The organism is Neomoorella stamsii, from assembly GCF_002995805.1.
GTDB classification, from domain to species: domain Bacteria; phylum Bacillota; class DSM-521; order Neomoorellales; family Neomoorellaceae; genus Neomoorella; species Neomoorella stamsii.
Map to the genome: position 1 here is coordinate 1 of NZ_PVXL01000008.1, position 57,671 is coordinate 57,671.

Here is a 57,671-nt window from a genome sequence, read left to right on the forward strand (position 1 = left end):
CCAGCCCTACATATGTGGTATAATTCATCTTGCCAGCCTCCTTAGCTTGTAGCTCTGTATTGGTCTCTATTGTACCAATATAACCTACGTATCGCTACTGTGGGGCTGGCCCTTCCATTATGTCTATTTTGCCTTCTATTTTGCCTTCTGTCCTGCCCCTGCTCTCGGCGGTTTTTAAAGCTGATAGATAATCCATCTTCCACTTCATACGGGATAGGTATTGCGCCCTCGTCCTGGGGTCCTGGCTCAGGCGCTCCTCCAGGCGCTCGTATTTCTTCTTCTTTTTTGCTTTACCGGTCACGGCCTCTCCCCCGGTAGTTATATTATACCATTTTTTCTTTTGCGGCTGTATAGAAGTTTATTCCTAAATTATCGGAAACATCGTTCAGGCCAGAGGACAATGATTAAATGGTGGAATTTCTATCCAGTAGTTAGGTTGTACTTAACCAGCATTACCCCCTACATCTTCCACCTCATCGCCGCTTTCTCTCTGCTTTTGTGCCTGGTTTCACAATTAAGTGTAACTTAATCTTTCGTCCTCTGACTTTATCAGTTGAACCCCCGAAACCAGCATAAAATCTAAAAAAGACGTGCATTTTGCCACTACTGCTGGCCTTGCCAGCGGGTAGCAAACTCCTCTTTACGAGTTATGTTTCCCGGCGGTGCAATCCGCACTAGCCGCAGGATCTTTTTGCTCAACTCTGTACTCTGGGCCTTAATAAAGAACGTCTCTCCTTCGACTTCTACCTGGCAAAGTTGAGGGAGTTTAACGCTTCCCGGATTCCTGCCGGCGAGGCATTTTCCATCGCTTGCCGAAGCTATAATGTTAAAATATCAGGCATTTCCAGTTTTCCTCTATCAGTTTCAATTATTTGGGTTGGCCAATCCTTACCTACTGTAAGAATCTCCTGCTCTTCCTCTAAAGCTAAAATAGTATCCTCAGCTTTAACACCAGGTAGGGTGGGATTCCAAGCAAAACCCTGTGCCGGCAGCACAATATCATCACATTCTGGAGAGGCCAGGTATTCCCGTGTATCATAGCCGATAGGACCACCTTGGTGGTGATTCTTCCATTCATATGGATAACCAAGTTCGGCGTAGGTTTGTATTGCTAGCGAAAAAATTTCTTTTATTGGTTTCCCCGGAGTTGTGGCACTAATTAATCTCGCCAGGATGGTATTTACTTCCCGGAAACGCTCGCTTAGTATCCGTGGCACTGATCCGAAATGGACCATCCTGGTCAAGGCTACAGTCAATCCCCAACGCCGCGCGCATACGACAACCATTACCAGACGCTCTACTTCTTTTTCAGTAGGTAGTGGATGACGGTACCGGGTAATGCGGTCGTCAGCAGCTACGAGGACAACGGGGGTAGCTATCCCTTCTGAGTCCATTTTACCTTTTACTACACCGGCGATTTTTATTTCACTATCGCCAGGATGTATCTGCCGGCATACTTCACTCAATATATCCGCGGCCCTCTTACCCAAAATACGGATGCGTTCCTGTTCCCCTGGCATGAGATTATAACGCAATCGCTTTACTTCCTGGTAAAGGTCAACACATCCCGGCAGCGCCATATCGCTACCTACCCGGCCAGCCTTGAACAACTTCTCTATGGTAGGTATCCCGTTTTCCCACCAGGAATAACTCAACGGTTCATAGCCCTGGTCACCAAGGACTTCTTCCAATAAGCGATTCATTTCATTGTTAGGAGCGATTACATAAAGACGCTCAGGTGTTATAACCAGATGAGCATCTCCCATTATAGAAGCCTCGTTGACACAACTTTCTCCACCATCTGTAAGCCAGGCGAAACTCGAACGGCGACTAAAGATGAATGCGGACAGATCTTTGGCCCTTAGAAACTCCCTCACTTTTTGCTGTTTAATTTTCCACTCTTCCAAGGTCGTTTGTTGCCTCCTGAAGTCACAAGTATAGGAGCTATAATTCCCTAATAAAAAATCCTAATAAAGAATATTCATCAAATATCTGTTATCTTAAATAAAAATTTCCTAGCATCTACTTAAAACGGCAATACGAGAGACAGATACCTCCCTATTTTCACCTAATCATATTTGGACGTTTATCGGCCTCTTGAGTTTAAAATTCAGAACTGATAAGTCTGTACTCCTAATTTCAGTAGCATATCATTAAAATTATTCATTTTATCTGTTGAGGGAGGTTCCAAATAAGTTAATACATATTCCTTGCCTAAGCTTTTATATTTTCCCCGCCCTAATTTATGATAAGGTAGTAGTTCAATCCCTTGTACTCCCTGACAATTGTCTCTAACAAAGTAACCTATGCCTCGAATATCTTCTTCAGTATCATTAAAACCAGGAATGATAGGTACACGTATATACATTTTTAAATCACTTTTTGCAGCCAATTCACTTAGCCGCTGAATGTTAGTCAAAATTCTGCTGTTATCACTTTGAGTCCATAATCTATGCTTTTCCGAATCGAGACTTTTTAAATCAACAAAAAGTACGTCAAGATAAGAAGCAATTGCCTGATAATCTTCCCATAAACCCGAACCACTCGTCTCTAGGGCAGTATCAATCCAATTTTCTTTACAATAACGAAGAAGAGAGTAAACAAACTCCGGTTGAGCCATCGGTTCACCACCGGATATAGTTATTCCACCGCCTGTTGCTTCATAAAAAGGTAAATCCCTTTTAACTTCCTCATAAATTTGCAATACAGTCATCGTTTGCCCGATTGCCCGTCGTGCTTGAGGATAACACTGTAGAGTGCATAAAAATTGTTCTGTTTTACCATAACAATTTTCTTTACATATAGACCTATCTACGGACATCTCTGCATGAGATATAGTTATCGCATTATAAGGGCAAGCCTTTAAACAGCGGCCACAACCTATACATTTCTCAACAAAAAATGCCATCTCAATATAATTGTTCTGGGTTTCAGGATTACAGCACCAACGACACCTTAATGGACATCCCTTTAAAAACACTACTGTCCTAATACCAGGACCATCATGTATAGCGTATCGTTCAATTTCAGTAACGGTACCGGAAACGTTTTCCAATTCTTTTAATGTTGATCTTTTAATTGCACCTTTTATCATTTCCAGCTCATCCTACTCCTTACGAATTAAAACTGCTGCTATAATTATTATTCCTTTAATAATCATTTGTGGGTAAGCTGCAATGCCCAAGAGATTCATAATGTTAGCGAGAATGCCGATGATAAACGCACCCATCAGTGTATTAACAACAGTGCCGGTTCCTCCAGATAAAGAAGCCCCACCGACTACTACAGCAGCAATAGCATCCAGCTCAAAACCTTGTCCTACAAGGGCCGTACCCATACTTAAACGGCCTGCTAAAATAATCCCTGATAAAGCTGCCAACACTGCTGAAATAATATATACAAGTATAAGATGCAAATTTACATTAATACCGGCTAGACGGGCGGTTTCAACATTACCACCGATGGCATAAACTCCGCGACCAAAAGTTGTCTTTTCCAAAATAAAACCAGCAATAACAACAATGATAGCCATTACAATAACTGGAACAGGAACAATTCCTACGTTAGAGTTGATAATCTCAGGTAGAGCCGTACCGTCTATTCTTCTATCTGCTCCAACCTGATAAATATAAGCCATGCCACGGACTATAGTCATCATTGCTAAAGTAACTATAAAGGGAGCTATTTTTCCGTAACTAACCAATATCCCGCTACACAAACCTATCAAACTCATTAATAATAATGAAATGAACGTTGCTTGAAATATACTCATACCACCTTGAATAAATCCGGCAACTAAGCATCCGCTTAAGGCTACGATTGAGCCCACTGAAAGGTCAATGCCCCCGGTTATGATTGTAAATAACATACCCATAGAGATGATAGTCATAATAGAGTTTTGTAGTAGAACATTAACTATGTTTCTTGTCATGAGGAATTTGTCGGAAAGAACAGACCCAGTAATAATTAAAACAAGAAGTGTGAAAACCAGATAGTATTTTGCAAAGAAATTAATTAACGCCTTAAAGTTTATATTAGTATTAGTTCTTGCTTGTTCTATAGCTTTAGACATAACTTTTACCTCCTTATATGATATGACCAACGGTTGAATATCCAGTTGGTCATTTATTTTTTGTCGCAAAAAATGTTTGACCTTTGAGGTATCCTCTGGGACAATCACGGTAGAACCGATGGCGGGGCAGTTTTCTACCTCCTGCACTCCTAAGTGCTTGGTTAGACTGCTCCCCGGGCCTGGCGGCAACCGCTTACGCGCGGGTCGCACGCCCTTTAGAGGTTCTCCCTTCAGCAAGGAGCTGCGCACCAATCTCTTAAGGGTCGGTGCTCATCAGCATGGTTGCTGTTACGCCGGGTTCCCAGGGATACCCCAATTTCTTGGTTCGCTACTTCCCCGGGAAAGGAGGTGTTTTGCTATGGGTAAAACCCTTTTTGTCGGCATCGATATAGGCTCTGACACCAATGTGGTGCGCATCCTCGACAATACCGGCGAAGATGTCTGCGGTTTTAGCGTCTCCAACGACCTCCCCGGGGCCGAAAGGCTTGTGGAAAGGATTGTTACTGAAGCTGAGCTCATTGATGCTGATAAGGTTAAGATTGGCATGGAAGCTACTAACCTGTATTGGTGGCACCTTTCCCAGGCCCTGCATGAGGCTCCTGAACTCTCGACTTTTGAGACGGAAATAGCGGTGATTAACCCCAAGGTGATTGATGGCTTTAAGCATATCTACCCGGATATGGCTAAAACCGATGCCTTGGATGCCCGGGTTATTGCTGATTGCTTGCGGTTTGGACGGGTACGTCCAACACCCCCTCCTGATATGACCTATGCTCCTTTGCAACGGCTTACCCGGTTCCGCTATCACCTGGTCAGCAACCTCACTCGTGAGAAGAACAGGGCCCTCAATCTGATATTCCTTAAGTTCTCTACCTACCAGAAGGAGTGCCCCTTCTCCGATTTGTTCGGGCAGGCCTCCCGGGCCGTCGTTGGTAACCTCACCCCTGATGAAATTGCTAATATGCCGGTGGAAGAACTGGTCGATATGATCCTTGAGCACGGTAATAACCGCTTGAAGGATGTCCCGGAGATGGCCAGAGTTATTAAACAGGCGGCCCGCACTTCCTACCGTTTAAACCCTAAAATGCGGGACGCTGTTGATGTTACCCTAGCCATGTCCCTGGAGACCATCCGCTTCTTTGAAACCCAGCAGAAGAAGATCGACCAAGTCATTGCTAAAGAACTAAAAGCTATTCCTCAGACTCTGGATACCGTTCCTGGGATCGGGCCAGTTTACTCCGCTGGCATTGTAGCCGAAATCGGCGACATTTCCAGGTTTAAAAACCACAATGCCCTTGCTAAATTCGCGGGCCTGACCTGGCGGCAGCATCAGTCCAGTAAGTTTTCTGCCGAGGATATCCCCCTCACCAGGTCCGGTAATTATTACTTACGGTACTACCTCATTGAGGCGGCTAATTCCGTCCAGGTGCGGTAGCCGGAATATGCCGCGTTCTACCGTAAGAAATTTACCGAAGCCAGGCATCATCACCATAAACGTGCCCTGGTCTTGTCTGCCCGCAAGCTTGTGCGCATGGTCTTCACGCTGCTGAGAGAGGGCCAAATCTACCGGCAAAGGAGGTTAGGTTAAACATTTCTTTTGCAACTGCCTTTTACTGTTCGTGCTGGTAATTATTGTTTTGCTTTGCCGGCTTGGTTTCTTATTGCCTTTTTTACATTTTGAGACATTAAAATTTCCAGTTCAGGGTCTTGGCATTTTACCGCGGGTCTAATCCATAAAGTTTAAAGGGCCTTTGGCATTTCATAGCGCGTCCCAGTAGCATACTGCATTATAAGTTCTTCTGTTGCTTCTGATTTTTTGAGTTCAGCAGTAATTTCGCCTTGATGCGTCACGTAAATACGGTCGCTCATTCCAATTATTTCTGGAAGGTCAGAGGAAACCATAATGATCCCTACCCCATTTGCCGCCAATTCCTTCATTATCTGATAAATTTCTGACTTAGCACCAACATCAACACCTCTAGTAGGCTCATCCAAGATTAAAATCATTGGTTTGGTGGCTAACCATTTGGCTAAAACTACTTTTTGTTGGTTACCACCACTTAAGTTGGAGACTCGTATATTCACTCCCGGCGTCTTGATCCTTAGATCTTTAACAAGACTTTCTGCCAATCTCTTTTCAGCAGGTTTTAATATCAAACCGTTTTTAGAAATAGTTTTTAAAGAAGCAAGCGATATATTTTGCATAATGCTTGATTGAAGTAATAAACCATTAAATTTACGATCCTCTGTTACAAAGGCTAGCCCTTGCCGAATAGCTTGTTTAGGATTTTTTATAGTAACCTTACGGCCTTTGATGTATATTTTACCTATACCTTTACTTTTATAGGCCCCAAAAATGGCACTTACTAGTTCTGTTCTACCTGACCCTAGTAACCCCGCTATCCCAACAATCTCACCGGCTCGTACCGCTAAATTGGCCCCTTTAACTACCCATTTCCCTACTTTATCAGGATTAGGAACTGAATAATTTTCAATTTTAAGAAGTTCTTCTCCTGGTTCTATATGAGCATCAGGAAACAATGAAGTAATTTCACGGCCTACCATTAATGAGACTACCTTTTGATGGGTCATATTCTCTCTATCTTCAGTACATATTAATTGTCCATCTCTCAACACTGAAATCCGATCGGCTATTTCGAACACTTCTCCCATACGGTGAGAGATATAAATGAGTGTCATACCTTTCTGTTTTAGTGTCCTTAACACGTTAAAGAGTTGAACTACCTCTGTTTCTGTTAACGCTGCAGTAGGTTCATCAAGAATCAAAACCTTGCTATGCAGAGAAAGTGCTTTGGCAATTTCCACCAATTGCTTCTGGCCAACGCCAAGATTTTTTACCTTGGTACGTACATTAATTTCCAAGTTGAGTTGTTTCAGTACCTTTTTGGCCCGTTCATTAACCCTTTCCCAGTTAACCAAACCGTACCTAGAATCTAAATGGCCAAGAGAAATATTTTCTGCTACGCTTAACTCATTTATCAGCATTAGTTCCTGATGAATAATAGCAATACCTGCTTGTTCAGCATCCCTTGGTTTAGTAAACTTTTGTTCTTTGCCAAATAAGATTAATTTCCCTTGATAAGAATAATAGGGGTAAACGCCACTAAGAATTTTCATTAAAGTAGATTTGCCGGCGCCATTTTCCCCCACCAAAGCGTGAATTTCACCTTTTTTGGCACTAAAATTTACTCGGCTAAGGGCTCTCACTCCGGGAAAGTCTTTAGTGATTTCGACCATTTGAAGAACAATATTTTCAGCCACTAATAAACCACTCCTTGGAAATGGGGAAGGTGGGGCCCTGGCGCTGACCTAGAACCAGGACCCTTCTTTACTTTTAATTTAGTACTTGGAATTAGGATCGAGATACTTATCTACGTTTTCCGTATTTATTGCAGGGTTTGGAACATAGAAAGTAGCAGGTGTTACATAACCTTTAGCTGCATGAGCCGCAAAGAATACTGCCCATTTACCCATCAACCGTGGATCGTTGGAAACTGAAGCCACGATCCCTTTATCTCCATCTTTAATCCATTGTAAAACTGTTTTTCTTGCATCAATGGAGGTAACTAGCACCTTACCAAGCAGGTTTGCAGCTTTTAAGGCGGGAACAACACCTTGAGTACCACCGTCACAAGCTGCAAATACTACATCAATATCAGGGTGGGCTTGCAGAATATCTTGCATCTTAGCTAATGCTTCATCAGGTAACCATTTATAATAATCATAGGCTACAACTTTTAAGTTAGATTTACCATATTTTTGTAGCATATAGTCATTATAACCAGCTAACTGTCCCCAACGACGTTGATCAGATTCCAGTTCCTGTGGATTTGCGCTTAGTACTACTGCTTTAATTTCATCCTTCCAGCCATATTTTTTATCAACTGCCTTAGCTAACTCCATTCCGGATTTATACCCTGTATTAAATGCATAGGTTGATACGAACGTAAACGGCGCACCGGATGGGTCAAGAGCACTGTTAACTACTATCAAGGGGATTTTAGCGTCATGGATTTTTTTAACTGCAGGTAAAACCCCAGTGGAATCCTGAGGATTTAAAATTATAGCATCAACATTTTGGCTGATCAAGTTTTCAATATCCGATACTTGTTTTGCTAAATTGCTTTGAGCATCTAAGACAACTAGTTTAACACCTAAGTAATCAGCCTCCAATTTTGCTACACGGATCAAATTCTCGTACCATTCACTACCGGCCAAGTTTCTTTGGGAAAACCCAATGGTTAGACCTTTGAACTGGTCTTTTTGACCAACAGGTTCTTCAGGTTTAGAATCTAACATTGCCTGGGTTATCTCAGGAGCTGCTGCACTTGTTTGATTGTCTGAGCTAGTTTTTGATGATGCACCTTTAGAATCAGTAGTTGAAGAACCACAACCTGATAACAACACCAATGAAAATGCTAGAGCAATCAAAAGTGGGAGAAACTTTTTCTTCATGATATTGCCTCCTTTAATCTTTAAAGATATTAATTAAAGCCTTTGTTCTGTTCTTTCGATGATATCCTGTTGAACATCTTTGGATAATTGAGTAAAGTAGGCACTATAACCAGCCACACGAACAATTAAATCAGAATACTTCTCGGGATTTTTTTGAGCATCCAAAAGGGTTTTTTTGCTTACAACATTAAACTGCATTTGGGCACCACCAGAAGCAAAATATTGGTCAATTATACCCACAAATCTTCTTAATCCCGAAGAACGTTGAATTTCCAATGACATAATATCATCTCCTTTTTAATGTTAATTACAAACTCTAAAACTTTATATTTACCTTATCCTTTTATAACCACCTCCTAAACCAAGATTTCTTTATTCTTCTGTCTCTAGTATTACTGATCTTTTTCCTTAAATCTTTCTACTGAGCCAAAATGTTTATCGTAAATCTTCTGGAACAAACTTGAGGTTAAAAAGAGATCCACATGAAAGTAGAATATTATTCAATTTAGATACAGAAGCTATTGCAGCGGTAGGACCTTTTTTATCTGTACCCCTCATCGGTGACTGTCCATCTGCAACAGGTGTCCATGCATCCCGACCGTCAGGTGTAGCCCCACAAACCTTTCCGAAAGGTGTATTACTGGAAACGGTACTGGTAGAACAGTGGAAAATACACCCAATAGGACCTCTACCGTATCTAGTATTTTTAAACTTATTCAGGGAGTTAGCTACATAGGCTAACATATCTCGAGCTATAAAGTCAACTTCATCGATATCGTTTCCATATTTAGGTACATTCAAACACATCGCTTTAATTTCTGGCCCTGTAGGATTGGTAGTCATATCTTGAAAATTCGTTTCTAATGCGTGTAAAAGTTGGGCTCCAGTAAGAACTTTATCATCGAAAATTAGCTTTTTAATTGCATATAGGCTATTTGCCACATTGGCAATACCTATGGTTTGCTGACCAGTAAAATCATATTTTGCACCACCTTTTTTCAAAGGTTTACCTCTGGGAATAGTAGTAGTTGGACAACCAAATATCGCGGCAATTGGTTCTTCCAAATATTCTTCCCAACATTGATCAATGGTATTTTCCAGAATTGCTTCCATAGTAAGGTAATACACTAATTGATCAAGGTATGCCTCTTTAACTTCTTCAAAAGAACTGAAAGTCGATAAATCCTTTCCGTTTTTATTTGGATGTAAAGTAATACCTGTCCGAGGATCTCTGCCATTATAAAGAGACATCTCAAGTATCTTTGTTAAGTTTAACCACGCACCTCCGGTTCTTCCCCCTAGCAAGCCTGAAACACCGGGTTCTACACAGCCAATAATGCAGTAATTATATGCATCATCTATTTCATAACCCCGATTAATTAAAGCAGGAATATAAACCTCGTCGTTAAAAACAGAAGGTAATCCCATCCCAAGCCTTATAACTTCAGCCACTTTTATTTTAAATTCTAACGGGGTTTTTCTATGGAACCGAACAGTTAAAGAAGGTTGCGGTACTCGGGTATTGGCTGTAGCCTCTAAAGCAATATAGCTTAACTCATTAGTAGAGTCACTCTTGGTTTTTGGATCCTGGCCTCCAATAGTAAGGTTCTGGAACATTGGTACACCCCGGAAATAATCAGTATCTCCCCAACTCCTAATTTTATTTAAAGTATAGATTTGCAGGTAAAAGTTCTCGGTCAACTCTAAAGCTTGTTCCCTTGTCAACCTTCCTTCGTGTAGATCTTTTTGATATATATCCCACATAATTTGATCATAGCGGCCTATCGAAATTCCTGCTCCGTTATCCTCAATTTGAATACAAAGATGAATGAAGTACATAAATTGTAATGCTTCATGGAATGTACGTGCGGGGTATTGTGGCACCCTGCGACAAATCTCGGCCATTCTAAGCAATTCTTGCCTGCGAGTTTCATCTTTTTCTTCGGATGCTAATCTTTCTGCCAGTTCAGCATAACGATGGGCAAATCTTATCACTGCCTTACAGCTTATAATAGCAGATTCATAAAAATCTTTCTTTAAAATACTATCCGGGGCACTCCAATCTAGTTTAGAAAGATAATCTTCACATTGATCGATGATATATTGTAGCCCATGTTCAAATAACCATTTGTGGTCGGGGCTATAGTGACCATCTCCACCTTGGAAGTATGCTCCTATATCAACAGCTTTAATATCAAAATGTGTTATTAAAGCCTCTCTAGGAAGTCGACCTCGTAGCCTATCTGTATGGGTTTGGCCTTTCCACCAATCTAAGATAGCTTTTAATTCACCTGTTTTTCCTTGATCAAAGTCATATTTATCAGCGGGTCGTTCCCAAGGGTAGAAAGGATTACCTTTAATTATTTCATTTTCCATCCATTCCACATCAAACTCAGGAAATAAAGGTGCCCAACGGGGTTTGGAGGCCTGGTTACCTGCTAAAAGGCTCCCCGGTAATATATAGATGGTCATATTATCAAGTACGTTAGCAATAGCTTTGGCTCGACGAACCATTACAGGTAAATGCATGTTCTTTTTATAGGATTCCGTTAAATAGAACGCTCTTTCGATACAAATACCAGGTTTAAAGGAAGTAATATATTGGTATAAAGATTCAATACGAGGAGTTCTCTCGGGTTTTAATTCCATCTGAAAAGGTTTTAATTCTGCTGCCACTTTCTACTCCCCCTTTGCTGTTTTAAACCTCAAATTTACCTAAAGCCCTTTTTATATAAGCAATTATGTGAAGAGATATCATACACTTCTAGCTGTAACATAAGCTTTTCTACTAATTCAATTTTACATTCTCCCGTTCCCAAGCTAGTAGCACTAGCTGTAGCAACTGCAGTAGCCAATTTAGCCGCAGTTAACAAACTATCATCTCTTGCCAAGGCGACGGCGAAACCGGCCACAAAAGAATCGCCGCAACCAACAGTGTTCACGGCTACGACCCGTGGAGGAATAATTTTGAAGAAAGCTTCACGGGTCCTAATGAGAGCCCCCGCCTCTCCCAGAGAAAGAACTGCAACTTCTACCCCTGTTTCTATCATTTCCTCTAAGAAGTCATACTGGGCCTTTTCTTCTGCGAGGGATTTTCCGGTCAGTGCTTCGGCTTCCTGCAAGTTAGGTTTTACCATGAAAGGCCTTGCTTTTAAGCCTTCCTTCAGGGCTCTAGCACTAGTATCAAGGATGACTTTAGCTCCTTCTTTATGTGCCACTTCAATTAAATGTGAGTAAAAGTCGGGCATTAAACCGCAGGCAAGGCTACCTGACATGGTGACTACCTGACTTTGGCGCGCCAGGAATTTTATCTTTTCTTTCAACCTTTCTCCTTCTTCAAAGGTAACTTCCGGTCCAGGTTCCAGGAGTTCGGTTTGGGTTTTTCCTGCCGTGTCCAGGATATTCAGGCAGATGCGCGATTCACCGGATACATGAACAAAATCCCCCTTAATCCCCTCAGCTGCCAGACTTTCCTCAATAAATCTGCCATTATAACCTCCTATAAACCCTGTAGCAACCACCTCCTCTCCAAAAGCTTTCACCACCCTGGCTACATTCAGACCTTTCCCGCCGGCCTGGGCCATGACGCGCTGGACGCGGAAGACGCCGCCCGGGCCAAAATTTTCCACTATATATGTCTTATCAATGGCGGTATTAACGGTAACCGTGGTAATCATAGGAATTATTCCCCTGCTGCCATTTTCCGTTTGAACAGGTCGATGACCTCCACCGGTGTCGGGTCTACTCCCCGGGCCAGGGCCAGGTACAGGGTGATGAAATCACCCAGGTAAACCAGGGAGAAAAGACGGGGCAGGCGAGAATGTCCCCGGGAGCTGACTTCCCTTACCCCGGCAGCCCGGCGCCTCAGGATCTCCTGGGAGGTGGTCATGCGACGCCTGATTTTCTCGCTGTCCTCAGCATCCCGTAAGAAGGTAAAGTAAAAGTGCTTTAAGTAGGCGCTGGGGGCGTCCCAGCCGACGACCTCGTCATGGTGCAGGCTCGGTATAGCATTGAACATGGCAATTAATTTGCTATTTTCCCCCATCTGGTTTTTCCAGCGCCAGGCTATGGCGTCGGTAAAGGGCAGGGAGCCGTAAATGACCGGGATGTAGCCATCCATCTCCATGGCCATGGTTTTGGCCAGGTTATCCTTAGCCGGAACCTCGGGGCCGTAATGGCCGGCCAGGTCTTTAAGCAGGGTGATGGTTTCTTTTACCTCCGCCGTTTTATCCTGCACCAGGCCCAGGCGCTGGAGCAGGCCCAGCAGGGGTAGGAAAATGTATCCCAGGGCGATGCGGGGCATCATACCGCCGGGAACAAGGAGTACAGGGTGTCCTTTCTCCCTGGCCAGGGCCTGCAGTTGTCCCCCGGCAGTGATTACGGCAATCTGTGCACCTGCATTTACAGCCTGGGTGTAGGCGCTTAAAATTTCTTCGGTATTGCCAGAATGGCTGACGACAACCGCTAGGGTGTTTGCATCAACCCAGGCCGGGATGGTATAGCCCTGGTTCAGGACCATGGGTACCCGCAATTCGTCAAAGAGATAGGATTGTAAAAGGCTGACGCTGGCTGCGGAACCGCCGCCGGTGGCCAGGACGATTATTTTTCGTATTTCCCCGGCCGGTAAATTTTGTGGCCATTTCTGAGCCAGTTCCCAGCCTTCAGCAAACTGGCGGGAGTAGTCTACGGTATCCCGCAGGGCTCCGGCGCTGTCCAGTTGTTGTAAGGCCATCAGGTCGTCAAGGTCGATGTACATTGCGGCAATCCTCTCCTTATATCAAAAGTGAGAAGTTGGGGGCGAAGTTCAGCATTACTACCAGCATTATGCCTTCAGCCAGGCGGGACCCGGCCGGCGGCGCCGCAGAGGCGCATTTTTCCCAGGGCTACGTCTTTTACCGCCCGGCGCGCCGGGGCGAAGTAATGGCGCGGGTCCGTCTCTTCCGAGAGGACGGCCAGGGTTTCCCTTAAACTGGCGGCCAGGGCCAGCTTCAACTCGGTGGCGATATTAACTTTGCATATGCCCAGGGCAATGCAATTGGTGACGGCCGCGTCGGGCAACCCGGAGGCGCCGTGGAGGACCAGGGGCAGGCTCATCCGGGCGGCTATCGTTTTAAGACGGTCGAAGTCAAGGCGCGGCTCGCCGCGGTAAACGCCATGGGCGGTGCCAATGGCCACGGCCAGGGAATCGATCCCCGTGGCCCCGACAAATAGTACCGCCTCTTCCGGGTCGGTATAATTGGCCTCTACTTCGTCAACGGAGAGATCGTCCTCCCGACCTCCCAGGCGGCCCAGTTCGGCTTCCACGGCCGCTCCTTTGGCATGGGCCATGGCGGCCACCTGGCGGGTGCGGGCGATGTTTTCCTCCAGGGGCAGGGTTGAACCGTCGAACATGACGGAGGTGAAACCCGCCTCCAGGCAGGCGCCGATGAGGTCGATATCGGTGGCATGGTCGAGGTGGAGGGCTACGGGCACCCCGGCTCGCCCGGCCGCCACCCTGGCCATGGCCACCAAGTAATCAGCGCCGGCGTATTTAACCGTCCCCGGGGTCGCCTGGAGAATCACCGGGGCTGCGGCTTCGGCGGCGGCTTCCGCCACAGCCTGCAGGGTCTCCAGGTTATGGATGTTAAAGGCACCGATTGCGTAACCACCCCGCCGGGCTTCTACCAGCATATCGCGGGGATTTACCAGGTCCATTTTGTCCTACCCTCTTCCAGTATGAATTCCTGCCTGGCAAGGGCCGCCGCTCCGATGGCACCGGCCCGCTCACCCAGTTCAGCCGCTACTATTTCAACTTCCCGGTTCAGGGGCATGGCTCGCTCCCGGACCACCCGCCGCACCGGCTCCAGCAGGAGTTCCCCGGCTCCCATGACCCCGCCCCCAAGGACGATCCGCTGGGGGTTGAGGATATTCGCGAGGCCGGCCAGGGCGATACCCAGGTACAGGGCCGTCTTTTCCATAACTTGTCGCGCCAGGCGGTCGCCCTTGACAGCCGCCTGGCAGACGGTAGCGGCGGTAATACTGCCCGCATTGCCTCCTGCCAGTTCCAGCAGCATACTCGAACTGCCCCGTTCCAGGGCTTCACGTGCCTGGCGGACAATACCCCGGCCGGAGGCGTACATTTCCAGGCAGCCGTAGTTACCGCAGCTGCAACGGGGCCCGTCTTTTTCCACCGTTACGTGGCCTATTTCGCCGGCGCTTTCGTCGCGGCCCTTGAACATTTTACCCTTGATAAAGATGCCGGAGCCTATACCCGTCCCCAGGGTCAGGCATATGACGTCTTCCCAACCCCGGCCGGCACCCAGGAGTTTTTCCCCCCAGGCGGCCATGCGCACGTCGTTGTCGATAATCAGCGGGACTCCAATTTCCCGGCCCACCATTTCGGCTACAGGGATATCCCGCCAACCCGGTAAATTAGGTGAAAAAACCGACTTGCCCTCCCGGCTGTTCACCAGCCCCGGCACGCCCAGGCCAATGCCCCGTAGTTGTTGTTCTGTTATACCATTTTGATCCATTATGAATTTAATTAAAGCAATGATTCGCTCGATAACTCCAGCCGGCCCACTGCCCGCTTCCGTCGGCCAGGTTGCCCAGCCCCTGGTCTGCCCTGCCGCATCCATTAAGATGGCTGCTATGTTAGTGCCGCCAAGGTCGATTCCGGCAACATACTGTGACATGGTTTATCTCCCCTCTACCGTTCCGCTCACTGTACTGGTTTAAACAACAATTACTTCAATACCGCGCCTGGCCAGTTCTTCAATGAAATCCGGCGGGGCAGCTCTATCGGTAATAAGGGTAGTTACAGCTTCAATGGGGGCAAAGCGTGATAAAGTCACCCGGCCGATTTTGGAATGATCAGCCAGGACTATTATTTCGTCGGCAGCTTTAACCATTAAGCTATTGGTATGAGCTTCGGTCATATTGGGCGTCGTCAAGCCGTGTTCGATGCTGATGCCATTTACACCTAAAAAAGCTTTCTGGACATGAATCTCCCTCAGCACTCTTTCCGTCAGGGAACCCACCATGGCGTAGGACCTGGTCCGCATATTGCCTCCCGTCAGGACCAGGTTGATACCTTCGCTCTGGGCTAGTTCCATGGCGATGTTGACGGTGTTGGTAACTACCGTTAAATTCTGGCGGTCTTTAAGCAACCGGGCCAGGGCCGTGACCGTGGTGCCGGCATTGAGAAGTATGGTATCGCCGTCTTTAATCAGTTCCGCCGCTTTGCGGGCGATGGCCAGCTTTTCCGCGGGAAACCGATTGAGCTTTTCATCGAAAGAAGGCTCTTCCTCACTGCCCCCGCCTACAGGTACTGCGCCACCATGGGTGCGGGTGAGGATGCCCTCCTTCTCCAGGCTGCTGAGGTCGCGGCGAATGGTCATCGGCGATACGCCCAGTTCCCGGCTGAGCTCGCTGACGCTTAAGGGCATGCCTGAGTTAATTTTATCGATAATGATTTTACGGCGCTGGATGGAAATCATAAAGCCTCCATGATGTGCTGTTTTGTTTGATATCGTTCTTTCGTTATAACATATTCGCCAAACATCGAACATCTCCTGCTGGTTCGTAAAATTTTTTTTGCTCCAGCTGGCCCTTCTTTTCCTTCAAAGCGGCCTGGGCGGCGGCCAGCCTGGCTACCGGCACCCGGAAGGGTGAGCAGCTGACGTAGTTGAGGCCGATCTGGTGGCAGAACTCTACCGAGCTGGGTTCGCCGCCGTACTCGCCGCAGATGCCGACTTCCAGTTTGGGATTGGTGCTGCGGCCCAGTTCGACGGCCATTTTCATGAATTTGCCTACGCCGTCGCGGTCGAGGACGATGACATACTGGTGCAGGAATTTGCCTTCGGCGTCGTCATGGCTTAAGTCAAAGGTAGGGAATTGATTGACAATTTTTCGCCTACAAGTTAGTATTTAGATGTAACCATTTTTGTTACGGGGGTTGCACTATGGGTGAAGTGATAAAAAGAAGAATTTTAAACATTTCTCTGCCGGTTACTTTGTATAAAGATCTTGAGGAGATGGCAAGGGAAAAAGCCAAAACCAAAGCAGAGTTCGCCCGAGAAGCCATCAGGAGATATATAGAAAGTGAAAAACGCTGGCAATATATTAGAAAATGGGGACAGGCATCAGCCCGGCAGCTCCAACTTAAAAATGAAAACGATATTGAAGAAATAATCCACACGATGCGGAAGGAAGGCCGTAATGATTAAGGTGGTTTGCGATACTAACGTTTATATTTCGGCCTTCCTTTTTGGCGGCAAGCCGGAAGAAATTATAGCCATGGCTAGAAACAATGAGATTGAGTTATTGATTTCAGAAGACATCCTTGCTGAATTGAGCTGGGTTCTTAAAAGGAAATTTGGGTGGACCGATGAGCAGATTAGCCTGACACTTGAAGAAATACGCGCAATCACAAGCCTCATTATCCCTGACACCAGGCTCGAAGTTATCAAAGAAGACGAGGCCGATAACCGCTTTTTGGAATGTGCTTTAGCGGGCGAAGCAAAATATATTGTGACCGGTGATACACGCCATCTCCAGCCCCTTAAAGAATACAGGGGCATTCGTATACTATCCCCTGCCGAATTTTTATTGGTTTTACGTTATGTGTCTATGATTGATGCCAAACGCTAGTACCCGGGCTTGATGACTGAAACTGGCAAGGGGTTAATTTTTCGGTTCAGAGGCGCGATCTAACCGAGGCCCCGCTCCCCATCAAAACAGGCTGCCGACCGGTGCCGGTCGGCAGCCTGCAATTTTTACTTTATTATCCTTCCTTATTATTCTCCCTTTTGCTCCAGCTGGCCCTTTTTCTCCTTCAAAGCGGCCTGGGCGGCGGCCAGTCTGGCTACCGGCACCCGGAAGGGCGAGCAGCTGACGTAGTTGAGGCCGATCTGGTGGCAGAACTCTACCGAGCTGGGCTCGCCGCCGTGCTCGCCGCAGATGCCGACTTCCAGTTTGGGATTGGTGCTGCGGCCCAGTTCGACGGCCATTTTCATGAATTTGCCTACGCCGTCGCGGTCGAGGACGATGAAGGGATCCTCTTTCAGGATCTTTTCATCGACATACTGGTGCAGGAATTTGCCTTCGGCGTCGTCACGGCTGAAGCCAAAGGTGGTCTGGGTCAGGTCGTTGGTGCCAAAGGAGAAGAACTCGGCTTCCCTGGCAATTTCATCGGCCGTGGCGCAGGCCCGCGGCATTTCGATCATGGTGCCGACCTTGTACTCGAAGTCGACGCCCGTTTCCTTCTTAACGGCCGCAGCCACTTCATCCACCAGTTCGTGGAGGCGCTTTAACTCATTGACATGGATGACCAGGGGGATCTCCACTTCCGGCAGGACTTTGACCCCTTCTTTGACCAGCTGGGCGACGGCCTGGAAGATGGCCCGGGCCTGCATGGCGTAGATCTCCGGGTAAGTGATCCCTAAGCGGCAGCCGCGGTGACCCAGCATGGGGTTAAATTCGTGCCGCGCCCGCACCTCGCGCAGGAGGGCCTGTTTGCCTTCCAGCTCTTTGGGATCGCCACCCGTAGCCTGGAGGCGGGTGACATCCACCAGCAGTTCTTCAATATTGGGCAGGAACTCGTGCAGGGGCGGGTCGAGGAGCCGGATGGTCACCGGCAGCCCTTCCATGGCCTTCAAGATACCGTAGAAGTCGCCCTGCTGCATGGGCAGGAGCTTGGCCAGGGCCGCTTCGCGTTCTTCTTTGGTCTTAGCCAGGATCATCTCCTGGACAACGGGCAGCCGATCGACCTGCATGAACATGTGCTCGGTACGGGTGAGGCCAATGCCCTCGGCGCCGAATTCCCGGGACCTCTGGGCGTCTTCCGGCGTGTCGGCATTGGCGCGGACTTTGAGCCGGCGGAAGGAATCGGCCCACTCCAGGATGGTTTCAAATTCACCGGTCAGCTGCGGGTCAATCAAGGGGACTTCACCCAGCATGACGTTACCAGTAGAGCCGTCGATGGAGATGAGGTCGCCTTCTTTAACCACCAGGTCGCCAATAAAGAAGCGCTTGTTTTCGACGTCAATTTTAATGGCGTCGCAGCCGGTGACGGCCGGTTTGCCCATACCCCGGGCCACCACGGCCGCGTGGCTAGTCATGCCGCCCCGGGCCGTCAGCACACCCTGGGCCTGGACGATGCCATGGATGTCGTCCGGGGTAGTTTCGGTACGCACCAGGATGACCTTTTGCCCGTCGAGGCCCATTTTTTCGGCTTCATCGGCGTCGAAGACCACCTGGCCGGAGGCGGCGCCGGGGGAAGCCGGCAGGCCTTTGGCTACCACCTGCAGTTTGGCTTTGGGGTCGATGCGGCGGTGCATGAGCTGGCCTAATTGATCGGCATCGACGCGCAGGACGGCTTCTTCCTTGGTAATCAGGCCTTCGTTGACCATGTCGACGGCAATTTTAACGGCCGCGGCCGCCGTGCGTTTACCATTGCGGGTCTGGAGGATGAAGAGCTTGCCTTTCTCAATGGTAAACTCGATATCCTGCATGTCGCGGTAGTGCTTCTCCAGGAGCTGGCAGATATCTTCAAACTGGCGGTAGACTTCCGGCATTTCTTCCTTCAGGCTGCTGATGGGCTTGGGCGTACGGATGCCGGCCACTACGTCTTCACCCTGGGCGTTGATGAGGTACTCGCCGTAGACGCCCTTCTCGCCGGTGGACGGGTTGCGGGTAAAGGCCACGCCGGTACCGCTGGTGGGGCCCATGTTGCCGAAGACCATGGTCTGGATGTTGACGGCTGTACCAAGGTCATCGGGAATCTTATTAATCTTGCGGTAGACGATGGCCCGCGGGTTGTTCCAGGAGCCAAAGACAGCGCGGATGGCCATGTAAAGCTGTTCCTGGGGGTCCTGGGGGAAGTCGCGGCCGCTCTGGTTCTTGACGACATCCTTGTACTCGGCAATAACCTCTCGTAAAGCTTCTGGGGTCAACTCGTTATCAAATTTGACACCCAGGCGTTCTTTATGTTTTTCCAGGACAGCTTCAAAATTGTTATGTTCAATTCCCAGGACGACATTGCCAAACATCTGGATGAAGCGGCGGTAGCAGTCCAGGGCAAAGCGCTCGTCGTTGGTCTGGGCGGCCAGGCCCTTAACCGACTCATCGTTTAAACCCAGGTTCAGAATGGTGTCCATCATACCGGGCATGGATACGGGCGCCCCGGAACGGACGGAGACGAGCAGGGGATTCTGGGGATCGCCGAGTTTTTTCCCGTTAATGGCCTCGAGATCCTTCAGGCGGGCGGCAACTTCTTCCTCCATGCCGGGTGGGAACTGCTGGCCCAGGCGGTTGTATTCATTACAGGCCTCGCAGGTAATGGTAATCCCCTGGGGCACGGGCAGGCCGATGTTGGTCATTTCGGCGAGATTTGCGCCTTTACCGCCGAGGAGGCGCCGCATGTCGGCCCTACCCTCGCTAAATAGGTAGACATACTTTTTACTTGCCATAACCTTCCCTCCGATAATAGATTTGGAGTATTTTACCGGCCGTCTCTTCGACGGCCTTATTGGTAACATCAATCACCGGGCAGCCCAGCTGGTCCATGACTTTACTGGCATAGGCCAGTTCCTGTTCAATCCGGCTCCGGGTAGCGTAGTCGGCCTGCCCCGGCAAACCCAGGGTTTTCAATCGTTCCTGGCGAATCTGGTACAATTTCTCGGCATCAATGGTCAGCCCTATTATCTTTTCCGGTGGCAGGGAAAGCAATTCTTCGGGCAGGGGTACCTCCGGTACCAGGGCGAGATTGGCGGCCCGCAGGCGCTTGTGGGCCAGGTACATACACACCGGCGTCTTGGAAGTCCTGGAAACGCCGATTAAGACCAGGTCGGCGTGGCAGAGGCCCCGGGTATCCTTGCCGTTGTCGTATTTAACGGCAAAATCGATGGCCTCCATCTTGCGGAAATAATCTTCGTCCAGGCGGCGGATGAGGCCCGGCTCCAGCCGCGGCTGCACTCCCGTCGCCCGGGCAATGGCATCCATCATGGGGCCCAACAGGTCTACGGCCGCCAGTCCCCGGTCTGCCGCCAGTTCCAGTAGCTGTTTTTTTAATTCCGGCAGGACCAAGGTAAAGGCAATAATGCCCTGTTCCTGGGCCGCTTCGTTGATGACCTCTTCCAGGTGCTCGGCGTCGGTCACATAGGGTACCCGGCGGATATCCAGCTCGCCGCCGTCAAACTGGCTGGCCGCCGCCCGGGCCACATATTCGGCCGTTTCCCCTAAGGAGTCAGAAATAACGTAGATAACGCCGATGGTAAACCCTCCTTCCTAGCGGCCGCCTTCTCCCAGTTCCACAAACAACCTGGTAATGGTCGTCTTGGTCAGGCGGCCTACTACCTCCAGTTTTTTACCCTGCCCATCCACCGGGCGGACCACCGGCAGGGCATCTACCTCATGTTCAATTATTTTACGGGCTGCTGTCAGGACGGATTCTTCCGGCGTGGTACAGATAATGTTGGGCATGCGGGTCATAACCACTGAGGCCGGCATCTTTTGCAGGTCACCGCCGCCGATGGCGGCTTTAAGCAAGTCTTTACGGGAAAGAACACCCTCCAGGTGGCCTTCTTCGTCGACCACCATTAGGGTACCGACGTCTTCGATAAACATGTTCACGATGGCATCATAGACCGAGGCACTGGCCCTAATGACCCGCGGCAGCCCTTTGACGTCTCCCACCTTGATCTTTTTAATCTCTTCCGCCACCAGGGCCTGGGAGGGTTTGCTGCTTAAAAAATAGCCTACCCGGGGACGGGCTTCCAGGATACCGGACATGGTGAGGACGGCCAGGTCCGGGCGCAGGGCGGCGCGGGTAAGATTTAGCTCCTCGGCAATCTGCTGGCTGGTAATGGGCCCCGAACGTTTAACGATGGCCACTATCTGCTGTTGCCGCGGGGAAAGCTGCACCTTTTACCCCTCCTCCCGGCCCCCCTGCTTGTATACTTTGTAATGTATACCACATACCCAGCCATTTTCCTTCTCGCTTATCAAAAAATTTCTGCTAGGGAACCAGGCGGGAAAAATCGGCTACCTGGAAAACCAGGTCCACGACCCCCTGGAGCAGGGCCAGGCGGTTGTTGCGAACTTCTTTTTCCGGCGCCATGACCAGGACGCCGTCAAAGAAGGCGTCAATAGGTTCCCGCAGAGGGGCCATGGCCTTTAAAGCTTCCAGGTAATTGCCTTCCCGAAGCTTTGGTTCTGCCTGCCGGCGGGCCTGTTCCAGGGCTTGGTAAAGATCGATTTCCACTTTTTCTTTTAATGCTCCCGGCTGCAGGGCATACCTTTCCCCCGCCTGGCGGGCCAGGTTGAAGGCGCGGGTGAAGGCCGTCTGCAGGGCGGCAAAACCTTCCTCTTCCCGGAAGGAGCTGAGATCCCGGGCGCGGTGGTAGACACCGGCCAGGTCGTCGCTACCGGCGGCCAGGCAGGCCTGGATCACATCAAAACGTATGCCTTTTTCGGCCAGGATATGCTCCAGCCGCTGGCGGCAGAACCCGGCCAGCTGTGCCTGAACGGCGGTTAAATCCTGGGCCAGCCGGATGCCGCCCTCCGTATAACCTTCATAGGCGGCAGCAATGACCCCGGCCAGGGAAAACTTGAGATTGAGTTCCACGGCCATGGTTACCAAACCTGTGGCCTGGCGGCGCAAGGCGTAGGGGTCCTGGGAGCCGGTTGGTATTAACCCGGCACCAAAGCAGCCCACCAGGGTGTCCAGGCGGTCGGCCAGGCCCACGACCATACCCGTCAGGGAATCGGGCAGGCGGTCGCCGGCAAAGCGCGGCCAGTAATGCTGGCGGATACCCTGGCAGACTTCGGGGGCCTCCCCGTCGTGGGCGGCGTAATAGGAGCCCATAATCCCCTGGAGTTCGGGGAATTCATAGACCATGGAGGTTACCAGGTCGGCCTTGGCCAGCTCCGCCGTGCGCTCGACAACCGGGGCCAGTTCCCCCGGCAGGTCCAGGGCCTGGACCAGCATCCGGCTCAACCGCATCAACCGCCGGGTCTTGGCCAGCATGGTCCCCAGGCTTTCCTGGAAGACGATTTCCTCCAGTTTAGCCACCCTGGCCGCCAGGGGCGTCTTCTGGTCTTCCCGGTAAAAGAAAGCGGCGTCGGCGAGCCTGGCTGCCAGCACCCTTTCATTGCCGCGGCTGATGGTATCCAGGTGCCCGGCCGTGCCATTATGGACGGTAATAAACAGGGGGAGGAGTTCGCCCTGGTCATCCCATACGGGGAAATAGCGCTGGTGGTCACGCATGGGGGTAATGACCACTTCCCGGGGGAGCTTTAAGTATTCCGGGTTAAAGCGGCCGGCCAGGGCGGTGGGGTATTCCAGCAGGTAATTGATCTCTTCCAGTAAATCGGTGTCTTCTTCCACCCGCCCCCCTTCCCGGGCGGCAAGTTGAGTAACCTGCTCCCAGATCAGCCGCCGGCGGCGGTGCTGATCGGCCAGGACGTAATTCTGCTCCAGGACCTGGAGGTAGGCGGGAGCAGCCGGAACTTCATGGGGACCGGGGGCCAGGAAGCGGTGGCCGTAAGTTACGCGGCCGGAGGTGAGACCGGCCAGCTCCAGGGGGACGACCTCCTCCCCGAAGAGGGCCAGGACCCAGCGAATGGGCCGGGCGAAACGCATCTCCAGGGAGCCCCAGCGCATAGGTTTGGGGAAAGTTAAGCCGTTAACTACGGCCGCCAGCAGGTCCGGCAGGACTTCCCGGGCGGGCCGCCCGGCTTCTTTCTTGACGGCAAAGACATACTCCCCGCCGTTAAATTTACGGGTGACCAGTTCCTCTACCGGCACACCGTTGTTACGGGCAAATCCAAGGGCGGCTTTCGTGGGCTGGCCGTCGGCAGTAAAGGCCACTTTGACCGGTGGCCCCTTGATTTCCTGCACCAGTTCCTGCTGCTCTTCAGCCAGGCCGGTTATGTAAAGGGCCAGCCGGCGGGGGGTACCGTAGGTTGTTACCTGCTGGTATTTTAAGCGGTACTCCTGTAAAAGCTGCCCGGCCAGAGCCGCCATTTGCTCCAGGGCTGGGGACATGAAGCGTGCGGGGATCTCTTCGGTACCTATTTCAAATACAAGGTCGCGGGCCACGGGCTATCCCTCCTTGACATCGTAGGCGTCTTTGCGGTCCTGGCCTGAGACGACAGCTGGCGGGGAAGGGGTTAGCAGGGGATAGCCCAGTTTTTGCCGCTGCTCCAGGTAGGCAGCGGCGCACAGGCGGGCCAGATGGCGTACCCGGCCGATGTAGGCCGTCCGCTCGGTTACGCTGATGGCCCCCCGGGCATCCAGGAGGTTAAAGGTATGGGAACACTTGAGGACATAGTCATAGGCCGGCTGGACCAGGCCCTGTTCTACCACCCGCCTGGCTTCAGCTTCATAGGCATTAAAAAGGGCAAAAAGCATGCTGATGTCGGCAACGGTAAAGTTGTAGTGGGAATAGTCAACCTCTGCCTGGTGGTGGATGTCACCGTAGGTGATGCCGTCTACCCATTCAATATCAAAGACGCTGTTCACCTGCTGGATGTACATGGCCAGCCGCTCCAGGCCGTAAGTAATCTCGGCGCTCACCGGGCGGCAGTCAAAACCGCCGCACTGCTGGAAGTAGGTGAACTGGGTGATCTCCATGCCGTCCAGCCAGACCTCCCACCCCAGGCCCCAGGCCCCGAGGGTAGGAGATTCCCAGTTATCCTCAACAAAGCGGATATCATGCTCGTGGGGGTTGATGCCGATGGCTTCCAGGCTCTTTAAGTATAAATCCTGGACATCGTCGGGGGAGGGCTTTAAGATGACCTGGTACTGGTAGTAATGCTGGAGGCGGTTGGGGTTTTCACCGTAGCGGCCGTCGGTGGGCCGGCGGGAGGGTTCGACATAGGCTACCCGCCAGGGCTCCGGCCCCAGTACCCGTAAAAAGGTAGCCGGTTGCATGGTGCCGGCTCCTTTTTCCAGGTCGTAGGGCTGCTGGATGACGCAGCCCTGGGCCGCCCAGTACTGCTGCAGGGTCATGATGAGTTCCTGGAAATTCAAATGGAATTACTCCTTTATATATGAGAATAAAAAAAGCTCCCGCCTGGCCAGGGACGGGAGCTAACTTTTCGCGGTAACATAGCGGCCGGCCCCTGCCAGCCTCACATGACAATAATTTAGCAAAACCTCCTCTACTTGTCAACCTGGTTCTCTACATCCAAGGGATGTTCTTCCACCTGGCCGTCACGCCGCTCTACTTCCAGAGTGTAGCGGTTAAAGAGGGCCGCTACCGTGCTCAAGCCTGCTAATATGGCCAGCTCGCTGCTGGCCAGGACCCCCAGGACCCCCAGGGCGCCAACGGTTGCCGGTATTTCGGCCACGGTTTTGCCGTCCTTTTTGACTTTAATACGCGTAACATTTCCCTGGCGCAGGATGCTGCGAATGCGCTCCACCAGTTTACCGCTCCAGCTGGCCAGTTCCTTCTGCAGCCCTTCCCTGGTACTCTCTTCATACTGGACCAGGGCCTCCAGGACATCACCCCCGGCCCGCTCCAGGGCTTCCTTAGCTTCCCGGTAACTTAATCCTAAGCGCTCGCGCAGCTGGTCGATTTTTTCCAGTTCCGTCATCATCATTGCCCCCTATTTCATTAATCAAAGCACGGGATTTGAGTTTCCTGTCTAAATAGTATTCCAAAAAGGCGGGCATAATTTCCTCCAGTTCCCGGGCGAGGTAAGGGCTAATCTGCAATCGCCGGAGATGCCGCCAGTTCATATGATTTAACTGTTGCCAGATCTTTATACTTCCCGGCATTACCTGGTACTCTGGACCCTCCCGGCCCCGGCAGTCCGGGCAAATGGTACCGCCAGCGGCCGGGGCTACGATTACCCCCCCGGCACTCCTTAAAGGTCCCCCACAGGAGGCGCAGCGGTCCAGGCGGGGCTCCAGGCCCAGGATTTTTAACGTCCGGGCTTCAAAGGCCCGGGCTACCAGTCCCGGTGGCGCCACGGCCAGCAACTCCAGCCCCTGTTTTAAAAGATTATACATGGCGGGGTTCACCTGGCCGGGCATGACGACGCTGTCGGCTATCTCCACCAGGTAGCAGGCATAAGCCAGGCGCCTCAGGTCCTGGCGTAAAGGGGCGAAGATAGACTGCACCTCACACTGGGTGACGGTAGCCAGGCTTTTGCCGGCGTAAAATAAAAAGCGGGACCAGCAGAGCTGCTGGGTACCGCTGCGCAGGCTGCTTTTGGGTTTACGCACCCCTTTTACGATGGCGTCTACCTTGCCGTGGCTAGGGGTTAAAATTGTCAGCAGCTGGTCTGTTTCCTGGTAGTCCCTGCTTTTCAGGACTATGCCTTCCGCCCGGAAATAACCCGCCATTTTTATGACCTCCGGAAGAACTTTTACCACCCTTGCTAAATTTTAATCCCTGGCTCCGGAGCCGGCCCCCTTGCCCAGCCGGCAGCTAACCTCAACCTTGCTGCGGGCAGCTTGTACCCGACGGGCCGGTTGCTACCGGTGGCGTGCCATCCGGTTCTAGGATACACAAAAAGCCGTATTTCCCGCCGTATGATTTGCCGGCTACCGGCGGGGAGGATGCAACCGGTTCCAGGATGCCACGGTAAAGGAGGTAGGCCTCGATACTGCCCGTCAGGGTAAACAGGTGCCACCAGGCTTCGCTTATTTTCATGGGTGTCATCCTTTCCGGGTTTCTCCCACTGGTCAGGTACTTATTAGACTAGCCTGAATGCCAGGTCTTATACCAGGTTTCTACTGGATGAGCCGGCGGTCATAACCAAGCTGCCTTAAGGCCAGTTCCTGCTGGCGCCAGTTTTTCTTTACCCGCACCCGCAGGTTTAAAAAAATTTTGCTGCCTAAAAGGGCTTCCATTTCCTGGCGGGCCTGGGTACCAATTTCTTTCAGCCGCTGCCCTCCCTGGCCAATGATAATACCCTTCTGGGAATCCCTTTCCACGTAAATCACGGCGTCGACATAGAGGTAATCATTGGGTCGCTGGGCTATTTCTTCCACCACTACGGCCACCGCATGGGGAACTTCTTCCCGGGTCACCCGGAGAACCTGTTCCCGGATCAGTTCGGCCATAACAAATTTCTCCGGCTGGTCGGTGACCATTTCCGGGGGATAATATTGAGGTCCCGGCGGCAGGAAAGGGCTGATTAACTCCGGCAGGGCGGCTACATTGGTACCTGCCAGGGCCGACACCGCCTGGACGGCTTTAAAATCCAGGCGGGCCCGGAAAAATTCCTCCCGTTGCTCCAGGGTGGCAGCATCCACCAGGTCAATTTTATTGAGGATCAGGATTTTGGGGGTAGCCACCTCTTTTAATTGCGCGATGATATATTCCTCACCGGCCCCGGGTGAAACGGCAGCGTCGACCACGTAAAGGACGACATCGACTTCGGCCAGGGTGTTCCGGGCCACGGCTACCATATACTCTCCCAGCTGGTGCTGGGGTTTGTGGATGCCGGGAGTATCTAAAAAAACGATCTGGTAACTGTCTGTCGTGAGCACCCCTAAAATCTTATTGCGGGTCGTCTGGGGCTTATCGGACATGATGGCGATTTTGCGGCCCACCAGCCGGTTTAAGAGGGTGGATTTACCGGCATTGGGCCGGCCGATAAGCCCGGCAAAACCGGAAACGTAATCCGCGGTCAAGGAATCAGGCACCTCATTTCAAGGTAAAGGTATCCGGTAACAGCTCCTTGAGTGAGCGGCGGTGAACGGTACCACCTGGCTGGCCGGTGATAATTTCCAGCTCCGGAGCAAATTCGGCCAGTACCTGGCGGCAGGCACCACAGGGAAAACACGCTGTGAGGTCCCCGCCAACGACAGCCAGGGCGACAAACTCCCTTTCGCTGGCAGCCACAGCCTGAAACAGGGCCACCCGCTCGGCGCAAATGGTCAAACTGTAGGAGGCATTTTCAATATTGCAGCCGGTATAGACCTTGCCCCCGGCCGTAAGCAGGGCCGCACCCACCTGAAAGCGGGAATAAGGCGCGTAGGCCTTCTCTTTAGCTCCGGCTGCCATGGCTATTAAATCTTCTGGATTACAGGCCACTGAGGTTTCCTCCCTATCTAATTTTACCATTCAGTTAAGTTAGAGGTCAATTTTAACGAAATACTGGCCCCGCCCTCTTACCCTGGGATATAATAAATATTAAAGCAGACGAGAGTTAATCCGGCGGCTACGCTCTTTAGGTTTTGATATTGGGAAAAAGATGGCTGAAAAGGGTGAAGCAATGAAACGAACTTATCCTCCCCACCCTGTTGTGGGGGTAGGGGCGGTGGTCATTAAGGAAGGTCATATCTTACTGGTGCGCCGGGGTTCACCGCCGGCGGCAGGTTTATGGAGCCTGCCCGGTGGCGGCCAGGAAACGGGGGAAACGGCCCAGGAGGCTGTGGAACGCGAAGTTTTTGAAGAGTGCGGCATCAGGGTAGCTGTCGGGCCGCCCATAGCCGTCCTGGACAGCATTTATACCGATGGCGAAGGTCGGATTAAATACCATTACGTCCTGATTGATTTCTGGGCTGAATACCGGGGTGGGAACTTGCACCCGGCCACCGATGCCGCAGCCGCCTGCTGGGTTCCCCTCAATGAAGTAAGTACCTATCCCCTGACCAGGGGTTTAAAGGAACTCCTGGCCGCCTGGGGTCTGCTGGACGGTACCCCGCCAGCCGCGCCGGCCAGAATCCTTTACCGTACCATCCGCGGCCAAACCCTTTAAAAGCTGGCTCCAGCCTGTCCCGCCGCCGGCAGCTGCAGTGCGCCCCGCCGGCCCTACTACCCCGGCGGAGATAATCAGCTTAATCCCGTCTTCCACCGGCATATCCAGGGGGACGACATCTTCGGCAGGTACCATGAGCAGGAAACCGGAAGTGGGATTCGGGGTGGTAGGAATAAATACGTTTACCAGGTCAGCAGCAGCCCGCATGCTGGCCTCGGCCGGGGCCGGGCCGGTTAAAAAGCCTAAAGAAAAAATACCGTGGCGGGGATACTCGATCATTACCACCTTTTGAAAGGCCTTTTTGTCTTCCCGCCAGATGGCTTCTACCATCTGCTTGACGGTACGGTAAATGGAATTGACCAGGGGGATGCGGTACATGAGTTCATCCCACAGGTTTAAGAGGAAACGCCCGATATAATTGGTGGCCAGGAAACCAGCAACTATTACCACAGTTACTGTGACCACCAGCCCCAGCCCCGGAATGCGCTGGCCCAGGAGTAAAATTACTACCTTCCCTGCCAGCTGGTCGAGGAAATTAAAGACCAGCCATAGCACGTAAATGGTTGCTACCGCGGGTAGCGTCACAATAACTCCGGTGAGAAAGAAACGGCGCAAACGACGCAAGGGCCAGATCCTCCTAAAGTCCCAGGCGCGGTCCAAAAATGAAATAAGCCACGGCTACCGCCCCCAGGGCGGTAATTAAAACGGCCCCGGCGGCGACGTCCTTGGCGATGCGCGCCAGGGGATGGTATTTGCCAGTATAGAGATTTACGGTCACTTCTACCGCTGTATTGAAGGCCTCGGCAGCCAGGACCAGGGTGATGGCTATCGTCAGGGCCACCCATTCCCAGGGCTGGACCTGGAAATACCAGCCGGCCCCTATGACGGCCACCATGGCTGTCAGGTGAATGACCATATTGATCTGCGTCCGCAGGCAGTAGAGGACTCCGGCCAAGGCGGCCCGGAACTTGACCAGCATTACCGCTCCAGCCCCATCCTGGCGAGTATTGCTTCCTGGCGCGCCTCCATCCTGGCGGCTTCTTCTTCTGTACCGTGGTCATAACCAAGGAGGTGCAGGAAACCGTGGACGGTAAGAAAAGCCAGTTCCCTGGCCAGGGAATGGCCATAGTTTTGCGCCTGGCGGGCGGCCGTGGGTACCGCAACAACGATATCTCCCAAGAGCCTGTCCACCCCCGGGTCAACAAAAGCAGGTTCCCCGGGGCTTGTTTCTTCTAAAGCAAAGGAAAGGACGTCGGTAGGGGCATCAATACCCCGGTAGGTCCGGTTGAGGTCCTGGATGGCGGCGTCATCAACCAGGGTCAGGCCTACCTCGGTTCCCGGGTCCACTCCCTCGACAGCGGCGGCCTCCTGGAGAACCTTCTCCAGCAAGGATATTAGTTCCTCTCCCAGGGGGTAATCATCCTGCTGATTGTTTATGGAGCACTCCATTACGGCTTTTTCTCCTTTCCATTTCCTTAAGGACCACTTCCGGGTATTCCACCCGGGTGTGGAAGATGCCGTTTAAGACGCGCATAAAGGCCTCGGCGATAACAGCCAGTTCCCGGAACGTTAAATCGCTCGCCTCCAGCTGGCCGTCATCCAGCTTTTCCCGGATAATTTTGCGCACAAAACCCTCCATGCGGCCAGGTGTGGGCTTGGGCAACGAACGGATGCCGGCTTCGACACTGTCGGCCAGCATGACTATGGCGGCTTCTTTGCTCTGGGGTATCGGCCCTTCATAGCGAAAGTCGTTTTCACTGACACTGTCGCCCCGGCCGCTTTCCCGGGCCTTGTGGTAGAAATAGGTCATCAAACTGGCGCCGTGGTGCTGGGCAATAATATCCTGGATAACCCGGGGCAGGCGATACTCCCGCGCCATTTCCAGGCCGTCTTTGACATGGCAGGAAATGATCAGGGTACTTAAAGTCGGTGCCAGCCGGTCATGGGGGTTTTCCGCCGTCACCTGGTTTTCAATGAAAAAGTAGGGCCGCTTTAGCTTCCCGATATCATGGTAATAGGCTCCTACCCGGGCCAGGAGGGAATCTGCCCCCACGGCATCAGCCGCCGCCTCGGCGAGGTTCCCCACCAGGATGCTGTGGTGATAGGTGCCCGGGGCTTCCAGGAGCAGGCGCTTTAACAAAGGATGATTGGGATTGGAAAGCTCTAAGAGCTTCACCGCCGTGGTAATGCCAAAGCTGTTCTCCAGAAAGGGCAGGAAGCCGATGGTTAAGACCGTTGAAAGCAGGCCATTGGCCAGGGCCAGGACCGCGCCGATGCTCAACTGGGACAGGGTGGAATTGAGCATCAGTCCCAGGGCGACAACACTTAACAGGTTGGCCAGCATTAAAAAGAGGCTGGAACGGGCGAGATCCGAACGCTGGCTTAAATGGGTGACACAGTAAATACCAACCAGGCCGCTGACGACGCCCGTGGCCGTAAACTGGTAGAGATTGCCGCCGATGATCCCGGCCTCCAGGGCCAGGAAGAAGGTAAAAATCACGGCCACCTGGGCATCCAGCAGGATGGCCACCAGCATGGAACCGGCAGCTACCGGCATGAGATATCCCACCAGGCGGGTAAATTCTGCCCGGCTGCCCAGGCTGATGGCCGCTACGCCCCGGGAAAATACAAGGAAGATCAGCCATAAAAGCCCCAGCAGTAGTAACAGCTGGTTGCTGTTATAAATACCCGGTTTAAAAAAGCGTAAATACAGGAGCAACAGGGCTACCAGGAGGGCCTGGAAAAAGACCAGGCCAAAAAGCGCGCCCCAGGAAGCCCCGGAGCGCAGGAGGCCCAGTTTTTGCAGTGCTTCAATATCTTCCGCCGTTACCAGTTCGCCATCGCTGACGATCTTTTCATTCTGGCGGATGGTTACCTGGACCGGGCTCACCTCGGCGGCAGCTTTCTCCCGCTTCTGCATGGTAGCGGCAACGTCATAGATGAGATTGGGTTTTAATTCCAGCTGCTGGATAATAGCTGCAACTACAGGTTTATAGCGGGTCTCTATTCCTGCCGTCTCTACTGCAGCCAGCATCTTGTCCCGGGCGATACTCACGGCATCCTGGGGTACAGCTTCGCCCATTACCTGGTTGACAATATTCCTGGTAATGCCGGCCAGGTTATTGAGGGTAGTGGCATCGGCTGCCGCCAGGGCCTGGAGGGTAGGTGCCGTTAATTTTAACTGGCTTAACCGGTCCTTTAAACGGGCCACCCGTTCGCTGCTGTCACTCGTACTATTATTAATTTCCCTTATCGACTGGAAAATATTATCTACCTGGCCGGTCAGAGCAGCTGCCACCGAGCTGTCCACCCTGTAAACGGGAGTTACCTGCCGGGCCGCTTCTTCCCTGGCCTTTTGCGTCAAAACCTCACTTTCGTAAACAATGCCCTGGGGCGCCTTGAAATCCTGGGGGCTGGGCTGCCCCACTTTTAAATCCAGCTTTTGCGGCAGGTAATCCAGGGCCGTAATGGTTACGGCAACGGCAAACAGGGCCATCCCCCAGATGACCCTGGATCTTAAAAATTTAGGACCAAGCCGGACCAGCAGCGGGTGCATTAACCATTCTAGCCGCTGCCATGGCACATCCGGTCACTCCTCTCGTATGCTTTAATAATTTCCTGTACCAGGGGATGGCGGACGACATCGGCTTCGGTTAGATACTCAATGGCAATGCCGTCAATACCCCTTAAGATCCGCTGGGCTTCTACCAGGCCGGAGGTTGTATCCCGGGGCAGGTCTACCTGGGTCACGTCACCGGTAATGACGGCCCGGGAGCCAAAGCCAATGCGGGTCAGGAACATCTTCATCTGTTCGGAAGTAGTATTCTGGGCTTCATCCAGGATAATGAAGGCGTCATCCAGGGTGCGCCCCCGCATATAGGCCAGGGGCGCTACTTCTATAATATTTTTTTCCATATACTTTTGTGCTGTTTCCATACCTAAAATATCATAAAGGCCGTCATAAAGGGGCCGCAGATAAGGGTTAACCTTCTCTTGCAGGTCGCCGGGCAGGAAGCCCAGCTTTTCCCCGGCCTCAACTGCCGGCCGGGCGAGTATTATCCGCTCCACACTGCGGGACCGCAGGGCGTTGACGGCCATAACTACTGCCAGGTAGGTTTTCCCGGTACCGGCCGGGCCAATGCCGAAGACAATATCATAACGGCGCATGGCCTGGACATAGCGGAGCTGCCCCAGGGTTTTGGGGCGAATCTGTTTGCCCCGGGGAGTAACGTAAAGTACTTCCCCCAGGGCCTGGGCCAGGTCGGTCTTACCCGCCATGTCATCCTGGCGCCGGACCAGGTTCCAGGTGTAGTTAATGGTTGCTGTATTAATGGTCGTGCCGGAACGGGCCAGTTTAATTAACTGTCGGAATAGTCTTTCCAGTTCCTCGACTTCCTGTCGCGTCCCGCTTAAAGTCAGTTCATTCCCCCGGGCTACGATCCGGGCTGAGGTATGGCTCTCAATAAATTTCAGGTTTTCATCCTGGTGGCCAAAAAGATTGACGGCCTCGCCATTGCTGCCAACAGTCAGCCTGGTTTCGTAATTGGTGGTCAAGGTTTTATCCATCAGCTCCTTTATGATCATAATCAGTTTATTTTAACATATACAGGCGCCAGCGTAAAGGCTACTGTTTGCCGCTAAGGGGAACAACCTGGCCGATATCCTCTTCCGTTTCCACCCAGGCCCGGACACGAACTATTTCATCTTCAGGTTTGGTTAAAGGAACTATCTTCTGCCCCGTAATGCTGGCTCCCGGTGGTAACTTTTCCTTGAGTTCCGCCAGGATCTGCCGGCCGGCTGTGCTGACTGCTTCTTCATAGGAAAGCTGCCGGTACCGGACCTGGACTTCATAATAGCTCGTTATGATGAGTTCGACGGGCAGGGTAAAATTCCTCCAGGATGGCAGAGCCACAACTTTATTTTCCTGGCGATAACTGGTATAGGGTGGCTGTTGCGGGCCTTTCAGGATATAGCGGTGACCGGGTGTCTGGACCATTATCGTCGTGTGCTGCCGGCCGGTTGGCACTTCCTGGACCTGCCGGCGGTTGATCTCTTTTTCCCCTTCATACCAGACCCTGGCCCGCACAATACCCCGGGCCCGGACCAGGCGTGGCGCGGGCGGTGGCTGCTCAGGAGCGGCTGCTTCTCCCGGCTTTTTTTCCGGCCGGGGGGGTAAAATGAGGCCCGAAATCAGTATTTCTCCCTGCCGGACCGTATCGCCGGCCTTTACCCTGCCCTCGCCATTGATGACCAGGATATCTTTGATTACCCCGTCTTTGGCGGCAATGATGCTGGCCGGCCGGTCGACGGCTTCCTCCCCGGGAGGGGCTGCCTTTTCCACCACGGTGATTTCGGCCCTGGTACCATGGAAGCGGATACCTACCCAGGCCAACTGGGGCAAACGGCGCTCCAGGGCGTACTCCAGGGTACGGGTATCCAGGGCGCTTTTCCTGGCACCGGGCTTTAGCCCCTCCGCGCGGGCCGCGGCCAGGACCTGGTCCGGCGTTACCCGGCGTAACGGCCCGTTTTCCGGCCTGACGTCCACCACCCAGATAAAGGTGGACAGGAGGTAGATGGCCAGCAAAAAGAAAAGACTGCCCAGGAGCAGTACCTGCCGTCCCCGCAGGCGGCGGCTGAAAAAGGGCCAGCCCCGCTTGTCCACAATACGGACCCGGCAGCGGCTCTGCCGGGCCAGGGAGCGCAGGGCGCGGTATTCGCCGGCCGGCATTTTCGCCTGGATGCTGCCGTTCCTGTGACGGGTGATATCCCAGAGGCTGATGCCTTGAGCCAGGGCTAGATTGAGAAAGCCTTCCGGGTCGTCACCGCTGATGGTAAGTATCAGATAGCCCTCCAGGTAAGCCAACCAGTTTCGCCAGGCCACCGGTCTCTTCCTCCCTTAGCAAAACGTCAGGGACTGGATGGTGCCTTCCAGGGCGATGGCGTCCGGTTTGATCTCCCGCAGGAGCATGCCTGTCCCCTTGATCTCCAGCTCGCCGGTACTGAGTTTCAGGCGTACCAGGTCCGGCTGGTACTCGCTGATGCCCCGGTGGTTTTCCACTACCAGCCGGCTATTACCTACCAGGGTCAGGCGCGGCAGGTCCAGGACGGCGTCTGCCGGTAACTCTAAATAATCGGTAATGGCTTTCTCCAGCCGCCGGGCCCTGTCCATCCAGCTGCGCCGGGAACGATTTTTCCCCATCCTGTCCCCTCCTGCCAATACTTTATGCAAAGGCAGGGCAAAAAAGACCGCAAAAAAGCCCGGTCCTGCAGGACCGGGCTCTGTATGCCCATGAAAGCTGTGCCACCGGGAAAATTATCAACCAGAGGGAGGTAACATCCACTGTTTTAGTGCCAGCGGCGTTTGCGAGCCGCTTCGGATTTTTTCTTGCGCCTGACGCTGGGTTTTTCGTAATGTTCCCGGCGCCGGGCTTCCGAAAGAATGCCTGCCTTCTGGCAAATGCGCTTGAACCGCTTTAAAGCGGCATCAATGGATTCATTTTTGCCAATTTTAACCTCGCTCAACCCTTGCTTCCCTCCCCCCGCCAGCCCGGTGGACGCTGCCTTCAACAGCTCAACATGAGTTTAATTATACTCTATCCCTTTTTTAGCGTCAACCCAGGATCCGCAGTTGCCGCCCTCCCAGAAGGTGGAAATGGAGGTGGTAAACAACCTGCCCGCCCTCTTCTTTACAATTATTTACCAGGCGGAAACCACGCTCGGCCAGGCCCAGTTCCCGGGCAATTTGCACTGCCACCAGGTGGATATGGCCAAGCAGTTCTTTATCTGCCGGCGTTATGGCCGTCAGATCGGGTATATGCTTCCTGGGGATAATTAAAATATGTACCGGGGCCACCGGCCGGATATCTTTAAAGGCTACCACCTGCTCATCCTGGTAAACCACCTCGGCCGGGAGCTGACCCCTGGCTATTCTACAAAAGATGCATTCCTCGGCCACATGTGTTGCTCCCTTCTCAATACTATACTTAATATTAATTTCTCCCTCCAGGGCTATTTTCCTGCTCTTCCTTAACATCTTTTTCTAATTTGCCCCAGATTAAACCTCCCCGTAATTCCTGCAGCCTGACCGGGACCAGCCGTCCTATCAAGTCGCCTGTTGCCGGAAAGGCTACCGTCAGGTAATTGCCGGTATGGCCTTCGAAAACACCCGGTTGACCGGGCAGGGGCCTTTCTACCAGTACCGTGAGGGTTTCGTTTAAAAACTCCCGGGCATACTGGCGGGCCAGGCGGCGTCCCAGCTGGAGGAGCCGCCGTTCCCGGTCCTTTTTTACATCGGGGGCTACTTGATCAGGCATGGCCGCCGCCGGGGTACCCCGGCGGGGGGAATAAGGAAAAACATGGATGGCGGCCAGGGCCGCTTCCTTGACTACCGCCATGGTATTTTGAAACTGGTCTTCCGTTTCCCCGGGAAAGCCGACCATGACATCGCTGGTAAAGGCCGCCCGGGGCCGTTTGGAGCGTAAGGAAGCAATTAACTCTAGGTAGTAACGGCCGGTATAACGGCGTCCCATTTTTTGTAAGATAGTATCATCGCCGCTCTGGAGGGGGATGTGGTAATGGGGGCAAATAACCTCTTCCCCCGCCAGCACGGCCTTTAATGCGGGGGTAAAATCCAGGGGATCAATGGAGCTGATGCGGAGACGTTCTAGCCCCGGTACCCGGACGAGCTTTTTCAGGAGACCGGCCAGGTCTATCCCCCCGGCGAGGTCGCGGCCATAAGCCCCGGTGTGGACGCCGGTGAGGACGATTTCCAGGTACCCGGCAGCTACCAGGCGTTGCACTTCGGCCAGGATGGCTTCTGGTGCCCGGCTGCGCAAGGGCCCGCGGGCATAGGGGACGATGCAGTAAGTACAGAATTCCTCACAACCTTCCTGGATCTTGAGAAAGGCCCGGGCCCGACTTACTTCCACCAGGGGCAGCTCTTCAAAGGCTTCCCCGGGTTCGTGGGCGCGGACGGCGTTAACAGGGGTCCCTTTCTCCCTGGCCTTTTCCACCATTTCTACCAGTCGCTGCCGCTCCCGGGTGCCGACTACTACATCGACGCCGGGGATAGCCAGCACCTCCCCCGGAGCTACCTGGGCATAGCAGCCGGTAACGGCCACCACTGCTTCCGGGTTGGCCCGGACGGCGCGGCGGATCAGCTGCCGCGACTTGCGGTCGCTGATGTGGGTGACGGTGCAGGTGTGGACGACGTAGACGTCGGCCTTTTCCGGGAAGGGCACGATCTCGTAGCCGGCCGCCTGGAAGAGGTGCTTGATGGCTTCCAGTTCGTTCTGGTTGACTTTGCAGCCCAGGCTCACCAGGGCCACCCGGGGTGAGGGCACGACTTTCACCTCTAATCTACCCTGAAAATAATTCTATCACAAGCTGGCATTGTCCCGCTCGCTCCCTGGCCCTTGTGGAGCGCCCAGCACTCACTCAACTCAGGTACCTCCAAAGGTAGTGCGACTGCATAAACCGAAGAACTGGTTACTGTAACTTGGTTACTGTGAGTGCTGGGCGGCCTATTCGGCATCCTTGCCTTTAGAATCCGGCCAAAGGCCTCGCTGTCCTCGGCCCCGCTTATCATCCCTCGGCTACGCCTGGGCCGCTTCGCCACTCGGTAGAAGCTCGCTCGCTTCCGACAAATGCCAGCTTGTTGTTTTCAGCCATCTGCCAGTGCCGCGCCAGCGGCATAGGTATCTTGTCTTGCTTGCCTCAATAGCGGGGTTTATGACAGCTCCCCCAGGGCGTACATGACGGCGGCCAGGCAGACCAGTCCGGCCGTTTCTGTCCTCAAGATGCGGGGACCCAGGGTGACGGGTAAACCCCCAAATTTACGGGCCAGGTCAACTTCCGCCCGGCTCAAACCCCCTTCTGGGCCAATAAGCAGGGCCAGTTCCTGTTCCTCCGGGACTGCAGTAAGTATGGACTTGAGGTCACGGGAGCGTTCTTCTTCCCAGGGGACCAGCAACAGGGTACCGGGTTTAAGCCCTGCCAGGGCTACCTGCAGCTCCAGGGGGCCGTCCACCGCCGGGATCAGGTGCCGGCGGCTCTGGCGGGCTGCTGCATGCGCCTTTTGCTGCCAGCGTTCCCGGCGCCGGGTGCAGGCCTCCGGGTCCGGCCGGGGGATGGAACGTTCCGTAACCAGGACGATAATCCGGGCTACCCCTAATTCTGTACATTTTTCAATGATAAAATCCATTTTATCCCCTTTGGGCCAGCCCTGGTAGAGGGTCACTTTTACCCGCGGCTCCGGGCTCTCCAGGGGGGTCTTGATGGCCGCGACCACCCGGTCTTTCTGGATGGCTATGATTTCCGCCAGGTACCCCCGGCCGCTGTTGTCGGCCAGGGAGATGGTCTCTCCCACCCGCAAGCGCAGGACGCGGAGGGCATGATGGGCGTTTTCTCCCTCCAGGATGGCCGGTTCGCCGGGAACGATCAGGGCAGGCAGAAAAAAATGGTGGGCCATAACGGCTCACCCCCTGTATGGGAAATGAGAAGTGGGAGCTAGAAAAAGGGGGAGTATTTGCAGCAAACCTGTTTCAGATCTTTCTAAAGTAGCCGGGCAGGGATATTATGTGGTCATCCCATGAAGGCGTCCCTTACTTTTTTAAAGAAGCCTTTATCCTGCTCCCTGGCGCCTTTGGGTTCCCAGCCATACAGGCGGCCAAACTCCCGCAGCAGCTCCTTTTGTTTTTCGTTAAGGTTGGTAGGTGTCTCAACATGAATCCGTACATGCTGGTCACCCCGGCCGGCGCCGTTCAAGCGGGGGATGCCTTTACCCTTCAGCCTGAAGGTGGCCCCGCTCTGGGTCCCGGCGGGGATATTGAGTTCGGCTTTACCGTCCAGGGTAGGCACAAGGATCCTGTCGCCCAGGGCCGCCTGGACCATGGTTACCGGCACTTCGCAGAGGACGTCATAACCGTCCCGCCGGAAAAAGGGATGGGGCCGGACGTTAATATAGACATAGAGGTCGCCCGGCGGCCCGCCGCGGATGCCGCTCTCGCCTTCGCCGGCCATGCGCAGGCGGGCACCGGTATCCACCCCCGGGGGAATTTTGATCTTTATCTTACGGGTACGCTGGACCACACCCCGGCCGCGGCAGGTGGGACAGGGCGTTTCAATAATGGTCCCCTGGCCGTGGCAGTGGTGACAGGTGCGTATCGTCTGGAAATGGCCCAGGGGCGTACTCTGGGAGATGCGGACCTGCCCGGTGCCGTGGCAGGTGGGGCAGGTCCTGGGCCTGGTACCGGGCGCCGCGCCGCTGCCGTCACAGGCAGGGCACTTTTCCTGGCGCGGTACGCCGATTTCCTTTTCCCCGCCAAAGGCAGCTTCTTCAAAGGAAATTTCTATATCCAGGCGCAGGTCATCGCCCCGCTGGGGACCCTGGCGCCTGGCTGTCCGGCCAAAACCGCCGCCAAAGAACATGTCAAAGATGTCGCCAAAGGTGCCGAAATCGGCACCGGCGCCGCCGAAGTCAAAGCCGCCGAAGCCGGGCCCGCCCGTCTCCATGCCGGCATGGCCGAACTGGTCATAACGGGCCCTCTTCTCCGGGTCGCTCAAGACTTCGTAGGCTTCCTGGACCTCTTTGAACTTTTCTTCGGCTTCTTTATTCCCCGGGTTCATATCCGGGTGATACTTGCGCGCCAGCTGGCGGTAAGCCTTCTTGATTTCCGCCTCGGAGGCATCCCGGGAAACCCCCAGGACCTCGTAATAATCGCGCTTAGCCATGGCTGGTCACCGGTTATTATTTCTTTTCGTCATCGACGATTTTGTAGTCGGCATCATAGACATTGCCGTCCTGTTTTGCCTCGCCGGTAGAACCGCTGCCACCCTGGGCCCCGCCGGCCTGGGCACCGGCCTGCTGGTACACTTTGGTGGTCAGGGTATAGAGGGCCTGGGAAAGGGCTTCCATCTTTTCTTTGATCTTAGCGGAATTCTTGCTGTCCAGGACGTCCTGGAGTTCTTTCTTCGCCTGTTCGATGCGGTCCACGTCGGCCTTGTCGGCTTTATCTTTAAACTCCTTCAGGGTGCGGTCGGCCTGGTAGATGAGGGAATCCGCCTGGTTCCTCGTCTCAATTTCCTCTTTGCGCTTGCGGTCGCTCTCGGCATAGGCCTCGGCATCCTTAACCATGCGCTGGATTTCTTCTTCTGTGAGGCCGCTGGAAGAAGTAATGGTTATGGCCTGCTGTTTACCGGTAGCCAGGTCTTTGGCCGAGACGTGCACGATGCCGTTGGCGTCGATATCAAACTTGACTTCAATCTGGGGTACACCCCGGGGCGCCGGCGGGATACCCGTCAGCTGGAAACGGCCCAGGGTTTTATTGTCGGCGGCCATGGCCCGCTCGCCCTGGAGGACGTGGATTTCCACCGTGGTCTGGTTGTCGGCTGCGGTAGAAAAGATCTGGCTCTTGGACGTCGGAATGGTGGTGTTGCGTTCAATTATCTTCGTGAACACGCCGCCCAGGGTTTCAATGCCGAGGGACAGCGGGGTAACATCCAGGAGCAGGACGTCCTTGACCTCGCCGGCCAGGACCCCGGCCTGGATGGCTGCGCCCAGGGCGACACACTCATCCGGGTTAATACCCTTGTGGGGCTCTTTGCCCAGAATCTTGCGTACCGTCTCCTGGACCAGGGGCACCCTGGTGGAGCCGCCTACCAGTAACACCTTGTCAATATCCTTGGGCTCCAGCCCGGCGTCAGCCAGGGCCTGCCTGGTGGGACCGACGGTCTTTTCTACCAGGTCGGCTATCAGTTCTTCAAACTTGGCCCGGGTGAGATTCACATCCAGGTGGATGGGGCCGTTGGGCGTCGCCGAGATGAAGGGCAGGTTAATGTTGGTGCTGGTCATGCTGGAAAGCTCGATTTTAGCTTTTTCCGCCGCTTCCTTAAGACGCTGCATGGCCATTTTATCCTGCCTCAGGTCTACCCCGTGCTCCCGGCGGCAGATATCTACCAGGTAATCCATAATCCGCTGGTCAAAGTCATCGCCACCCAGGCGGTTATTGCCGCTGGTGGCCTTGACTTCAAAAACGCCATCCCCCAGCTCCAGGATGGAAACGTCAAAGGTACCGCCACCCAGGTCATAAACCAGGATGGTCTGGTCTTCTTCTTTATCCAGGCCGTAGGCCAGGGAGGCTGCCGTCGGCTCGTTGATAATACGCAGTACCTCCAGGCCGGCAATGCGGCCGGCGTCTTTGGTGGCCTGGCGCTGGCTGTCGGTGAAGTAGGCCGGTACCGTGATTACCGCCTGGGTCACCTTTTCCCCCAGGTAGGCCTCAGCGTCGGCCTTCAGCTTTTGCAGGATCATGGCGGATATTTCCTGGGGGGTATATTCCTTGTCATCGATTTTTACTTTATAGCTGGTGCCCATATGGCGTTTAATGGACATAACGGTCCGGTCGGGATTGGTGATGGCCTGGCGTTTGGCCACCTGGCCGACAACCCGCTCGCCGTCCTTGGTAAAGGCCACTACTGAAGGTGTGGTGCGGCCGCCTTCCGCATTGGGGATGACTACTGCTTCCCCGCCTTCCATGACGGCTACGCAGGAGTTGGTTGTACCCAGGTCGATACCGATTACTTTACCCATTGTGATCTACCTCCTGTTCTCCAGCTTCCTGTTTGGTTTCCTGTTCTGTGGCACCGGCCGCTACCGCCACTTTGACCATGGCCGGCCGTAAAAGCTTGCCATGCAAAGTATAACCCCGGCGGAACTCTTCGACCACCAGGTTTATTTTATCCAGTTCCGGTGTTTCTTCCCGCGCTACTGCTTCGTGAACTTCAGGATCAAAGGGCTGGCCCAGGGCGGCTACGGGCATTAGCCCTTCCTGGCTTAAAATTTCTTTTAAAAGACGCAGGGTCATCTCCACCCCGGTTTCCAGGGCCTGCTTTTCCGCTCCTGCAGCTGCTGCCAGGGCCCGCTCCAGGTTATCAAGGACGGGCAAGAGGCTCTCAATGAGCCTGGCATTGGCCAGCCGGGTCAGTTCTTCCTGCTCGCGGCGGGTACGCTTGCGGTAGTTGTCAAAATCGGCCTGCAGGCGCAAATAGCGCTGCTGTAGCCCGGCTAAAGCTTCCTCTTTAGCGGCCAGCTCCGCCTGGAGGCGGGTTAATATTTCATTTTCCTCGCCCGGTTCTTCACCGGCCCCTGCCGGGCCGTCTTTGGCTTCCGGCGTTGCTGCTTCCCCTGCTTCTCCGGCAGGCGGTTCTCCCGGGCTAGTCAGCCTTTCTTCCCTTTCCCCACTTGCCGGTCCATTATTCATTTTATTATCCTTATTATCCTGTTTGGCATCCATAACTTCTTACGGTCACTCCCTTCGTAAAAAAAGCCAGCACCCAAAGGCACCGGCCTGGTCCAGGTGGCCCTGAAACTCAGCGGTAAAATTGCGTCAAGGACCGGGATAAGCTATCGGCCACACACTGGAGGACCGATATAACCCGGGAATAGTGCATCCGCGTTGGTCCGAGTAAGCCCACTTTACCCATTATTTTCCCTTCGACGGCATAGCTAATCGTTACTACACTGCATTTATCAATGCCTTCTTCTTTATTCTCCTGGCCGATCCTGATAGTCAGGCCGCTTCCCGGGGTGGCTTTAAAAATACGCCGCAAGGCCTCTTCCCGCTCGAGAAAAGCCAGGATTTCCTTGACCTTCTCTAAATTTTTAAACTCCGGCTGGCTTAAAATGTTGAGGATGCCTTCCAGGTAAACCTTCTCGCTGCCTTCCAGGGCCAGGATTTGTTGCAAAAGGTCAATCACCTGTTTGATTAAACCCCGGTGCTGGGCTACTTCCCGGTAGATATCCCTCAATACCGCCTGGCGCAGCTCTTCCAGGGCTATACCCTGCAGGCTGGCATTGAGAACCCGGGAGATACGGGTAAGATCCTCCGTGGTTACATTGCCGGGAATGGTAAAGATCCGGTGCTCAACCATACCGGTGCTGGTAACTGCCACCAGCAGGGCCTTGTTGGTTGAATGGACAGGTAAAATCTGCACCTGCTCCAGGATGGCATTGTTCTGGTTTGGTCCCAGGGCAATTGCCGTATAGGCGGTCATCTCGGAAAGTAAACGGGCCGTTTCCTCCAGGACCTGCTCGATTTCCAGCATTTTTTGGTTATAGCGCTGGCGCACGTATTCTTCTTCCGCCGGGGTTAATTTTTCCGGCTCCATAAGGCAGTCAACGTAGTAACGATAACCGTAGTCCGAAGGTATACGGCCGGCCGAGGTATGGGGTTGCTCCAGCAAGCCCATTTCCTCCAGGTCGGCCATCTCATTCCGGATGGTGGCCGGACTTACCCCCAGGTTGTACCGCCGGGCAATGGTGCGCGAGCCTACCGGTTCGCCGGTAAGGATATAATCCTGGACAATGGCGGCAAGGACCTGTTTTTTCCGCTCATCCATCCGCATGTTCTCACCTTCTTATTAGCACTCTTAAGGCCAGAGTGCTAAGAGCTTACTTAAAACATACCACCCGCCTTTAGTTTTGTCAAGGGAAAGTAAGGGCTAGACAAACTGCACAAAAACTTCATTGGCCAGGGGCAAACCTTTTTCGGTGAGCCTTAAATGGCCGTTTTTTTCCTCTACCAGTCCTGCCTGGTAGAGCCGGTCCAGTTCCCGGGCATAAATCTCCCGGGCGTCAATCTCGAAACGCTGCCGGAAGGCCTGCAAGTCGACGCCGGCCAGCAGGCGAAGGCCCATAAACATGGTTTCAGCCATCTGCTGGCGGGGCGTTAAGGTTTCTATTTCCGCCCGGGGCAGCTGGCCGCGGGATAAGGTGTGCCGGTACTGGTGCAGGTCGCTATAATTCTGCCAGCGCTGGCCCTGCCAGGAGGAGGCTGCGGCCACCCCCAGGCCCAGGTAGGGCTGGTTTAACCAGTAAGTGAGGTTGTGGCGGCACTGGTACCCCGGCCGGGCGAAGTTGGATATTTCATACTGCCGGTAACCGGCAGCCGTAAGGATAACCCGGGCTTCCTGGTACATGGCCAGTTCCAGTTCTTCCCCGGGCAAGGGTAACTCACCGGCAGCCGCCAGGTTACCCCAGGGCGTACCTTCCTCCACCTGGAGGCTGTAAGCGGCAATATGCTCGGGCTGGAGGGCAACGGCTTCTTTTAAAGTAGCCCGCCAGCCGTCCAGGGTCTGGCCCGGCAGGCCGAAGATCAGGTCCAGGTTGATGTTGCTAAAGCCGGCCCGGCGCGCCAGCTCGCAGGCCTGGTAGATGTCCCGGCGCCGGTGGATGCGGCCCATGGCACCGAGGAGGTCGTCGTCAAAGGCCTGGGCTCCCAGGGAGAGGCGGTTCACCCCGGCGGCCCGCAGGTCCCGGAGTTTAGCTCCATCCACCGTGCCGGGGTTGGCCTCTATAGAAACTTCCGCCCCCGGCTCCCGGCCGAAGCAGCGGGCCGCTGCCTCCAGGACCTGCTCCAGATCCCGGGCGGGGAGCAGGGTCGGGGTACCGCCGCCGATATAAAAAGTGGCCGCCGGCCCCGGTTGCCACTTCTGGGACACCAGAGCCATTTCCCGCTCCAGGTCCCGGCAGTAGGCGGCCATTTCCTCCGGTGACTGGCCTGGATAGGAAACGAAGTCGCAGTAATGGCATTTGCGGACACAGAAGGGGATATGGATGTAGATGGAGCTGGCTTTGTTTTCGCTCGCTCCCTGGCCCTTGCGGATTGGCCTACGGTTCAGCCTCAGGCTCAGGCGGGGTTCCCGGCCTATTCGGCGTCCTTGCCTCAAAGGGGCCGGCCGAAGGCCTTGCTGTCCTCGGCCCCGCCTTCGCTCTTCGGCTTCACCAAGGCCAATTCGCCGCTCGGGCCAAGTCGCTCGCTCCAAACTAAAGCCAGCCATAGGCCTACGACTTCCCTACCTTCAGCACGGCCATAAAGGCCTCCTGGGGGATGTCCACCGTGCCCACCTGTTTCATGCGCTTCTTGCCTTCCTTTTGTTTCTCCAGGAGCTTGCGCTTCCGCGTCACATCGCCGCCGTAACACTTGGCCAGGACGTTTTTGCGCAGCGCCGGGATGGTTTCCCGGGCGATGACCCGGCTGCCGATGGCGGCCTGGATGGGCACGTCAAAGAGCTGCCGGGGGATCAGCTGGCGCAGGCGTTCCACCAGGGCCCGGCCACGGTGGTAGGCCTGGTCCCGGTGGGTGATTACCGACAGGGCATCCACTACTTCATTATTAATAAGGATATCCATCTTTACCAGCTCCGCCGGCCGGTAGCCCTTGACTTCATAATCCAGGGAGGCATAGCCCCGCGTCCGGCTCTTAAGCTGGTCGAAGAAGTCGTAGATAATTTCCGCCAGGGGCAGGTCGTATTTTAAAGCCACCCTTTTCTCCGAAAGGTAATCCATATTAAGGAAAGTACCGCGTTTTTCCTGGCAAAGTTCCATTACCGGGCCTACATATTCCCTGGGCGTCATAATGGTGGCCTCGACATAGGGCTCCTCAATATGGTCAATCAAGTTTGGTGCCGGCAGGGCGGTGGGATTGTCAATCATCTCCACCCCGCCGTCCGTCCGCACCACCCGGTAGACTACGCTGGGCGCGGTAGTTATGAGTTCCAGGCCGTACTCCCTTTCCAGCCGCTCCTGGATAATCTCCATGTGCAGGAGCCCCAGGAAGCCACAGCGAAAGCCGAAACCCAGGGCCACCGAGGTTTCCGGCTCAAAGCTTAATGAGGCGTCATTTAACTGTAGCTTTTCCAGGGCATCCCGCAGGTTGTCAAATTGTTCCGAGTCCACCGGGAACAGGCCGCAGTAAACCATGGGCATAACCTTGCGGTAGCCCGGCAAGGGTTCCCTGGCCGGCCGGGTGGCGCTGGTGATGGTGTCGCCGACCCGGGTATCCTTGACATTTTTAATGCTGGCGGAGAGAAAGCCCACCTCGCCGGCGGCTAGTGTTGTGACCTGCCGCGGCGCCGGGGTGAAAATGCCCACCTCATTAACTTCAAATTCGGCCCCCGTAGCCATGAAACGGATGCGGTCGCCCTTTTGCACCTGGCCCTCGACAATCCGTATATAGGGGATAGCCCCCCGGTAGCTATCAAAGATGGAATCAAAAATCAGCGCCTTTAAGGGCGCTTCCCGGTCGCCCCGGGGCGGAGGAATGCGCCTGACGATGGCCTCCAGGATCTCTTCCGTCCCCACCCCGGTTTTAGCCGAGGCCAGGATGGCTTCACCGGCGTCCAGGCCGATGACGTCTTCTATCTCGCGGCGTACCCGTTCCGGCTCGGCATTGGGCAGATCGATTTTATTGATAACCGGGATAATTTCCAGGTTGTGTTCCAGGGCGAGGTAAACATTGGCCAGGGTCTGGGCCTCAATGCCCTGGGCAGCGTCAACCACCAGCAGGGCACCTTCACAGGCCGCCAGGCTCCGGGATACTTCATAGGTAAAGTCTACGTGCCCCGGGGTGTCAATCAAGTTTAAAACATATTCCCGGCCGTCCCGGGCTCTATAGTTCAGGCGGACCGCCTGGAGCTTGATGGTGATGCCGCGCTCCCGTTCCAGTTCCATGGTATCCAGGACCTGGTCCACCATCTCCCGCTTGCTCAAAGCGCCGGTATACTCCAGGAGGCGGTCGGCCAAGGTGGACTTGCCGTGGTCAATATGGGCAATGATGCAGAAATTACGGATATTTTTTTGCTCCGTCACTCAATAACTTCCTCCCCCGCAAATCGGAAGCCAGATGCATCTGGTGGACGGCTTTATTATAACAGAAAGCGGGCCGGGCTAAAAGCCCGGCCCGCCCGGCAGCTCATTTCCTAGCGCAGCTCGGTAGGGACAAAGGCATCAATTACACCGATAACTAGAGCCGCCAGTAAAGCACCCAGGATATTCACGCTTAAGTAGGCGGGTACAATAAATTGAGCCAGATAGATTACTATTGCCGCGACGATAAAGCCGACAATGCCGCGACCATGGGGGGAAATCCGTTTGCCAAGGACGGCTTCTGCCAGCCAGCCCAGGATGGCTATAACGACGGCCGCAATCAGGGCACCGGTGAAACCTGCTACTCTAATGCCGGGAAGGATAAAACCTACCAGCATCAGCACCAGGGCCGAGACAACAAAGCGGACAACGGCGCCTACCCAATTAGTCATATTTATCACCTCCTACGGGTTCGCCTATAGCATTGCCCAAAAAGGAGGTAAATTATACTTTTTTCAGGCGGGTGATAGCCGTGGCCAGGGCCGCAGCGCCAAAACCGTTGTCAATATTAACGACGCCGATGCCGGCAGCACAGCTGTTGAGCATGGTCAGCAGGGCGGCCAGCCCGCCGAAACTCGCCCCATAACCGATGCTTGTCGGCACGGCAATCACCGGCCGGTCTACCAGGCCGGCCACGACGCTGGCCAGGGCGCCTTCCATGCCCGCGACGACAATAACCACATCGGCCCGGCGTACCAGATCCACTCGCCCCAGCAGGCGGTGGATGCCGGCCACGCCGACATCGTAAATTCTCTCGACCTCATTGCCCATTACCGCCGCCGTCACCGCTGCTTCTTCGGCCACAGGCAGGTCGGCCGTCCCGGCGCTTAAAACCGCCACGCGACCGCCGGTAGGCCTGATCTCCCCAGCAGCCACGACGATGGTCCGGGCCAGTTCGTTAAATTCGGCCGCCGGCAAGCGGGCGGCAACCTCCTGGTATACTTCCCTGGTAGTCCTGGTTACGAGGACCGTTGAGCCGGCGGCTGCCAGGCGGGAGGCAATGGCCGCCACATGTTCCTTTGTTTTACCCTGGCCGAAAATAACCTCCGGGAAGCCGTTCCTTAAGGCACGGTGATGATCGACCTTGGCAAAGCCCAGGTCTTCTTCCTTTAAAGTTTTTAAATGCCCCATAACCGTGTCCAGGTCAACCTGTCCGGCTTTATAGGCCTGCAAAAGATCCTTGAGTTGGGCCTCAGTCACTGCTCAGCCTCCTAACATTGCCCCTCGTGGTCCCTCCCCAGGTCTAAATTATCCCGCGGAGGAATAAAATGGCTACCAGCAAGGGGGCGGAAAGGTTGCGGATTCACGTTATTACCCGCTGGCAGGCCAGGATCTTTCTATCCCGCCTGGTAAAAGTTCTCGTGGCAGTGGTGGTTATTTTTTCCCTGGTTACCGGTACCTGGCGTTTGATTAAAGCCGGCCGCCAGCTATCCCTGGGAGTACCCGGTTATTCTGCCTGGTTACCGCTGCCCCTGCTGGAAGGCATTTTAAGCGAGGGCCTGCCGGCCCTTGCTTTACGCGCGGCCAACAGCCCGCAAGATAATTCCAGCGAAGCCCTGGCGGCTGCCGTCCAGGTCCTGGCCTCACCCCTGGTAGTTTTCCCCGGTGGTACCGGGGTAACGCGCTTGTTGACTACCGAGGAAGAGTATGAGTTGCCCCAGCCGCTGCCGGAGGAAAGTGTACCGCCAGCGCCGGCAGAATGGGAGATCGCCAGCGCTCAAAACCCCCTGGTTGCTATATACAACACCCACAATGCGGAATCCTACCAGCCGAGTGAGGGTCAGGCTAAATTTCCCGGGAAAAACGGCGGTGTGAGCCAGGTGGCGGCGGTCCTGGCCGAAACTTTAAGCAAAGATTACGGCATCCCGGTAGTGCGTTCAACTACCATCCATGATTATCCCGACTTTACCAGGTCCTATGCCAACTCCGAAAAAACCCTGAAAAGAATGCTGGCGGAAAACCCTTCCGTCCTGGTGGCCCTGGATATCCACCGCAACGCCGGTCTGCCGGCACCACCGGTAGTGGAAATTGACAACCAGAAAGTCGCCCAGGTGCTCATTATCGTAGGCAGCAATGCCCGTCTGGAACACCCCAACTGGCGCCAGAATGAGGCCTTTGCCCACCGGCTGGCTAAAAAAATGGACGAACTTTATCCCGGTTTATGTCTGGGTGTCCGGGTCCAGGAAGGCCGCTACAACCAGCACCTCCTGCCCCGGGCCCTGCTCTTAGAAATTGGCAGCGATAATAATACCCTGGAAGAGGCGGAACGCTCCGCCCGCCTGGTAGCCAGGGTCCTGGGGGGAGTTATCGAAGACCTGCGGCGGGAGAACCCGGCTAAATCCGGTTAAATGTTGCTTTTACCAGGTTACCATGATAAAATAAGGCGGGAGGTGAGCTGGGATGCCCAACATTAAGTCGGCCATTAAACGTGTAGAGCTGACCCGCATTCGTACCGAGCGCAACAAGGCCGTCAAATCCCGCGTGAAAACGGCCATCAAAAAATTCCGGACGGCCCTCGAACAGGGCGATAGTGCCGCTGCCGAAAACTTGCGCCAGGCCATTCGCACCATCGATAAAGCCGTTACTAAAGGGGTTCTCCACCCGAACACTGCCGCCCGGAAAAAATCAAGGCTGCAGCGCCTGTTTAACAAAACGTCTGCTTAATCCCATGGCTTAATTTTAGCAACATAACCCCCGGCATTGACAGGGGGTTTTTAATTTACCCGGAATTTTCCCCCCTTCATTATGCCATAATAAAAACAGGCTTGCAGAAAGGGGGGACTTTAATTTATGCCGGAAAAACCTGGCACCGCTAAAGAGCGGCCGGAAAAAGAAGCCAACCGGAAGGGCATTGCTGCGGAAGGTACCCCGGGTACCGCCTATGAATTTGCTACCGAAATTGCGACCCCTGGTACTAGAGCAGCCGGTACCGTCAGGGGTACTGCCGGAGCCGGAGCAGTCCGGGGAAGGGACCAGAAGCGACCCGCTGGTGAAGAGTAAAGCTGGGGGAGCATTAATGCTCCCCTTTAATAATAGTCCAGATGGCTTTTTCCAGCAGGGGGCCGGCTCCACCCTGCCCGGTCTTGATCCCGGTATCTACCTTTAATAATTCCTCCAGGGCCTGCGCGGCAGCAGGCAGGGAAAAATTGCGGGCCTGGGCAGCCACCTTCTGGACGACAAAGGGTCTTACTCCCAGCCTGGCGGCCAGCTCGCGTTTATCCGCCGCCAGGTGGTACTGGTAAATCAGGCGCAACTGGCGGGCCAGCATGGCCAAAATGCTTAAGGGGGCTTCGCCCCTTTCCAGCAGCCGGCGCAAGGAGTTAATGGCCAGGATGGCATTGCGGTTCCCCAGGGCGTCTACTAACTGGAAGATGGTAGCTTCCGCAGCCGCGGCCGGTACCAGGACCTCAACATCTGCCGGTGTAATGGTACCCGGCTGCCCGGTATAGGTCATTACTTTATATAACTCATTCCTGGCCAGGCGCAGGTCTCCCCCGCCGGCCTGGGCCAGGGCCCGGGCAGCCGCCGGGTGTAAATTATAACCCTGCTCCCGGGCCTCCCGCTGTAACCATTTTTCCAGTTCCGCTGCCTTAAGGGGTAAAAATTCTACCACCCGGCCGGTCTGCTGGATTAGCTTCACTAGCTTCAAGCGTTTATCGATACCGCCATTAACTGCCAGTACCAGGCAGGTCGTCGGGGCCGGGTTTTCCAGGTAGGCCAGGAGGTCACCCTCCCCGGCCTTCAATATTTCTGTCGCCGGGTCCTTTACTACCACCAGGCGTCTGGGCACCAGGGCCGGTAGGGTAGTGGCCAGCAGGACTATCTTTCCGGCTGTTAGCTCCCTGCCGTCCAGTTCCTGGTAATCAAAGGCCGCCGCTTCCGCCGGGACCAGCTTTTCCTGCAGGGTTTTTAAGGCCCGTTCCAGGAGATAACTTTCGTTACCATAAAAGAGATATACCGGGGCTATCTTACCTTGTTCCAGTTCCCTGTCCAGTTCCTGCCAGTCCAAATGATAAGTCCTCCCTGGCACGAATCCCTATGGGGAAACCTTTGCTAGGGGCGCTGGCCCCCAAAAGGTTCTCCCTTCATTTTAGCACTTTTCTACCGGCTTGCCCAGGTACTCTCCCACCAGGCGCATGGCACAAAAGTCGCCGCACATAGAACAGGCAACGGCGGTAGCTTCATTGCGGTTCTGGCGATACTGCCGCGCCTTTTTGGGATCAATGGCCAGCTCCAGCTGGCGCTCCCAGTCCAGGGCCTTACGGGCGCGGGCCATCTCTCGGTCCCATTCCCAAGCCCCGGAGATACCTTTGGCCAGGTCGGCGGCATGGCCGGCAATACGGGCGGCAATTACCCCTTCCCGAACGTCAGCCAGGGTGGGCAGGCCCAGGTGCTCGGCCGGGGTGACATAGCAGATGAAGTCCGCTCCCGTCGCTGCTGCCAGGGCGCCGCCAATGGCCGCCGTAATATGATCGTAGCCCGGGGCGACATCGGTTACCAGGGGGCCGAGGACATAGAAGGGCGCCTCATGGCAGAGCCTTTTCTCCAGCAGGATGTTGGCCTGGACCTGGTTTAAGGGTACGTGTCCCGGCCCTTCGACCATGGCCTGCACGCCCGCTTCCCGGGCCCGGTCTACCAGTTCACCCAGGATAATTAACTCCTGGATCTGGGCCCGGTCGGTAGCATCGGCCAGGCAGCCGGGACGGAGACCGTCGCCCAGGCTCAAGGTGACATCATAACGGCGGGCAATCTCCAGCAGGCGGTCGTACTGGGCATAGAGGGGATTCTCTTCCCCGTGGTGCAGCATCCATCCTGTCAGGAAAGAGCCACCCCGGCTGACAATGTCGGTGAGGCGCCCTTCCCGCCGCAGGCGGTCTACCACTTCCAGGGTAACGCCGCAGTGGACGGTGATAAAGTCCACCCCGTCTTCGGCCTGCATTTCGATTACTTTAAATAAATCCTCGGCCGTCATCTCCACCAGGGCGCCGTATTTTTCCTGGGCCTCCACCGTGGCCTGGTAGATGGGCACCGTGCCGACGGCAACCGGGGAATGGGCAATAATTTGCCGCCGGCACTCGTTAATATCGCCACCGGTGCTTAAATCCATGACGGCATCGGCACCGGCGTCCAGGGCTTCTCTAAGCTTTTCCAGTTCCGGCTCGATATCCGGGTAGGCCGTGGAAGTCCCCAGGTTGGCATTGACCTTGGTCCTTAAGCCTTTACCAATGCCGCAGGGTTCCAGGTTGCGGTGATTTTTATTGGCCGGGATCACCACCCGGCCGGCAGCCACCGCCGCCATCAGGTCTTCTACCCGGATACCTTCCTTCGCCGCTACCTTTTCCATGGCCCGCGTTACCTGGCCCACCCGGGCCGCCTCTATTTGCGTCATTTGCGTTTACCCCCTTCTTTAATAAAAAACACCTGCGGCAAGCAGGTGATCTTGACAAACCTTTGACCCCACTTCCCTACGCTGGTATGACCCAGATCAGGTTCCAAGGGTTAGTGCACGGTTCGCACCTCTCAGCCCTCACGGGCACCCCCGGGGTTAGTATGGAGTTTTACCCGGCCCTTGCCGGTGCACCCGGTAATTCAAGGTCTACCCTGAAAATAACTTTGCCCCAGGCTGGCATTGTTTTGCTCGCGCCTTATAAAAAAATATTCGACCTTAGTTAACTATTTCCTTCTGAGAAACATGGTTCTTTTTAGCAACCAGGTAAATCCCCTTAGTGGATGGTGGTGTTAACCTGCCAGTGTTCCCCATCGCTTTTGATAATAATCGCCCCCTGCCTGTCGGTACGGTAGACGGGAACGCCCTGCTCCTGCCAGTAGCTTAATACTTCCGGCGCCGGGTGGCCGAAATTATTCTTCTCCCCGACGGGGATCACCACCACCTGCGGGGCCACCTCTTTTAAAAACTCCCGTTCCAGGCCGTAGCGGCTGCCGTGGTGGGGCACTTTGAAAACGGTGCTGCGGACGTCTGCCCCGCTAGCCTTAAGATCGGCCATGGCTTCTGCCTCGATATCGGCACTCAGGAGCAAGCTGAACTGCCGGTAAATTACCTTCAGCACCAGGGAGTTGTTATTGCTGTCGGAGTTGCTGCCGCTGATTTCCCGGCCGGGGTGCAGGACCTGGATATTGAGACCCGGGTCCAGGGCCAGGGCATCGCCACGGCCGGCTTCCTGCCAGGGGATCCCCCTGGCCTGGAGTTCTGCCAGGAAGGGACGGTAGGCGTCCAGCATGGCCCTGCGGAGGGGCGGGACGACCACCAGGGACACCGGTATTTCCCGGACTACAGCCGTGAGACCGCCCATATGATCGGCATCAGGGTGGGTGCTGACCACCACATCCAGGTGCCGTACCCCCTGGCGGTGGAGAAAAGGTACCACCACCCTTTCCCCGACATCAAAATCGCCCTGATCGTAAGGACGGCCGCCGCCGTCAACCAGGAGGTGCCGGCCGGCAGGGGTGGCCAGATAAATGGCGTCCCCCTGGCCGACGTCAATAAAGGTTACCTTGAGTTCCTCCTGCCGGCCGGGAGAATAAAGAAAAATTAGGAGGGTGGCCAGGGTAAGGAGAGCCAGCAGGCCCAGCTCGCGGCGGTGCCACTGCCACAAAGCCTGCCAGCGGGGTTCATGGCGGCGCAGCCATATTTCCCGCCAGAGGATAAGGGCCAGGTAATAGCCGGCCACGGCCAGGGGTGAAGGTGTGGCTAGAGGTATAGTGATGCCCGGTAGGCCGGCCAGGCGTTCCAGGAAGGCCAGGAGCAGGTTTACCAGGGCTCCCAGGGCGGCAAATATCATGACTGCCGGGGCTGGTGTGATGAGGGCCAGGGTAGAGGCAGCCAGCCCCAGGGTGACAATGACCCCTACCAGGCCGGCAGTTACCAGGTTGGCCGGGAGGCTCAAGAGGGAGACAAAGCTAAAATAATAAGCCACCAGGGGCAGGGTGGCGAGTTGTGCTGCCAGGGGGACCACCAGGTAAGCCCGCCAGGCAGGGAGCCAGGCCAGGAGGTCATCCAGCAAAGGATAAAAATAAACAATGCCCCAGGCGGCGGCAAAGGACAGCTGGAAGCCGCTGTCATACAGGGAACGAGGGCGGAAGAGCAAGATTACCAGGGCCGCCAGGGCCAGGGCGGTGTAAAAGTCCCGCCGCTCCCGGCGAAGATAGGCTATCAACCCCAGGCCGGCCATGATGCTGGCCCGGTTGACAGAGGGGGTAAAACCGGTGACGGCGGCATAAAAGACCAGCCCCGCCAGCCCAAGGACCACTGCTGCTCCTGGCTTAAGACCCAGCAGGCCGGCTATGGCCATCAGTATAAGTAAAACAAGGGCCGTATTGGAGCCGCTAACGGCAAAGAAATGAAAGACCCCCAGGGTTTTGAAGGTATCACTGTCAGTATCTGTTAACTCATTAACATCCCCAAAAAGGAGGGCAGACAGGATCCCTGCCTGGCGCGGCGGCAGGGCGGCGGTGATTGCTGTTTTTACCCTGGCTTTAGCCGCCAAGGCCAGGCGCACCAGGGGATTGCCCGGCTCAGTTCCCAGTTTGACTATGGACCGCGGGTCACTTATTACCATCCGGTTGTAAATATACTGCCGCGCCAGGTAAGCGCGGTAGTCTAATTCACCGGGATTGCGGGCTGCCGGCGGGGCCGCCAGCTGGCCGTGGACGCGAAGGACATCACCGTAACGGTAAAGTACAGGTTCCCCGCCTTTTGCCGGCCGGTAAAGAACAACCTGTACCTTTTCCCTTACCCTTTTATGGTAGTCTCCCTGCCTTATCTCCCGGGCCGCCAGCGTATAGACGACCCGGTTGGCGTAAACCCGGGGTTCCTCTATTACCACACCGGTCAGGTCGAGGAAGGTCTCGCGGTCGCCTGTAAGCTGGCTCTGGTGATGGCTGCTATCCCAGGTGCTGATCAAGAGGCCCAGGGCAATAAAACCCGCCAGGAGAAATACCTGCCACTCTCCCCGCCGCGGTGGCTGCCGGAACAGGTAAGCCAGCGTCAAGAGGATTACAGCCAGGGCAAGGGGCCAAACTGGCCCCACTGTTATTCGTGAGGCCAGCAGCAACCCGCATATAAACGCCAGGGTAGCCCGGACTAAAGGTGCATCAATCATAAGGGAAATTTCGCCAGGATAGGTTAAAATTCCTGCTGCCTAAGGGTCATATCCCACGGTACGCAACTAATATGTTATTAGGGGAACACCTGTAGTTTCTGACACATTCTTAAGTTCCTGCATAACTTCTTCATCTAGTGGAATCCCTGAGCGCAAACGTTCCTCTCGCGTTTCCATTTCAATTTCGCCAGGAACGTATATCTTTTCAAAGCCCGGTGCAAGCGGTGAATCCTTCACGTCTGCTATTAAGGTGTCATAGCGTACTGCAAATTCTTCAACCTCCACAAAGTTATCTATTCTAAAGGCGAGCAGCCAAACGCCACAATTAAGCGGTCGTGTCCAATCGCTGGTCATGGAAGGAATACGGCTACCAAATAGAGCCCCCGTCAAGACACCGGCAAGAACGTCAATTACCAGAGATAACCCATAACCTTTAGGTCCCCCGAGTGGCAATATAAACCCTTCCAGGGCCTTGTTGGCATCCTGTGTTGGCCTACCTTCCTTATCAATCGCCCAGCCAGGGGGTATAGGTTCACCGCGCCGCGCGGCCATGATAATCTTACCGCGCGCAGCGGCACTTGTGGCCATATCAACTACTACAGAAGGCTGCTTTCCCCCAGGAATGGCGATGGCTATGGGATTTGTTCCCAAACACGCCTTCAGTCCACCCCAGGCCGGCATATGTGCAGAAGCGTTAGCGAGTACCATGCCTATCATTTGTTCTTTCATGGCCATCATGGCATAATAGCCGGCCATACCTATGTGATTGGTATTGCGTACCCCCGCGATTCCAACACCAGTTTCTTTTGCTTTTTTTATACACAACTCCATTCCTTTAAACGCCCCTACCTGGCCAAACCCATTATTTCCATCAAGCAACGCAGTACACAGGGTTTCCTTTACAATATTAGGCATGGCATCGGCATCCATCAAACCAAGTTTAATACGCTTGATGTAGACAGGCAAGCGCGATATGCCATGAGAGCTTATACCCCTTAAATCGGCTTCCAGCAGCACGTCTGCTACAATATGCGCTATCTCCTCTCCAGCTCCTACAGCTTTAATAGCATTAACACAAAATTGATGGAGTGCCTCGAATTTGGCAGTTATCTGTTTACCCATGACCGGACCTCCTTCACTTTTACCACACCGAAAATACTGGCTTCTGGCCTTCTACTAGCACCCGTTTTATCTCGTCTGCAGCCATTATCGCCATCTTTTCCTGAGCTTGTTTGCTCATTGCGGCAATATGTGGTGTGGTTATCACGTTGTCCAACTCTAGAAGCCGATTGCGCATATCAACTGGCTCCAAGGAATAAACATCTAAGGCTGCTCCCCGTATCTTATGATTTTCCAATACTTCTATAAGAGTCTCCTCTTCTACGATGCCTCCCCGTGCTGTATTTATTAGGAATGCCGAGGGTTTCATAAATGATAGCACTTCACTGTTAATCAAACCCCTGGTCTCCTCTGTAAGGGGACAATGAATAGATAGAAAATCAGCCTTACGAACTGTATCTATTAAAGACAAAAACTCAACTCCTTTTATTTTATTGTTGCTGTAGGGATCATACGCCACAACTCGCATACCAAAACTTTGCACCAGTTCAGCCACTCTTTTCCCTATTTTACCGTAGCCTATTAAGCCTAATGTTTTGCCCCATAATTCTTCTCCCATTAAACTCTCCCGGTCCCACTTCTTCCGCAAAGAAAGGTCAAGATGGGCACTGACAATGTTTCTAGCTGCAGCTAAAATAAGCCCAATAGTGTACTCGGCTACTGCATTGGTGTTTGCATCAACTGTTATCGTCAACCAGATACCTTGCTGCCTAACATAATCTAGGTCGATGTCATCAAGACCCACCCCGTGTCTGGCTATTATCTTTAGCTTCTTAGCCTTGTTAAGAACTTTTCCAGTTAATTTACCTATCTTGTGAAGCACCGCATCAGCATCCGCAATGCCCTCTGCAATTAGCTCGGAGGTAGGATTTTCAAGAACTTTAACTTGGGCAAATTCTTTCAAACTCCTTAGCCCAACCTCAGCAATTTTACCTGTTACAAGTACCGTTTTCATAACCGTCTCTCCCAAAAAGGTTCAGGTTCTAAGTAAGACACCCGGTGGTTTCCCTCCGGGTGCTACCTTTTTTATTCTTTGGCCAATCCGGTTTCTTTAAGCAACGCATGATACTTCTCGTACTCTGAAGTCAGATGCGAAATATATTCCTGGGTGCCCATCCATATAGTATTTGAACCTGTTTTCTTCATATAATCTTGGTACTCTTTACTATTCCAAGCAGTCTTGAATAGCTCCTCGAGGGTCTTTATTACTTCCGCAGGTGTTCCTTTAGGTGCTAAAAAACCTCTTACTGATCGGATATCAAGATCGAGACCTAACTCTTTGAAAGTTGGGGCGTCCGGGGCGAAAGGATTCCTATCCGGCGCCATTACACCCAGTACCCGGAATTGCTTGCTTTCAATCTGGGAAGCTGCTTCATTCGGAGGTACTACAATAGCTTCTACATGACCACCAAGAAGCTTTACTGCTGCAGGTGCCCCCCCTTGTTCCGCGGGTACAATATTTAGTTGAAGACCTGCTCGCTTGGCTAATACCAGAGCACCAGCTTGCCATAACCCACCAGGAGCACCGGTAGCTACGCGCACAGTACGTTCCTTTGCCGTCTTAGCAAAGTCTTCATAGGACTTCCATGGTGAATCACTTCTTACGATAAGGGCAGGCGCATCGTAGTTTACAGCACAGATAGGTTCAAAATCTTTGTAGGTCAGTTTACTATGGCCTGTCCATTTGAGCGTCGAAATGTTAGAAGTCATTAGTACCAACGTGTATCCATCGGGTTGGGCTTTAGAAACTTCCGTAAGGCCCACTGCTCCGGCTCCACCAGTCTTGTTTACAATCACAACTGCAGGCTCGATGGCCTTGTCAACAAGGTCTCCGAGTACCCGGGCTACCTGATCGGTTCCGCCTCCCGCACCGAAGGGAACCACTATTGTAATATCTCCCTTTGGAAAAGATTTTTCACTCTTCGCACAACCCCCGAGAACCAACCCGACTCCCAAAAGAGCTACTGATGCTAGTACAATTGCAAACCTCTTAAGCATCATCGTTACTAACCTCCTTTTCCGTTATACTTGCATAAAATTGTTACTCCATTTAAACCTTCGTCCAAGCAACCTCGTTTTCTCACCCCCAACTGGTTTCATTAGTTCTTAACGGCTGCCGCTTGCCTTTTTGCCTTAACCTGCTGTATTCGGGGTATAATTAGCATGGCAGCCGTGAGAACCCAAAAGAACAAGCTAAAGGGTCGTGTAAACAGCACCGAAACGTCGCCTTCATACATTTTTAATGCAGTTCGCAAGCTACTTTCTGCCATGGGACCTAGCACTAAACCTAAAAGCATAGGCGTTACAGGCATCTCTATACGTTCCATAATAAAGCCAAGGATACCGAATACCAGCATAACTAGTATATTGAAAGTATCATTACTTACCGCATAAGAACCCAACGTGCAGAAAGTTACGATGAACGCCAGTAAAATGGGGCGAGGAATATTAAGAACCCTAGCAAATACCCGAGCAGCTG

At 53.7% G+C, this 57,671-nt stretch carries 55 protein-coding genes, 3 pseudogenes and 1 riboswitch (1 of these 59 running past the window's edge); of the genes and pseudogenes, 7 read left to right on the forward strand and 51 right to left on the reverse strand.

From position 1 onward, the window contains the following. Positions 1 to 94: 94 nt before the first annotated feature. The 5 genes and pseudogenes from MOST_RS00995 to MOST_RS01010 form a co-directional block, all read right to left on the reverse strand. Positions 95 to 301 (reverse strand): hypothetical protein, encoded by a 207-nt coding sequence (locus tag MOST_RS00995; protein WP_054937259.1) that lies wholly within the window; start codon positions 299 to 301, stop codon positions 95 to 97. 302 nt (positions 302 to 603) lie between these two features. After that, positions 604 to 818, reverse strand: a pseudogene (locus MOST_RS18385) (IS1634 family transposase); the annotation flags it as partial. Further along, positions 819 to 1,907: a M24 family metallopeptidase gene (locus MOST_RS01000; RefSeq protein WP_054937260.1), complete on the reverse strand. Its 1,089-nt coding sequence runs from the start codon at positions 1,905 to 1,907 to the stop codon at positions 819 to 821. 203 nt (positions 1,908 to 2,110) lie between these two features. After that, positions 2,111 to 3,094 (reverse strand): glycyl-radical enzyme activating protein, encoded by a 984-nt coding sequence (locus MOST_RS01005; protein WP_083476699.1) that lies wholly within the window; start codon positions 3,092 to 3,094, stop codon positions 2,111 to 2,113. 12 nt (positions 3,095 to 3,106) lie between these two features. Continuing rightward, positions 3,107 to 4,072: an ABC transporter permease gene (locus MOST_RS01010; RefSeq protein ID WP_153060770.1), complete on the reverse strand. Its 966-nt coding sequence runs from the start codon at positions 4,070 to 4,072 to the stop codon at positions 3,107 to 3,109. 358 nt (positions 4,073 to 4,430) lie between these two features. Here MOST_RS01010 and MOST_RS01015 point away from each other — a divergent pair, with 358 nt between their 5' ends. Further along, on the forward strand, positions 4,431 to 5,507 hold the full coding sequence (locus MOST_RS01015) for an IS110 family RNA-guided transposase (protein ID WP_244267101.1): 1,077 nt from the start codon (positions 4,431 to 4,433) through the stop codon (positions 5,505 to 5,507). A gap of 305 nt (positions 5,508 to 5,812) precedes the next feature. Here the strand turns inward: MOST_RS01015 and MOST_RS01020 are convergent, their stop codons facing one another. From MOST_RS01020 to MOST_RS01065, 10 genes and pseudogenes are all read right to left on the reverse strand, one after another. Further along, on the reverse strand, positions 5,813 to 7,330 hold the full coding sequence (locus MOST_RS01020) for a sugar ABC transporter ATP-binding protein (RefSeq protein WP_054937323.1): 1,518 nt from the start codon (positions 7,328 to 7,330) through the stop codon (positions 5,813 to 5,815). 102 nt (positions 7,331 to 7,432) lie between these two features. After that, positions 7,433 to 8,548: a sugar ABC transporter substrate-binding protein gene (locus tag MOST_RS01025; protein WP_054937262.1), complete on the reverse strand. Its 1,116-nt coding sequence runs from the start codon at positions 8,546 to 8,548 to the stop codon at positions 7,433 to 7,435. 33 nt (positions 8,549 to 8,581) lie between these two features. Further along, positions 8,582 to 8,803: pseudogene (locus MOST_RS01030) on the reverse strand (glycine radical domain-containing protein); the annotation flags it as partial. 180 nt (positions 8,804 to 8,983) lie between these two features. Then, positions 8,984 to 11,224 carry a glycyl radical protein gene (locus MOST_RS01035; RefSeq protein WP_054937264.1) on the reverse strand — a complete coding sequence of 747 codons (2,241 nt, stop codon included), beginning with the start codon at positions 11,222 to 11,224 and terminating at the stop codon, positions 8,984 to 8,986. Between the two features lie 35 nt (positions 11,225 to 11,259). Continuing rightward, entirely contained in the window at positions 11,260 to 12,225 is a 966-nt protein-coding gene (gene pfkB, locus MOST_RS01040) for a 1-phosphofructokinase (RefSeq protein ID WP_054937265.1), read from the reverse strand. Positions 12,226 to 12,230: 5 nt separating this feature from the next. Further along, entirely contained in the window at positions 12,231 to 13,304 is a 1,074-nt protein-coding gene (locus MOST_RS01045; RefSeq protein ID WP_054937266.1) for a bifunctional phosphoglucose/phosphomannose isomerase, read from the reverse strand. A 74-nt stretch (positions 13,305 to 13,378) separates the two neighbouring features. After that, on the reverse strand, positions 13,379 to 14,242 hold the full coding sequence (gene gatY / locus MOST_RS01050) for a tagatose-bisphosphate aldolase subunit GatY (RefSeq protein WP_054937267.1): 864 nt from the start codon (positions 14,240 to 14,242) through the stop codon (positions 13,379 to 13,381). Beyond that, positions 14,230 to 15,222 carry an ROK family protein gene (locus MOST_RS01055; RefSeq protein ID WP_054937268.1) on the reverse strand — a complete coding sequence of 331 codons (993 nt, stop codon included), beginning with the start codon at positions 15,220 to 15,222 and terminating at the stop codon, positions 14,230 to 14,232. The genes gatY and MOST_RS01055 overlap by 13 nt, the downstream gene beginning before the upstream one ends. A gap of 39 nt (positions 15,223 to 15,261) precedes the next feature. Further along, the gene (locus tag MOST_RS01060; RefSeq protein WP_054937269.1) at positions 15,262 to 16,026 is read right to left on the reverse strand and encodes a DeoR/GlpR family DNA-binding transcription regulator; all 765 of its coding nucleotides are present in this window, start codon (positions 16,024 to 16,026) and stop codon (positions 15,262 to 15,264) included. A gap of 43 nt (positions 16,027 to 16,069) precedes the next feature. Further along, positions 16,070 to 16,417, reverse strand: a pseudogene (locus MOST_RS01065) (putative PEP-binding protein); the annotation flags it as partial. A 74-nt stretch (positions 16,418 to 16,491) separates the two neighbouring features. Between MOST_RS01065 and MOST_RS01070 the strand changes: the two are divergent. Together MOST_RS01070 and MOST_RS01075 are read left to right on the forward strand one after the other, a co-directional pair. After that, on the forward strand, positions 16,492 to 16,755 hold the full coding sequence (locus MOST_RS01070; RefSeq protein ID WP_054937271.1) for a ribbon-helix-helix protein, CopG family: 264 nt from the start codon (positions 16,492 to 16,494) through the stop codon (positions 16,753 to 16,755). Next, on the forward strand, positions 16,748 to 17,179 hold the full coding sequence (locus MOST_RS01075) for a putative toxin-antitoxin system toxin component, PIN family (protein WP_054937272.1): 432 nt from the start codon (positions 16,748 to 16,750) through the stop codon (positions 17,177 to 17,179). Before MOST_RS01070 ends, MOST_RS01075 begins: the two co-directional genes overlap by 8 nt. 146 nt (positions 17,180 to 17,325) lie before the next feature. On the opposite strand, the gene ppdK is transcribed toward MOST_RS01075, so the two are convergent. From ppdK to cdd, 10 genes are all read right to left on the reverse strand, one after another. Next, a complete protein-coding gene (ppdK, locus tag MOST_RS01080) occupies positions 17,326 to 19,998 on the reverse strand; it encodes a pyruvate, phosphate dikinase (protein WP_054937273.1) in 2,673 nt (890 codons plus the stop codon). After that, complete coding sequence (locus MOST_RS01085; RefSeq protein WP_054937274.1) at positions 19,988 to 20,800, reverse strand: pyruvate, water dikinase regulatory protein; 813 nt, start codon at positions 20,798 to 20,800, stop codon at positions 19,988 to 19,990. Before MOST_RS01085 ends, ppdK begins: the two co-directional genes overlap by 11 nt. 15 nt (positions 20,801 to 20,815) lie before the next feature. Then, entirely contained in the window at positions 20,816 to 21,451 is a 636-nt protein-coding gene (ccpN, locus tag MOST_RS01090; RefSeq protein ID WP_054937275.1) for a transcriptional regulator CcpN, read from the reverse strand. A 94-nt stretch (positions 21,452 to 21,545) separates the two neighbouring features. Further along, positions 21,546 to 23,630 (reverse strand): glycine--tRNA ligase subunit beta, encoded by a 2,085-nt coding sequence (gene glyS, locus MOST_RS01095; RefSeq protein WP_054937276.1) that lies wholly within the window; start codon positions 23,628 to 23,630, stop codon positions 21,546 to 21,548. A 3-nt stretch (positions 23,631 to 23,633) separates the two neighbouring features. Beyond that, a complete protein-coding gene (glyQ, locus tag MOST_RS01100) occupies positions 23,634 to 24,563 on the reverse strand; it encodes a glycine--tRNA ligase subunit alpha (RefSeq protein WP_054937277.1) in 930 nt (309 codons plus the stop codon). 131 nt (positions 24,564 to 24,694) lie between these two features. Continuing rightward, positions 24,695 to 25,129: a DUF4342 domain-containing protein gene (locus MOST_RS01105; RefSeq protein ID WP_054937278.1), complete on the reverse strand. Its 435-nt coding sequence runs from the start codon at positions 25,127 to 25,129 to the stop codon at positions 24,695 to 24,697. Beyond that, entirely contained in the window at positions 25,065 to 25,883 is an 819-nt protein-coding gene (gene recO, locus MOST_RS01110; protein ID WP_054937279.1) for a DNA repair protein RecO, read from the reverse strand. The genes MOST_RS01105 and recO overlap by 65 nt, the downstream gene beginning before the upstream one ends. Before the next feature lie 91 nt (positions 25,884 to 25,974). Continuing rightward, complete coding sequence (locus MOST_RS01115; protein ID WP_054937280.1) at positions 25,975 to 26,193, reverse strand: hypothetical protein; 219 nt, start codon at positions 26,191 to 26,193, stop codon at positions 25,975 to 25,977. 80 nt (positions 26,194 to 26,273) lie between these two features. Further along, complete coding sequence (era, locus tag MOST_RS01120; RefSeq protein ID WP_054937281.1) at positions 26,274 to 27,179, reverse strand: GTPase Era; 906 nt, start codon at positions 27,177 to 27,179, stop codon at positions 26,274 to 26,276. A gap of 13 nt (positions 27,180 to 27,192) precedes the next feature. Further along, the gene (gene cdd / locus MOST_RS01125) at positions 27,193 to 27,582 is read right to left on the reverse strand and encodes a cytidine deaminase (RefSeq protein ID WP_106006990.1); all 390 of its coding nucleotides are present in this window, start codon (positions 27,580 to 27,582) and stop codon (positions 27,193 to 27,195) included. A 226-nt stretch (positions 27,583 to 27,808) separates the two neighbouring features. Between cdd and MOST_RS01130 the strand changes: the two genes are divergently transcribed. Continuing rightward, complete coding sequence (locus tag MOST_RS01130) at positions 27,809 to 28,249, forward strand: NUDIX hydrolase (protein ID WP_054937283.1); 441 nt, start codon at positions 27,809 to 27,811, stop codon at positions 28,247 to 28,249. Here the strand turns inward: MOST_RS01130 and MOST_RS01135 are convergent. The 19 genes from MOST_RS01135 to larB all read right to left on the reverse strand — a co-directional run bounded on the left by MOST_RS01135 (position 28,151) and on the right by larB (position 47,153). Further along, complete coding sequence (locus tag MOST_RS01135) at positions 28,151 to 28,873, reverse strand: DUF502 domain-containing protein (protein ID WP_054937284.1); 723 nt, start codon at positions 28,871 to 28,873, stop codon at positions 28,151 to 28,153. The two genes, MOST_RS01130 and MOST_RS01135, sit on opposite strands and share 99 nt — an antisense overlap. A 13-nt stretch (positions 28,874 to 28,886) precedes the next feature. Continuing rightward, positions 28,887 to 29,228, reverse strand: a complete 342-nt coding sequence (locus MOST_RS01140; protein WP_054937285.1) for a diacylglycerol kinase family protein — start codon at positions 29,226 to 29,228, stop codon at positions 28,887 to 28,889. Beyond that, entirely contained in the window at positions 29,228 to 29,698 is a 471-nt protein-coding gene (ybeY, locus tag MOST_RS01145) for an rRNA maturation RNase YbeY (protein ID WP_054937286.1), read from the reverse strand. The genes MOST_RS01140 and ybeY overlap by 1 nt, the downstream gene beginning before the upstream one ends. Next, complete coding sequence (locus MOST_RS01150; protein WP_054937287.1) at positions 29,667 to 31,832, reverse strand: HD family phosphohydrolase; 2,166 nt, start codon at positions 31,830 to 31,832, stop codon at positions 29,667 to 29,669. The genes ybeY and MOST_RS01150 overlap by 32 nt, the downstream gene beginning before the upstream one ends. Further along, positions 31,814 to 32,815 (reverse strand): PhoH family protein, encoded by a 1,002-nt coding sequence (locus MOST_RS01155; protein ID WP_054937324.1) that lies wholly within the window; start codon positions 32,813 to 32,815, stop codon positions 31,814 to 31,816. Before MOST_RS01155 ends, MOST_RS01150 begins: the two co-directional genes overlap by 19 nt. 58 nt (positions 32,816 to 32,873) lie before the next feature. Further along, positions 32,874 to 34,130: a sporulation protein YqfD gene (gene yqfD / locus MOST_RS01160; RefSeq protein WP_054937288.1), complete on the reverse strand. Its 1,257-nt coding sequence runs from the start codon at positions 34,128 to 34,130 to the stop codon at positions 32,874 to 32,876. A 15-nt stretch (positions 34,131 to 34,145) separates the two neighbouring features. After that, entirely contained in the window at positions 34,146 to 34,448 is a 303-nt protein-coding gene (yqfC, locus tag MOST_RS01165) for a sporulation protein YqfC (protein ID WP_054937289.1), read from the reverse strand. Positions 34,449 to 34,594: 146 nt separating this feature from the next. Beyond that, positions 34,595 to 34,771, reverse strand: coding sequence for a 30S ribosomal protein S21 (rpsU, locus tag MOST_RS01170; protein ID WP_054937290.1), 177 nt, complete (start codon positions 34,769 to 34,771; stop codon positions 34,595 to 34,597). 88 nt (positions 34,772 to 34,859) lie between these two features. After that, complete coding sequence (locus MOST_RS01175) at positions 34,860 to 35,282, reverse strand: histidine triad nucleotide-binding protein (RefSeq protein WP_083476703.1); 423 nt, start codon at positions 35,280 to 35,282, stop codon at positions 34,860 to 34,862. After that, entirely contained in the window at positions 35,239 to 36,591 is a 1,353-nt protein-coding gene (mtaB, locus tag MOST_RS01180) for a tRNA (N(6)-L-threonylcarbamoyladenosine(37)-C(2))-methylthiotransferase MtaB (protein WP_054937291.1), read from the reverse strand. The genes MOST_RS01175 and mtaB overlap by 44 nt, the downstream gene beginning before the upstream one ends. Positions 36,592 to 36,977: 386 nt before the next feature. After that, the gene (locus MOST_RS01185) at positions 36,978 to 37,718 is read right to left on the reverse strand and encodes a 16S rRNA (uracil(1498)-N(3))-methyltransferase (RefSeq protein ID WP_054937292.1); all 741 of its coding nucleotides are present in this window, start codon (positions 37,716 to 37,718) and stop codon (positions 36,978 to 36,980) included. Positions 37,719 to 37,831: 113 nt separating this feature from the next. Further along, positions 37,832 to 38,980, reverse strand: a complete 1,149-nt coding sequence (dnaJ, locus tag MOST_RS01190) for a molecular chaperone DnaJ (protein ID WP_054937293.1) — start codon at positions 38,978 to 38,980, stop codon at positions 37,832 to 37,834. Positions 38,981 to 38,996: 16 nt separating this feature from the next. Further along, positions 38,997 to 40,838 (reverse strand): molecular chaperone DnaK, encoded by a 1,842-nt coding sequence (gene dnaK, locus MOST_RS01195; protein WP_054937294.1) that lies wholly within the window; start codon positions 40,836 to 40,838, stop codon positions 38,997 to 38,999. Next, complete coding sequence (gene grpE, locus MOST_RS01200) at positions 40,831 to 41,541, reverse strand: nucleotide exchange factor GrpE (protein WP_054937295.1); 711 nt, start codon at positions 41,539 to 41,541, stop codon at positions 40,831 to 40,833. Before grpE ends, dnaK begins: the two co-directional genes overlap by 8 nt. A gap of 76 nt (positions 41,542 to 41,617) precedes the next feature. Beyond that, a complete protein-coding gene (hrcA, locus tag MOST_RS01205) occupies positions 41,618 to 42,652 on the reverse strand; it encodes a heat-inducible transcriptional repressor HrcA (RefSeq protein WP_054937296.1) in 1,035 nt (344 codons plus the stop codon). Positions 42,653 to 42,748: 96 nt separating this feature from the next. Beyond that, positions 42,749 to 43,912 carry a radical SAM family heme chaperone HemW gene (gene hemW / locus MOST_RS01210; RefSeq protein ID WP_244267108.1) on the reverse strand — a complete coding sequence of 388 codons (1,164 nt, stop codon included), beginning with the start codon at positions 43,910 to 43,912 and terminating at the stop codon, positions 42,749 to 42,751. Between the two features lie 178 nt (positions 43,913 to 44,090). Beyond that, a complete protein-coding gene (gene lepA, locus MOST_RS01215; protein ID WP_054937297.1) occupies positions 44,091 to 45,896 on the reverse strand; it encodes a translation elongation factor 4 in 1,806 nt (601 codons plus the stop codon). Positions 45,897 to 46,006: 110 nt separating this feature from the next. Beyond that, positions 46,007 to 46,345: a phage holin family protein gene (locus tag MOST_RS01220; protein ID WP_054937298.1), complete on the reverse strand. Its 339-nt coding sequence runs from the start codon at positions 46,343 to 46,345 to the stop codon at positions 46,007 to 46,009. Positions 46,346 to 46,397: 52 nt separating this feature from the next. Next, on the reverse strand, positions 46,398 to 47,153 hold the full coding sequence (larB, locus tag MOST_RS01225) for a nickel pincer cofactor biosynthesis protein LarB (protein ID WP_054937299.1): 756 nt from the start codon (positions 47,151 to 47,153) through the stop codon (positions 46,398 to 46,400). A 68-nt stretch (positions 47,154 to 47,221) separates the two neighbouring features. Between larB and spoIIP the strand changes: the two genes are divergently transcribed. From spoIIP to MOST_RS01240, 3 genes are all read left to right on the forward strand, one after another. Beyond that, on the forward strand, positions 47,222 to 48,301 hold the full coding sequence (gene spoIIP / locus MOST_RS01230) for a stage II sporulation protein P (protein WP_054937300.1): 1,080 nt from the start codon (positions 47,222 to 47,224) through the stop codon (positions 48,299 to 48,301). A gap of 52 nt (positions 48,302 to 48,353) precedes the next feature. After that, a complete protein-coding gene (rpsT, locus tag MOST_RS01235) occupies positions 48,354 to 48,617 on the forward strand; it encodes a 30S ribosomal protein S20 (RefSeq protein ID WP_054937301.1) in 264 nt (87 codons plus the stop codon). Between the two features lie 126 nt (positions 48,618 to 48,743). Then, complete coding sequence (locus tag MOST_RS01240) at positions 48,744 to 48,953, forward strand: hypothetical protein (RefSeq protein WP_054937302.1); 210 nt, start codon at positions 48,744 to 48,746, stop codon at positions 48,951 to 48,953. Positions 48,954 to 48,966: 13 nt separating this feature from the next. On the opposite strand, the gene holA is transcribed toward MOST_RS01240, so the two are convergent. From holA to MOST_RS01275, 7 genes are all read right to left on the reverse strand, one after another. Further along, the gene (gene holA / locus MOST_RS01245) at positions 48,967 to 49,962 is read right to left on the reverse strand and encodes a DNA polymerase III subunit delta (RefSeq protein ID WP_054937303.1); all 996 of its coding nucleotides are present in this window, start codon (positions 49,960 to 49,962) and stop codon (positions 48,967 to 48,969) included. 81 nt (positions 49,963 to 50,043) lie between these two features. Continuing rightward, complete coding sequence (thiC, locus tag MOST_RS01250; RefSeq protein WP_054937304.1) at positions 50,044 to 51,342, reverse strand: phosphomethylpyrimidine synthase ThiC; 1,299 nt, start codon at positions 51,340 to 51,342, stop codon at positions 50,044 to 50,046. Positions 51,343 to 51,398: 56 nt separating this feature from the next. Beyond that, positions 51,399 to 51,504: riboswitch (TPP riboswitch) on the reverse strand. A 172-nt stretch (positions 51,505 to 51,676) separates the two neighbouring features. Next, positions 51,677 to 54,073, reverse strand: a complete 2,397-nt coding sequence (locus tag MOST_RS01255; RefSeq protein WP_054937305.1) for a DNA internalization-related competence protein ComEC/Rec2 — start codon at positions 54,071 to 54,073, stop codon at positions 51,677 to 51,679. A gap of 66 nt (positions 54,074 to 54,139) precedes the next feature. Then, positions 54,140 to 55,195 carry an Ldh family oxidoreductase gene (locus MOST_RS01260; RefSeq protein ID WP_054937306.1) on the reverse strand — a complete coding sequence of 352 codons (1,056 nt, stop codon included), beginning with the start codon at positions 55,193 to 55,195 and terminating at the stop codon, positions 54,140 to 54,142. A gap of 19 nt (positions 55,196 to 55,214) precedes the next feature. Further along, a complete protein-coding gene (locus tag MOST_RS01265) occupies positions 55,215 to 56,147 on the reverse strand; it encodes a hydroxyacid dehydrogenase (protein ID WP_054937307.1) in 933 nt (310 codons plus the stop codon). Positions 56,148 to 56,218: 71 nt separating this feature from the next. Beyond that, on the reverse strand, positions 56,219 to 57,193 hold the full coding sequence (locus MOST_RS01270; protein WP_054937308.1) for a tripartite tricarboxylate transporter substrate binding protein: 975 nt from the start codon (positions 57,191 to 57,193) through the stop codon (positions 56,219 to 56,221). A 98-nt stretch (positions 57,194 to 57,291) separates the two neighbouring features. Then, positions 57,292 to 57,671, reverse strand: the final stretch of a protein-coding gene (locus MOST_RS01275; protein WP_054937309.1) for a tripartite tricarboxylate transporter permease. 1,120 nt of this gene lie beyond the right edge of the window; the window shows 380 of its 1,500 coding nt (coding positions 1,121-1,500); the start codon falls outside the window, past its right edge; its stop codon occupies positions 57,292 to 57,294.

What these genes read in the sequence shown, in the direction of transcription:
- MOST_RS01045 (WP_054937266.1), bottom strand. Translation starts at nt 13,304, where the DNA reads ATGTACATCGACCTTGACGACCTGATGGCCTTACAACAACTGGACAGC.
- MOST_RS01175 (WP_083476703.1), bottom strand. Translation starts at nt 35,282, where the DNA reads ATGTTAAGGAAGAGCAGGAAAATAGCCCTGGAGGGAGAAATTAATATT.
- MOST_RS01005 (WP_083476699.1), bottom strand. Translation starts at nt 3,094, where the DNA reads ATGATAAAAGGTGCAATTAAAAGATCAACATTAAAAGAATTGGAAAAC.
- MOST_RS01155 (WP_054937324.1), bottom strand. Translation starts at nt 32,815, where the DNA reads ATGGATAAAACCTTGACCACCAATTACGAAACCAGGCTGACTGTTGGC.
- MOST_RS01185 (WP_054937292.1), bottom strand. Translation starts at nt 37,718, where the DNA reads ATGGCCCACCATTTTTTTCTGCCTGCCCTGATCGTTCCCGGCGAACCG.
- MOST_RS01260 (WP_054937306.1), bottom strand. Translation starts at nt 55,195, where the DNA reads ATGGGTAAACAGATAACTGCCAAATTCGAGGCACTCCATCAATTTTGT.
- grpE (WP_054937295.1), bottom strand. Translation starts at nt 41,541, where the DNA reads ATGGATGCCAAACAGGATAATAAGGATAATAAAATGAATAATGGACCG.
- yqfC (WP_054937289.1), bottom strand. Translation starts at nt 34,448, where the DNA reads ATGGGGAAAAATCGTTCCCGGCGCAGCTGGATGGACAGGGCCCGGCGG.
- MOST_RS01060 (WP_054937269.1), bottom strand. Translation starts at nt 16,026, where the DNA reads ATGATTTCCATCCAGCGCCGTAAAATCATTATCGATAAAATTAACTCA.
- MOST_RS01115 (WP_054937280.1), bottom strand. Translation starts at nt 26,193, where the DNA reads ATGAAAATAAGCGAAGCCTGGTGGCACCTGTTTACCCTGACGGGCAGT.
- MOST_RS01010 (WP_153060770.1), bottom strand. Translation starts at nt 4,072, where the DNA reads ATGTCTAAAGCTATAGAACAAGCAAGAACTAATACTAATATAAACTTT.
- spoIIP (WP_054937300.1), top strand. Translation starts at nt 47,222, where the DNA reads ATGGCTACCAGCAAGGGGGCGGAAAGGTTGCGGATTCACGTTATTACC.
- MOST_RS01055 (WP_054937268.1), bottom strand. Translation starts at nt 15,222, where the DNA reads ATGTCACAGTATGTTGCCGGAATCGACCTTGGCGGCACTAACATAGCA.
- MOST_RS01255 (WP_054937305.1), bottom strand. Translation starts at nt 54,073, where the DNA reads ATGATTGATGCACCTTTAGTCCGGGCTACCCTGGCGTTTATATGCGGG.
- MOST_RS01240 (WP_054937302.1), top strand. Translation starts at nt 48,744, where the DNA reads ATGCCGGAAAAACCTGGCACCGCTAAAGAGCGGCCGGAAAAAGAAGCC.
- MOST_RS01270 (WP_054937308.1), bottom strand. Translation starts at nt 57,193, where the DNA reads ATGATGCTTAAGAGGTTTGCAATTGTACTAGCATCAGTAGCTCTTTTG.
- MOST_RS01025 (WP_054937262.1), bottom strand. Translation starts at nt 8,548, where the DNA reads ATGAAGAAAAAGTTTCTCCCACTTTTGATTGCTCTAGCATTTTCATTG.
- dnaJ (WP_054937293.1), bottom strand. Translation starts at nt 38,980, where the DNA reads ATGGCTAAGCGCGATTATTACGAGGTCCTGGGGGTTTCCCGGGATGCC.
- MOST_RS01105 (WP_054937278.1), bottom strand. Translation starts at nt 25,129, where the DNA reads ATGACGGAACTGGAAAAAATCGACCAGCTGCGCGAGCGCTTAGGATTA.
- MOST_RS01075 (WP_054937272.1), top strand. Translation starts at nt 16,748, where the DNA reads ATGATTAAGGTGGTTTGCGATACTAACGTTTATATTTCGGCCTTCCTT.
- ybeY (WP_054937286.1), bottom strand. Translation starts at nt 29,698, where the DNA reads ATGGAGTGCTCCATAAACAATCAGCAGGATGATTACCCCCTGGGAGAG.
- MOST_RS01015 (WP_244267101.1), top strand. Translation starts at nt 4,431, where the DNA reads ATGGGTAAAACCCTTTTTGTCGGCATCGATATAGGCTCTGACACCAAT.
- thiC (WP_054937304.1), bottom strand. Translation starts at nt 51,342, where the DNA reads ATGACGCAAATAGAGGCGGCCCGGGTGGGCCAGGTAACGCGGGCCATG.
- gatY (WP_054937267.1), bottom strand. Translation starts at nt 14,242, where the DNA reads ATGGACCTGGTAAATCCCCGCGATATGCTGGTAGAAGCCCGGCGGGGT.
- MOST_RS01140 (WP_054937285.1), bottom strand. Translation starts at nt 29,228, where the DNA reads ATGCTGGTCAAGTTCCGGGCCGCCTTGGCCGGAGTCCTCTACTGCCTG.
- pfkB (WP_054937265.1), bottom strand. Translation starts at nt 12,225, where the DNA reads ATGATTACCACGGTTACCGTTAATACCGCCATTGATAAGACATATATA.
- MOST_RS01265 (WP_054937307.1), bottom strand. Translation starts at nt 56,147, where the DNA reads ATGAAAACGGTACTTGTAACAGGTAAAATTGCTGAGGTTGGGCTAAGG.
- MOST_RS01020 (WP_054937323.1), bottom strand. Translation starts at nt 7,330, where the DNA reads ATGGTCGAAATCACTAAAGACTTTCCCGGAGTGAGAGCCCTTAGCCGA.
- recO (WP_054937279.1), bottom strand. Translation starts at nt 25,883, where the DNA reads ATGGCGGGTTATTTCCGGGCGGAAGGCATAGTCCTGAAAAGCAGGGAC.
- dnaK (WP_054937294.1), bottom strand. Translation starts at nt 40,838, where the DNA reads ATGGGTAAAGTAATCGGTATCGACCTGGGTACAACCAACTCCTGCGTA.
- MOST_RS01220 (WP_054937298.1), bottom strand. Translation starts at nt 46,345, where the DNA reads ATGACTAATTGGGTAGGCGCCGTTGTCCGCTTTGTTGTCTCGGCCCTG.
- rpsT (WP_054937301.1), top strand. Translation starts at nt 48,354, where the DNA reads ATGCCCAACATTAAGTCGGCCATTAAACGTGTAGAGCTGACCCGCATT.
- ppdK (WP_054937273.1), bottom strand. Translation starts at nt 19,998, where the DNA reads ATGGCAAGTAAAAAGTATGTCTACCTATTTAGCGAGGGTAGGGCCGAC.
- hrcA (WP_054937296.1), bottom strand. Translation starts at nt 42,652, where the DNA reads ATGCGGATGGATGAGCGGAAAAAACAGGTCCTTGCCGCCATTGTCCAG.
- MOST_RS01070 (WP_054937271.1), top strand. Translation starts at nt 16,492, where the DNA reads ATGGGTGAAGTGATAAAAAGAAGAATTTTAAACATTTCTCTGCCGGTT.